This is a genomic window from Halorubrum laminariae, from assembly GCF_024494655.1.
GTDB lineage: Archaea > Halobacteriota > Halobacteria > Halobacteriales > Haloferacaceae > Halorubrum > Halorubrum laminariae.
Window position 1 is genome coordinate 452,136 of record NZ_JANHDL010000001.1, and the last position, 55,916, is coordinate 508,051.

58 protein-coding genes (1 of these 58 only partly in view) are annotated in these 55,916 nt (G+C 68.3%); 38 read left to right on the top strand and 20 right to left on the bottom strand.

Features of this window, described 5'->3' with window-relative positions:
- Window positions 1–7: 7 nt before the first annotated feature.
- Together NO887_RS02195 and NO887_RS02200 are read left to right on the top strand one after the other, a co-directional pair.
- A complete protein-coding gene (locus NO887_RS02195; protein WP_256416867.1) occupies window positions 8–346 on the top strand; it encodes a DUF7538 family protein in 339 nt (112 codons plus the stop codon).
- Between the two features lie 206 nt (window positions 347–552).
- The gene (locus tag NO887_RS02200) at window positions 553–2,499 is read left to right on the top strand and encodes an ABC transporter ATP-binding protein (RefSeq protein ID WP_256416868.1); all 1,947 of its coding nucleotides are present in this window, start codon (window positions 553–555) and stop codon (window positions 2,497–2,499) included.
- Window positions 2,500–2,506: 7 nt separating this feature from the next.
- Here the strand turns inward: NO887_RS02200 and NO887_RS02205 are convergent, their stop codons facing one another.
- Complete coding sequence (locus tag NO887_RS02205; protein ID WP_256416869.1) at window positions 2,507–2,890, bottom strand: DUF5789 family protein; 384 nt, start codon at window positions 2,888–2,890, stop codon at window positions 2,507–2,509.
- An 80-nt stretch (window positions 2,891–2,970) separates the two neighbouring features.
- Here NO887_RS02205 and NO887_RS02210 point away from each other — a divergent pair, with 80 nt between their 5' ends.
- Window positions 2,971–3,723, top strand: a complete 753-nt coding sequence (locus NO887_RS02210; protein ID WP_256416870.1) for a creatininase family protein — start codon at window positions 2,971–2,973, stop codon at window positions 3,721–3,723.
- Window positions 3,724–3,732: 9 nt separating this feature from the next.
- Here the strand turns inward: NO887_RS02210 and NO887_RS02215 are convergent, their stop codons facing one another.
- Window positions 3,733–4,152 carry a DUF5790 family protein gene (locus NO887_RS02215; protein WP_256416871.1) on the bottom strand — a complete coding sequence of 140 codons (420 nt, stop codon included), beginning with the start codon at window positions 4,150–4,152 and terminating at the stop codon, window positions 3,733–3,735.
- Window positions 4,153–4,387: 235 nt separating this feature from the next.
- On the opposite strand from NO887_RS02215, the gene NO887_RS02220 reads away from it, so the two are divergent.
- The 3 genes from NO887_RS02220 (at window position 4,388) to NO887_RS02230 (ending at window position 7,637) form a co-directional block, all read left to right on the top strand.
- Window positions 4,388–4,942 (top strand): DoxX family protein, encoded by a 555-nt coding sequence (locus NO887_RS02220; protein WP_256416872.1) that lies wholly within the window; start codon window positions 4,388–4,390, stop codon window positions 4,940–4,942.
- Window positions 4,943–5,175: 233 nt separating this feature from the next.
- On the top strand, window positions 5,176–6,861 hold the full coding sequence (locus NO887_RS02225) for a methyl-accepting chemotaxis protein (protein ID WP_256416873.1): 1,686 nt from the start codon (window positions 5,176–5,178) through the stop codon (window positions 6,859–6,861).
- Window positions 6,858–7,637: a bacteriorhodopsin gene (locus tag NO887_RS02230; protein WP_256416874.1), complete on the top strand. Its 780-nt coding sequence runs from the start codon at window positions 6,858–6,860 to the stop codon at window positions 7,635–7,637. Before NO887_RS02225 ends, NO887_RS02230 begins: the two co-directional genes overlap by 4 nt.
- 15 nt (window positions 7,638–7,652) lie before the next feature.
- Here the strand turns inward: NO887_RS02230 and ahbB are convergent, their stop codons facing one another.
- Both ahbB and NO887_RS02240 read right to left on the bottom strand, forming a co-directional pair.
- Complete coding sequence (gene ahbB, locus NO887_RS02235) at window positions 7,653–8,711, bottom strand: siroheme decarboxylase subunit beta (RefSeq protein ID WP_256416875.1); 1,059 nt, start codon at window positions 8,709–8,711, stop codon at window positions 7,653–7,655.
- 107 nt (window positions 8,712–8,818) lie between these two features.
- On the bottom strand, window positions 8,819–8,977 hold the full coding sequence (locus tag NO887_RS02240; RefSeq protein WP_256416876.1) for a DUF7317 family protein: 159 nt from the start codon (window positions 8,975–8,977) through the stop codon (window positions 8,819–8,821).
- Window positions 8,978–9,293: 316 nt separating this feature from the next.
- Here NO887_RS02240 and NO887_RS02245 point away from each other — a divergent pair, with 316 nt between their 5' ends.
- Together NO887_RS02245 and NO887_RS02250 are read left to right on the top strand one after the other, a co-directional pair.
- Window positions 9,294–10,418, top strand: coding sequence for an anthranilate phosphoribosyltransferase (locus tag NO887_RS02245; protein ID WP_256416877.1), 1,125 nt, complete (start codon window positions 9,294–9,296; stop codon window positions 10,416–10,418).
- A 205-nt stretch (window positions 10,419–10,623) separates the two neighbouring features.
- On the top strand, window positions 10,624–10,773 hold the full coding sequence (locus NO887_RS02250) for a DUF7563 family protein (protein ID WP_196219654.1): 150 nt from the start codon (window positions 10,624–10,626) through the stop codon (window positions 10,771–10,773).
- Window positions 10,774–10,821: 48 nt separating this feature from the next.
- Here NO887_RS02250 and NO887_RS02255 read toward each other — a convergent pair whose 3' ends face one another.
- Complete coding sequence (locus NO887_RS02255) at window positions 10,822–11,655, bottom strand: NAD+ synthase (protein ID WP_256416878.1); 834 nt, start codon at window positions 11,653–11,655, stop codon at window positions 10,822–10,824.
- A 189-nt stretch (window positions 11,656–11,844) separates the two neighbouring features.
- On the opposite strand from NO887_RS02255, the gene NO887_RS02260 reads away from it, so the two are divergent.
- The 4 genes from NO887_RS02260 (at window position 11,845) to NO887_RS02275 (ending at window position 16,335) form a co-directional block, all read left to right on the top strand.
- The gene (locus tag NO887_RS02260) at window positions 11,845–12,147 is read left to right on the top strand and encodes a DUF7091 family protein (RefSeq protein WP_256416879.1); all 303 of its coding nucleotides are present in this window, start codon (window positions 11,845–11,847) and stop codon (window positions 12,145–12,147) included.
- Between the two features lie 116 nt (window positions 12,148–12,263).
- Window positions 12,264–13,463 carry a hypothetical protein gene (locus NO887_RS02265; RefSeq protein WP_256416880.1) on the top strand — a complete coding sequence of 400 codons (1,200 nt, stop codon included), beginning with the start codon at window positions 12,264–12,266 and terminating at the stop codon, window positions 13,461–13,463.
- Window positions 13,464–13,606: 143 nt separating this feature from the next.
- The gene (locus NO887_RS02270) at window positions 13,607–15,538 is read left to right on the top strand and encodes an ABC transporter substrate-binding protein (RefSeq protein WP_256416881.1); all 1,932 of its coding nucleotides are present in this window, start codon (window positions 13,607–13,609) and stop codon (window positions 15,536–15,538) included.
- A complete protein-coding gene (locus NO887_RS02275) occupies window positions 15,535–16,335 on the top strand; it encodes a phosphatase PAP2 family protein (RefSeq protein ID WP_256416882.1) in 801 nt (266 codons plus the stop codon). The genes NO887_RS02270 and NO887_RS02275 overlap by 4 nt, the downstream gene beginning before the upstream one ends.
- A gap of 26 nt (window positions 16,336–16,361) precedes the next feature.
- Here NO887_RS02275 and NO887_RS02280 read toward each other — a convergent pair whose 3' ends face one another.
- Window positions 16,362–17,075: a DsbA family oxidoreductase gene (locus tag NO887_RS02280; protein WP_256416883.1), complete on the bottom strand. Its 714-nt coding sequence runs from the start codon at window positions 17,073–17,075 to the stop codon at window positions 16,362–16,364.
- A gap of 84 nt (window positions 17,076–17,159) precedes the next feature.
- Here NO887_RS02280 and thiD point away from each other — a divergent pair, with 84 nt between their 5' ends.
- On the top strand, window positions 17,160–18,041 hold the full coding sequence (gene thiD / locus NO887_RS02285; protein WP_256416884.1) for a bifunctional hydroxymethylpyrimidine kinase/phosphomethylpyrimidine kinase: 882 nt from the start codon (window positions 17,160–17,162) through the stop codon (window positions 18,039–18,041).
- A 13-nt stretch (window positions 18,042–18,054) separates the two neighbouring features.
- Here the strand turns inward: thiD and NO887_RS02290 are convergent, their stop codons facing one another.
- Window positions 18,055–18,852 carry a ZIP family metal transporter gene (locus NO887_RS02290; RefSeq protein ID WP_256416885.1) on the bottom strand — a complete coding sequence of 266 codons (798 nt, stop codon included), beginning with the start codon at window positions 18,850–18,852 and terminating at the stop codon, window positions 18,055–18,057.
- Window positions 18,853–19,056: 204 nt separating this feature from the next.
- Here NO887_RS02290 and mutS point away from each other — a divergent pair, with 204 nt between their 5' ends.
- The 3 genes from mutS (at window position 19,057) to azf (ending at window position 23,225) form a co-directional block, all read left to right on the top strand.
- Entirely contained in the window at window positions 19,057–21,879 is a 2,823-nt protein-coding gene (gene mutS / locus NO887_RS02295; RefSeq protein WP_256416886.1) for a DNA mismatch repair protein MutS, read from the top strand.
- A 55-nt stretch (window positions 21,880–21,934) separates the two neighbouring features.
- A complete protein-coding gene (locus NO887_RS02300) occupies window positions 21,935–22,285 on the top strand; it encodes a cell division protein SepF (RefSeq protein WP_256416887.1) in 351 nt (116 codons plus the stop codon).
- A 76-nt stretch (window positions 22,286–22,361) separates the two neighbouring features.
- Window positions 22,362–23,225: an NAD-dependent glucose-6-phosphate dehydrogenase Azf gene (gene azf / locus NO887_RS02305; RefSeq protein WP_256417019.1), complete on the top strand. Its 864-nt coding sequence runs from the start codon at window positions 22,362–22,364 to the stop codon at window positions 23,223–23,225.
- 39 nt (window positions 23,226–23,264) lie between these two features.
- On the opposite strand, the gene NO887_RS02310 is transcribed toward azf, so the two are convergent.
- On the bottom strand, window positions 23,265–23,933 hold the full coding sequence (locus NO887_RS02310) for a DUF309 domain-containing protein (protein ID WP_256416888.1): 669 nt from the start codon (window positions 23,931–23,933) through the stop codon (window positions 23,265–23,267).
- A gap of 362 nt (window positions 23,934–24,295) precedes the next feature.
- Here NO887_RS02310 and NO887_RS02315 point away from each other — a divergent pair, with 362 nt between their 5' ends.
- The 7 genes from NO887_RS02315 (at window position 24,296) to NO887_RS02345 (ending at window position 29,977) form a co-directional block, all read left to right on the top strand.
- Entirely contained in the window at window positions 24,296–24,679 is a 384-nt protein-coding gene (locus NO887_RS02315; protein ID WP_256416889.1) for an urease subunit beta, read from the top strand.
- A gap of 13 nt (window positions 24,680–24,692) precedes the next feature.
- Window positions 24,693–26,405 (top strand): urease subunit alpha, encoded by a 1,713-nt coding sequence (gene ureC, locus NO887_RS02320; RefSeq protein ID WP_256416890.1) that lies wholly within the window; start codon window positions 24,693–24,695, stop codon window positions 26,403–26,405.
- Between the two features lie 15 nt (window positions 26,406–26,420).
- The gene (locus NO887_RS02325; protein WP_256416891.1) at window positions 26,421–26,792 is read left to right on the top strand and encodes an urease subunit gamma; all 372 of its coding nucleotides are present in this window, start codon (window positions 26,421–26,423) and stop codon (window positions 26,790–26,792) included.
- Window positions 26,789–27,412: an urease accessory protein UreG gene (gene ureG / locus NO887_RS02330; RefSeq protein ID WP_256416892.1), complete on the top strand. Its 624-nt coding sequence runs from the start codon at window positions 26,789–26,791 to the stop codon at window positions 27,410–27,412. Before NO887_RS02325 ends, ureG begins: the two co-directional genes overlap by 4 nt.
- A gap of 182 nt (window positions 27,413–27,594) precedes the next feature.
- Window positions 27,595–28,548 (top strand): urease accessory protein UreD, encoded by a 954-nt coding sequence (locus NO887_RS18515; RefSeq protein WP_345780155.1) that lies wholly within the window; start codon window positions 27,595–27,597, stop codon window positions 28,546–28,548.
- Entirely contained in the window at window positions 28,545–29,195 is a 651-nt protein-coding gene (gene ureE / locus NO887_RS02340; protein ID WP_256416894.1) for an urease accessory protein UreE, read from the top strand. The genes NO887_RS18515 and ureE overlap by 4 nt, the downstream gene beginning before the upstream one ends.
- Before the next feature lie 23 nt (window positions 29,196–29,218).
- On the top strand, window positions 29,219–29,977 hold the full coding sequence (locus NO887_RS02345; protein ID WP_345780156.1) for an urease accessory protein UreF: 759 nt from the start codon (window positions 29,219–29,221) through the stop codon (window positions 29,975–29,977).
- 84 nt (window positions 29,978–30,061) lie between these two features.
- On the opposite strand, the gene NO887_RS02350 is transcribed toward NO887_RS02345, so the two are convergent.
- The 3 genes from NO887_RS02350 to NO887_RS02360 form a co-directional block, all read right to left on the bottom strand.
- Entirely contained in the window at window positions 30,062–32,068 is a 2,007-nt protein-coding gene (locus NO887_RS02350) for a type II secretion system F family protein (RefSeq protein ID WP_256416896.1), read from the bottom strand.
- On the bottom strand, window positions 32,065–34,482 hold the full coding sequence (locus NO887_RS02355) for a type II/IV secretion system ATPase subunit (RefSeq protein WP_256417020.1): 2,418 nt from the start codon (window positions 34,480–34,482) through the stop codon (window positions 32,065–32,067). Before NO887_RS02355 ends, NO887_RS02350 begins: the two co-directional genes overlap by 4 nt.
- Window positions 34,483–34,691: 209 nt before the next feature.
- Window positions 34,692–34,829 carry a hypothetical protein gene (locus tag NO887_RS02360; protein ID WP_256416897.1) on the bottom strand — a complete coding sequence of 46 codons (138 nt, stop codon included), beginning with the start codon at window positions 34,827–34,829 and terminating at the stop codon, window positions 34,692–34,694.
- A gap of 83 nt (window positions 34,830–34,912) precedes the next feature.
- On the opposite strand from NO887_RS02360, the gene NO887_RS02365 reads away from it, so the two are divergent.
- A complete protein-coding gene (locus NO887_RS02365) occupies window positions 34,913–35,824 on the top strand; it encodes an HpcH/HpaI aldolase/citrate lyase family protein (protein ID WP_256416898.1) in 912 nt (303 codons plus the stop codon).
- Between the two features lie 279 nt (window positions 35,825–36,103).
- Here the strand turns inward: NO887_RS02365 and NO887_RS02370 are convergent, their stop codons facing one another.
- From NO887_RS02370 to NO887_RS02390, 5 genes are all read right to left on the bottom strand, one after another.
- Window positions 36,104–37,852 carry an L-lactate permease gene (locus NO887_RS02370; protein ID WP_256416899.1) on the bottom strand — a complete coding sequence of 583 codons (1,749 nt, stop codon included), beginning with the start codon at window positions 37,850–37,852 and terminating at the stop codon, window positions 36,104–36,106.
- A gap of 178 nt (window positions 37,853–38,030) precedes the next feature.
- Window positions 38,031–38,480: an acyl-CoA thioesterase gene (locus tag NO887_RS02375; protein WP_256416900.1), complete on the bottom strand. Its 450-nt coding sequence runs from the start codon at window positions 38,478–38,480 to the stop codon at window positions 38,031–38,033.
- Between the two features lie 108 nt (window positions 38,481–38,588).
- Complete coding sequence (locus NO887_RS02380; RefSeq protein ID WP_256416901.1) at window positions 38,589–39,044, bottom strand: pyridoxamine 5'-phosphate oxidase family protein; 456 nt, start codon at window positions 39,042–39,044, stop codon at window positions 38,589–38,591.
- 131 nt (window positions 39,045–39,175) lie between these two features.
- The gene (locus tag NO887_RS02385) at window positions 39,176–39,358 is read right to left on the bottom strand and encodes a TFIIB-type zinc ribbon-containing protein (protein ID WP_256416902.1); all 183 of its coding nucleotides are present in this window, start codon (window positions 39,356–39,358) and stop codon (window positions 39,176–39,178) included.
- Between the two features lie 100 nt (window positions 39,359–39,458).
- Complete coding sequence (locus NO887_RS02390; protein ID WP_256416903.1) at window positions 39,459–40,094, bottom strand: helix-turn-helix domain-containing protein; 636 nt, start codon at window positions 40,092–40,094, stop codon at window positions 39,459–39,461.
- A gap of 34 nt (window positions 40,095–40,128) precedes the next feature.
- Between NO887_RS02390 and NO887_RS02395 the strand changes: the two genes are divergently transcribed.
- The 6 genes from NO887_RS02395 (at window position 40,129) to NO887_RS02420 (ending at window position 47,022) form a co-directional block, all read left to right on the top strand.
- Window positions 40,129–40,269: a hypothetical protein gene (locus NO887_RS02395; RefSeq protein WP_256416904.1), complete on the top strand. Its 141-nt coding sequence runs from the start codon at window positions 40,129–40,131 to the stop codon at window positions 40,267–40,269.
- A 56-nt stretch (window positions 40,270–40,325) separates the two neighbouring features.
- Complete coding sequence (locus tag NO887_RS02400; RefSeq protein WP_256416905.1) at window positions 40,326–40,715, top strand: winged helix-turn-helix domain-containing protein; 390 nt, start codon at window positions 40,326–40,328, stop codon at window positions 40,713–40,715.
- Between the two features lie 147 nt (window positions 40,716–40,862).
- Window positions 40,863–42,617: a PAS domain-containing protein gene (locus tag NO887_RS02405; RefSeq protein ID WP_256416906.1), complete on the top strand. Its 1,755-nt coding sequence runs from the start codon at window positions 40,863–40,865 to the stop codon at window positions 42,615–42,617.
- Window positions 42,618–42,677: 60 nt separating this feature from the next.
- Window positions 42,678–44,792 carry an acetate--CoA ligase family protein gene (locus tag NO887_RS02410; RefSeq protein WP_256416907.1) on the top strand — a complete coding sequence of 705 codons (2,115 nt, stop codon included), beginning with the start codon at window positions 42,678–42,680 and terminating at the stop codon, window positions 44,790–44,792.
- A complete protein-coding gene (locus NO887_RS02415; protein WP_256416908.1) occupies window positions 44,789–45,880 on the top strand; it encodes a phosphotransacetylase family protein in 1,092 nt (363 codons plus the stop codon). The genes NO887_RS02410 and NO887_RS02415 overlap by 4 nt, the downstream gene beginning before the upstream one ends.
- Window positions 45,881–45,996: 116 nt before the next feature.
- Window positions 45,997–47,022, top strand: coding sequence for a cell division protein CdpA domain-containing protein (locus tag NO887_RS02420; protein ID WP_256416909.1), 1,026 nt, complete (start codon window positions 45,997–45,999; stop codon window positions 47,020–47,022).
- A gap of 45 nt (window positions 47,023–47,067) precedes the next feature.
- Here NO887_RS02420 and NO887_RS02425 read toward each other — a convergent pair whose 3' ends face one another.
- The gene (locus tag NO887_RS02425; protein WP_256416910.1) at window positions 47,068–48,177 is read right to left on the bottom strand and encodes a DUF373 family protein; all 1,110 of its coding nucleotides are present in this window, start codon (window positions 48,175–48,177) and stop codon (window positions 47,068–47,070) included.
- 99 nt (window positions 48,178–48,276) lie between these two features.
- Complete coding sequence (locus NO887_RS02430) at window positions 48,277–49,014, bottom strand: DUF6517 family protein (protein WP_256416911.1); 738 nt, start codon at window positions 49,012–49,014, stop codon at window positions 48,277–48,279.
- A 152-nt stretch (window positions 49,015–49,166) separates the two neighbouring features.
- Here NO887_RS02430 and NO887_RS02435 point away from each other — a divergent pair, with 152 nt between their 5' ends.
- From NO887_RS02435 to NO887_RS02470, 8 genes are all read left to right on the top strand, one after another.
- Window positions 49,167–50,165, top strand: coding sequence for a radical SAM protein (locus tag NO887_RS02435; RefSeq protein ID WP_256416912.1), 999 nt, complete (start codon window positions 49,167–49,169; stop codon window positions 50,163–50,165).
- A 340-nt stretch (window positions 50,166–50,505) separates the two neighbouring features.
- A complete protein-coding gene (locus NO887_RS02440) occupies window positions 50,506–50,802 on the top strand; it encodes a DUF7130 family rubredoxin-like protein (protein WP_256416913.1) in 297 nt (98 codons plus the stop codon).
- A gap of 72 nt (window positions 50,803–50,874) precedes the next feature.
- Window positions 50,875–52,689 (top strand): aldehyde ferredoxin oxidoreductase family protein, encoded by a 1,815-nt coding sequence (locus tag NO887_RS02445; protein ID WP_256416914.1) that lies wholly within the window; start codon window positions 50,875–50,877, stop codon window positions 52,687–52,689.
- Window positions 52,682–53,404, top strand: a complete 723-nt coding sequence (locus NO887_RS02450) for a DUF7124 domain-containing protein (protein ID WP_256416915.1) — start codon at window positions 52,682–52,684, stop codon at window positions 53,402–53,404. Before NO887_RS02445 ends, NO887_RS02450 begins: the two co-directional genes overlap by 8 nt.
- 73 nt (window positions 53,405–53,477) lie before the next feature.
- On the top strand, window positions 53,478–53,735 hold the full coding sequence (locus NO887_RS02455; protein WP_256416916.1) for a hypothetical protein: 258 nt from the start codon (window positions 53,478–53,480) through the stop codon (window positions 53,733–53,735).
- Window positions 53,736–53,870, top strand: coding sequence for a hypothetical protein (locus tag NO887_RS02460; protein WP_256416917.1), 135 nt, complete (start codon window positions 53,736–53,738; stop codon window positions 53,868–53,870).
- Window positions 53,867–54,202 (top strand): hypothetical protein, encoded by a 336-nt coding sequence (locus NO887_RS02465; RefSeq protein ID WP_256416918.1) that lies wholly within the window; start codon window positions 53,867–53,869, stop codon window positions 54,200–54,202. Before NO887_RS02460 ends, NO887_RS02465 begins: the two co-directional genes overlap by 4 nt.
- A gap of 87 nt (window positions 54,203–54,289) precedes the next feature.
- Window positions 54,290–54,448, top strand: a complete 159-nt coding sequence (locus NO887_RS02470; protein WP_256416919.1) for a hypothetical protein — start codon at window positions 54,290–54,292, stop codon at window positions 54,446–54,448.
- A gap of 28 nt (window positions 54,449–54,476) precedes the next feature.
- On the opposite strand, the gene NO887_RS02475 is transcribed toward NO887_RS02470, so the two are convergent.
- The gene (locus NO887_RS02475) at window positions 54,477–55,109 is read right to left on the bottom strand and encodes a TorD/DmsD family molecular chaperone (RefSeq protein WP_256416920.1); all 633 of its coding nucleotides are present in this window, start codon (window positions 55,107–55,109) and stop codon (window positions 54,477–54,479) included.
- Window positions 55,106–55,916, bottom strand: the final stretch of a protein-coding gene (locus NO887_RS02480) for a hydrogenase iron-sulfur subunit (RefSeq protein ID WP_256416921.1). It continues 1,382 nt past the right edge of the window; the window shows 811 of its 2,193 coding nt (coding positions 1,383–2,193); its start codon lies off the right edge, out of view; it ends in the stop codon at window positions 55,106–55,108. The genes NO887_RS02475 and NO887_RS02480 overlap by 4 nt, the downstream gene beginning before the upstream one ends.

Consider the following 55,916-nt stretch of genomic DNA (forward strand, 5'->3'; position numbering starts at 1 on the left):
CGTGGCCATGCACGAGGATATCGCCGCTCTCGTCATGCAGGAGGGGTGGCGCGCCGAGGGAGCCGCCGCCCGCGTCCACTACGACGGCGGCGGCGACCGGGTCGCGATCGAGTTCTACGCCGACGCCGAGCGCGTCCTCTACTGGACCATTCCCGCGGGAGCGAGAGGCGAGGCCGCGACGGGCGACGACCGCGCCGACGGAGGCGTCACAGCCGACCGCGATGTCGACGCCGGCACCGCCGCGCCGATCCCCCGCGACGTGGTTCCCGACCCGCTCCGGCGGCGGATCCGTGACGACCTCGACGCCGCCGGAGTCGATCCGGCGGTCGAGCGACGGAGCGTCTGATCGGTTCACGAACGCTGCACTGCTCCGCGAGCGGGTGATAGCGAGCGCGACGGTGGAAACGCGGACGGTCGGAGCTTGTCTCCCGCTGGGACGTGGTCTCCGAAACGGCGGCTTTCGATCCGGATAGCGGCCGACTCTTCCGGTTCGTACCGGCTCGTATCGATCCGAAGGAAACGCACTTGCCTCGTGGCCCGATAGTCTCGGTGATGAGTAGCGCCGAGTGGGAGGAAGACGATCCGTTCGAAGAGCAGCGCGAGGAAGTCGAGAACCCGATGAAGCGTCTGTTCGCCGTCTACGGCCGCGACTACCTGCCGCAGGTCTCCGTCGGGGTCCTCGCCAGCGTCTTCGCGCGTCTGCTGGATCTTCTCCCCCCGCTCATGCTCGGGATCGCCATCGACGCGGTCTTTTACGAAGACGCGCTGTTCAGCGATCAGATTCCGCTCGTCCTCCTCCCCGACGCGTGGCTCCCGACCGAACAGGCGGCGCAGTTCTGGTTCACAGTCGGCGTCATCGCCGGGGCGTTCGTACTCGGGGCCGGGTTCCACTGGGTCCGCAATTGGGGGTTCAACGCGTTCGCCCAGCACATCCAGCACGACGTTCGCACGGACACCTACGACAAGATGCAGCGGCTGAACATGGAGTTCTTCTCGGACAAGCAGACCGGCGAGATGATGTCGATCCTCTCGAACGACGTAAACCGGCTCGAACGGTTCTTGAACGACGGGATGAACTCGCTGTTCCGGCTCTCCGTGATGGTGGTCGGCATCGGCGTCCTGCTCGTGTGGATCAACTGGCAGCTCGCCCTCGTGGCGCTGTTGCCGGTGCCGATCATCGCCGGGTTCACCTACCTGTTCATCAAGACGATCCAGCCGAAGTACGCCGCGGTGCGCTCGTCGGTCGGGACGATGAACTCCCGGCTTGAGAACAACCTCGGCGGCATCCAAGTGATCAAGTCCTCGAACACGGAGCCGTACGAGTCCGACCGCGTCGACGACGTGTCGATGGACTACTTCGACGCCAATTGGGACGCCATCACGACTCGGATCACCTTCTTCCCGGCGCTGCGCGTGTTCGCCGGCATCGGTTTCGTGATAACCTTCGTCATCGGCGGCCTCTGGGTGTTCCAAGAGACGCCGCCGGGCCCGTTCACCGGGACGCTCACTATCGGAAACTTCGTCGTCTTCATCCTCTACACCCAGCGGTTCATCTGGCCCATGGCGCAGTTCGGACAGATAATCAACATGTACCAGCGCGCCCGTGCCTCCTCGGCGCGGATCTTCGGGCTGATGGACGAGCCCTCGCGGCTCGCCGAAGATCCGGACGCCGAGGACCTCGTCGTCGACGAGGGCGCAGTCGAGTACGATCACGTCTCGTTCGGCTACGACGACGAGACGATCGTCTCGGATGTCAACTTCGCGGTCGAGGGCGGAGAGACGCTCGCGCTGGTCGGACCCACCGGAGCCGGCAAGTCGACGGTGCTTAAGCTGCTGCTCAGGATGTACGATGTCGACGACGGGGCCATCCGGATCGACGGGCAGGACGTGCGCGACGTGACCCTCAAATCGCTTCGCCGCTCGATCGGTTACGTCGGCCAGTCTTCGTACCTCTTCTACGGGAGCGTTCGCGAGAACATCACGTACGGCACCTTCGACGCGACCGACGAGGAGGTCCGCGAGGCCGCCAAGGCCGCGGAGGCCCACGAGTTCATCGAGAACCTCCCCGACGGCTACGACACGATGGTTGGCGAGCGGGGCGTGAAACTCTCCGGCGGCCAGCGCCAGCGGGTCACCATCGCGCGGGCGGTGCTCAAGGATCCGGATGTGCTCGTCTTAGACGAGGCGACCTCCGATGTCGACACCGAGACGGAGATGCTGATCCAGCGCTCGCTCGACCGGCTCACCGCCGATCGGACGACGTTCGCGATCGCGCATCGGCTGTCGACGATCAGAGACGCCGATACGATATTGGTGTTGGAGGGCGGCGAGGTCGTCGAGCGAGGGAGCCACGAGGAGCTGCTCGACGAGGACGGACTGTACGCGCACCTCTGGGGCGTGCAGGCGGGCGAGATCGACGAGCTGCCACAGGAGTTCATCGACCGCGCGCAAGAACGGACCGCACAGCTGATCGAGGACGCCGAGGGCGACGACGACTGAACGGCCGTCACTCCTCGCTCTGCAGCCGGCTCCAGTCACTCGACGCGTCGATTTCCGTCGAGGCATCTCTGTCGCCGGTCGCGGACGCGTCGTCGACGGTCGCGTCGTTCTCGCCGGCTGCCGAGTCGCCGGCTCGTCGCACGGCCTCGTCGGCGAGCCCGGCCAAAATTGCATCGCGGACCTCCCACGGCGCGCCGAATTGCACCGAGTCGGCCCGCTCTAACGCGGTTTCGAGTCGCGTGCTCCCCGCCGCGGTCTCCAGCTCGAACCCTCCGTACTGCTCGATCAGCTCCGCGGCGGACACCGGATACCGGTGCTCTCGGAGCGCGCGCTTCAGCGGACCGAATGCGACCCCGTCCACCCGTGCGTGGTTCTCGTGATCGTCCACCATGGGTCGCGGTTCATCGGCCGATCCGATAATTCCCCCGCTCGGACCGCTGGCTATACGGTTCGTCGCGGCGACGATCAGATATGCGACTCGCGGACGCCACTTGGACCGATGTGCGCGACGCCGATGTCGACATCGCGTTCATCCCCGTCGGGAGCACCGAACAACACGGCCCGCACGCGCCGCTCGGCACGGACACGCTCGACGCGATCGCGGTTGCGGAGGAGGGCGCGGCCGCCTACGAGTCGGCCGAGGCCGGCACGAGCGAGGTTGCGGTCACCCCGCCGATCCCCGTCGGCGTCGCCGAGGAGCACCGCGCGTTCGAGGGGACAATGTGGGTCTCGCCGGACGCGTTCCGGGCGTACGTCCGCGAGGCGGCCGAGTCGCTGCCGGAGCACGGGATCGACCGGGTCGTGCTCGTCAACGGACACGGCGGCAACGTGGAGGCGCTCGCGGAGGTCGCGCGGCAGTTCTCGCGAGACGACGCTCACGACGGCTACGCGGTCTCGTTCACGTGGTTCGAGGCCGTCGGCGAGCACGCGAGCGACATGGGCCACGCGGGGCCGCTTGAGACGGCGCTGTTGCGCGCGACGAACCCCGATCTCGTCCGCGAGGAGCGCGTCGCGGCCGCGAGCGAGGGGGCCGCCGATCGGTGGGGCGAGTGGGTTTCCGGAGTAAACCTCGCGCACGACTCCGCGGAGTTCACCGCGAACGGCGTGGTCGGGGATCCGACCGCAGGCGACGCCGCCCGCGGCGAGGAGCTGCTCGACCGCGCGAGCGGCGCGCTGGCGACGCTCGCGGCGGCGGTCGTCGAGCGAGAGTCGATCTCGGAGTGATCGGAGGCGCTACTCTTCGCTCTCCTCGTCGTCTTCCTCGGCCGTCGCGTCCTGTAGCGCGCCGCGGATCGCGGGGACGGTGCCGGTGAGTTCGCCGACCGTCTCGGCGGCGGCCTCGATGTCGCCCACCAGTTCCTCCAGTTCCTCGATTTCCGCCTGCAGATCGTCGGCGTCCTCGAAGGCGTCGGCGCGCTCGCCGAGCACGTACGCCTTCTTCGCCGAGCGCACGCTGTCAACCGCGTCGCCGATGTCGAGCGCGGACTTCAGCCCGTTGAGTACGCCGAGCACGTTGTCCGCGTCCGTCTCCCAGACTGCGTCGGGATCGGGGAGTTCCCCACGGGCGGCCGCGAGGTGCTCTTCGACCTCCGCGCGGGTCTCCGCGGCCGCCTCGCCGAACAGGTCGTCGTCGTCGAACGTGGACTGGCTCATACGGAGAGCCTCGCCCCGCCGCGGGTTAAAAACGACCCCGAAAGTGAAAGTGAAACCGGCGCGGACGAGCGTGTTGCCGACCGACACGAGACGGATCGACGGTATTGATTCAGGGTGGCGACCGAGACCGCTCGGACGGGACCGGCGTGCGATCACCGGTGACACCGCGGACGAGATCTCTCTGCGACCGAGAATTCCCCGTTATGTTTATATAAATATTCGTATACTCTCGTGTATGTCAACAAAAGAAGTGTCGTTACAGAGCACTGTTGCCGGGATCTCGGCGGAAGGGAAGATTCACACGCTCAGCGTCTGGTTCATCCTTGCCTTGCGGCTGATGATGGGGGTGGCGTTCTTCCAAGCCGGGCTGGGGAAGCTCCTCGGCGAGCCGTTCAGCGCGGCGGGCTACTTGGCTAACACGCCGGCGTCGAGCGGGAGCCCGCTCGCGGGGCTGTTCGTCGCGATGACCGAAACGGCGTGGTTCATGGCGTTCGTCGACGTAGCGGTGCCGTGGGGTCAAGTGTTCATCGGCCTCGGCCTGCTCGTCGGCCTTCTCACGCGTCTGGCCGCATTCTGGGGGGCGTTCATGATGGTCCTGTTCTACTTCGGGAACTGGGACATCGCCCACGGCTACGTCAACGGCGACCTCGCGTACATGCTCGTGTTCCTCTCCGTCGCCGCCTTCGGTGCCGGTCGGATCCTCGGCCTCGACGCGTACGTCGAGGAGTACACCGTCGGCGGCCAGCGGCTCGTCGAGCGGTATCCGTGGAGCCGATACCTCCTCGGGTAGTCGGTTCGTTTGCCCGGTTCGTTTGCCCGGTTCGTTTGCCCGGTTCGTTTACCCGGTTCGTTTGCCCGGTTCGTTTGCCCGGTTCGTTTGCCCGGTTCGGACTCTCGTCGTGAGCCTCGCCTGTCGTCGTGTGAGTCCGTCGGAACGCCGCTCGCAGCGCCGCAGAGGCGTTATCAGCCATAATATTCGGGTGGCAGTTATTATACGAACTCGGTCGCTGGTACTGGATACACATGCAATGGGGACCGTTCACCCGTGTCCGATCCAGCTACGGCGCGAAGCTCGCGCTGTCGCTCGTCGGCGTCATGGGAATTTCGGTGTCGTACGGGGTACTCGTCTACCTCAGGGCGGACGGGCTCGGTGCGGCGGGCGCAGAGATCCGATCCGGACTCATCGGGATGACGCTTCTGACCGTCATCGGGCTCGCGCTCATCGGCGTGACCGTCGGATCGAACACCGTCATCTCGCTGCGACAGCTCACGGCGAAGGCGGAACGGATGGCCGACGGCGACCTCGACGTGCCGCTTGAGACCGGGCGAACGGATGAACTCGGGCGGCTGTTCCGGGCGTTCGACGCCATGCGGTCGTCGCTCCGAACGGAGATCGACGACGCGGAGACCGCCCGCGAGGAGGCCGAACGCGCGCGACGTGAGGCGACCGAGCGCGCAGAGACGGTCGAGCGCAAGGCAACGGAGTACGAGTCCGCGATGCGCGCGCTCGCCGACGGCGACCTCACCCAGCGGGTCGACCCCGACAGCGACAACGACTCGATGGAGCGCGTCGGTGCGGCGTTCAACGAGATGGCCGCGGAGCTAGAGGAGACGGTCACCTCGGTCGCGACGGTGGCCGAGGACACCGCCGAGGTCGCGGGGACCGTCGACGACCGCACCGAGAGCCTGCGGACGACGACCGGAACCGTGAGCGACGCGGTCGAGGAGATCGCCGATGGGGCGCGCACCCAGCGCGACGACCTCCGGGCGGCGACCGACGAGGCCGAGAACCTCGCGTCGTCGGCCGAGGAAGTCGCCTCGACGGTCACCGACGTGGCCGAGACGGCGGAACACGCCGCGTCGGTCGGAGAGGAGGGCCGCGAGGCGGCCGAGGAGGCGCTCTCGGAGATGGACGCCGTCGAGGAGACGACCGCGGAGACGACCGCGGAAGTCGAGGCGCTCGCGGCGGAGGTCGAAGAGATCGGCGAGGTGGTCGACACCATCTCCGACATCGCCGAACAGACCAACCTGCTCGCGTTGAACGCCTCCATCGAGGCGGCGCGTTCGGGGGCCGAAGGGGCCGGCTTCGCGGTCGTCGCCGAGGAGGTGAAGTCGCTCGCCGAGGAGACGCAGGCGTCCGCGAGCGAGATCGAAGCCCGCATCCACGCGGTCCAAGAGCGCGCGGAGACCGGCGCGGACGCGATGGAGCGGACCGAACAGCGGATCTCGGCCGGCGTCGAGACCGTCGAGACGTCGATCGACGCGCTCGAACGCCTCGCAGAGGCCTCAGAGCGGACCGACACGAGCATGACCGAGATCACGCGCGCGACGGAGACACAGGCGGACTCCGTCGACGCCGTCGTCGGCCACGTCGAGGACGTGTCGGCGATCAGCGCACAGACCGCGAGCGCCGCCGGCGACGTGACCGGCGCGGTCGACGAACAGGAGCAGACCCTCGGCGCGGTCGAGACGGCCGCCGAATCGCTGTCCGACCGCGCGCGCGACCTACGAAGCGCCGTCGGCGGCTTCGAGTTCGCCGCCGACGCGGACCTCGACGCCTCTCCGGCCGCGAGCGACGCGACCGCACAGGTCGTCTCCGACGGCGGAACTGACGCGTCCGACGACGACGAGACCGACGCGGACGCCGCCTTCGACTACTCGCACGCGGACGAGTCTGCCGCCGGCGGCGCGGGAGGTGACCGGCAATGATCGCCGACGCCGCCGTCTGGGCGTGGCTCGGGTTCGTCGCGATGGTTGCCGGCACGGCCGCGCCGCTCTGGGCGTGGGCCACAGAGGAGTCGGCCACCGGGGAGTCGCACGCCAAGTACTACCTCACGCTCGCGGGCGTCACCGGCGTCGCGGCGCTGGCGTACCTCGCGATGGCGCTCGGCGTCGGCGTGGTGTCGTCGCCCGCCGGCGACGTGGAGATCGTTCGCTACGTCGACTGGCTCGTGACGACGCCGCTCCTACTCTTGTACCTCGGCCTGCTGGCACGGCCGTCGCGCGGCGTCCTCGCCGGGCTGATCGGCGTCGACGTAGTGATCATCGCGGCCGGTATCGGCGCGAGCGCGACCGCGGGAACGCTCTCGTGGGCGCTGTTCGGCGTCGGCGGCGTCGCGTACCTCGCGTTGGTCTACGGGCTCCTCGTCTCGCTCCCGCGGTCGGCGGCGGCCGCGGGCGACCGCGTCCGGGCCGTCTTCGGGACGCTCCGAAACATCACCGTCGTCCTCTGGACGCTCTACCCCGTCGTGTGGGCGCTCGCGCCGACCGGCCTCGGGCTGGTGACGCCCGCCACCGAGATGCTCGTGTTCGTCTACCTCGACGTGGTCTCGAAGATCGGCTTCGTCGTCGTCGCGGTCGCGGGAGCCGACGCGCTCACCCACCTCACCGCGGGAGGTGCGGCTGGTGAGGGCAGCGAACCGATCGCGGTCGGTGACGCCGACGGGGCGGAGACGGAGCAGCCGACCGTGCTGGCCGACGACTGACCGAACGTTTCGTTTTCACTTCTCGCTCGCGACGAGATTCTCGTAGCGCGCGCCGGTCTGTTTCAGCGTCGCCGTCGAGTAGAGCCGCTCGTGGTCGTACGGCAGGTGTGCGGCCGCCAGCTCGTCGATCTTCGCGTCGACGGCGTCGGCCTCGCGGCCGTGGATCATCGTGAACAGGTTGTACTCCCACTCCTGGTCCGGGCGGCGCGGCCGGTGGTAACAGAGGGTGACGTACGGGAGGCTCCCGACGGCCTCGCCGCGCTCGTCGAGGTCGTCGTCGGGCACGTCCCACACCACCATGCAGTTGTTCGTGAACCCGGTGACGACGTGGTTGACGATACAGCCGATCCGCTTGATGCAGCCGTCGGCGAGCAGGCGATCGACGGCCGCGAGCACGTCGTCGAGGTCGGCGTCGATCTCGCGGGCCACGTCGGCGTAGGGGGTCGCAGACAGCGGGAAGCCGTCTTGGATCGCCAAGAGGAGGTCGGCTTCGAGCGTCGAGAGGTCGCCGCGGGCGTCCTCGGAGATGCGGGTGGCGGAAACGGCCGTCTCTTCGAAAGATTCGCGCGCGAACCGGTCGCCGTTCACGACCGGGAACTCCAAGTCGATGTAGTAGTCCGTGAGCATCGGGAGGTTCAGGACCTCGCAGCCGGTCTGTGCTTCGATCGCCGTGAGGATCGCGTCGCGTTTGTCGCGTGAGCCCGCAGTGACGACGAACCACTGGTTCCACCCGTGGTCGCGGCGGTAGTTGTGATTCACCTGCGGGTGAGTGTTGATCGTCTCGGCGACCTCGTCGAACCGGTCTTCGGGCGCGCGCACCGCCGCGAGCGTCGAGGAGCCGATGACCGGCGGGTTCAACACCGCGCCGAATCGGCGGAATACGCCGCGCTCGCGCAGGTCGCGAACGCGGTCGAGGACGGCGTCGGCGTCGAGATCGACGCCCGTCTCGGCGGCGATCTCGCTGGCGACGCGCTCGAACGGGCGCGACTCGACCGGGAAGTCGCTCTGGTACTCGTCGATGAGGGCGGCGTCGACCGCGTCAATGCCGGCCCGCCAGTCGGCGTCCAGACTCATTGCCGGGATCAGGTGCCGCGCGTACCTACCGGTTTCGGAGGCAGGCGGCCGGCGACGGGAGATCTGAGGTAGCCAGTCCGGGAGCGGTCAGTCGTCAGCGGGAGCGATCAGTCGTCAGCGGGAGTGGTACCGGTCGACGGCGCGAACGCGCGGGCGCTCTTCTCGAGTTGTGCCGTCGAGCAGCCGCCGATCGTCGCGGCCTGTTCGAGCGTCAGTGTGCGGGAGCGATACAGCGTGAGTGCGGTGGACACGGATTTGGACGTCATCGGGTACAATCATCAACTTGATGGACGAATATATAACTCTGACGCTTTTTAGGACGTGTTACAGAATCTATAGTCCGTAAAAGTGATTGCATATACTATAAATTATTCTGAAACTCTACGAACGACACATTATATTATGTGATCGGGTTCCACGGAACCGGTGTGAACCGGCCGGCTCACCGTGCTCGTCGCTCGCGCGCGCCGCAAGCGAGCGGGCAACGAATCGGTCTCAATCTCCCTGACACGGCGAGTTTTCGCTTCCCAGCGGTCGAGAGGCGAGCGAGGGACTTTTCGTTCGGAGCCCCGAACGGACGGTATGGATCAGGCGACGCAGGAGTTCGGCGAATGGCCGCTCAAGCGACTGATGACCGAGGTCTGCGGGTCCGGGCACAAGTCGGCCGACGACCTGACGCGCGCGCAGGCGACGGAGGCGTTCGAGCGCATCCTCGCGGACGAGCCCGATCCGACGACGCTCGGGGCGTTCTGGCTCGCGAACCGCTGGAAGCGCAACACGGCCGAGGAACTCGGCGCGTACGTCGACGTTATGTGCGAGCGCGTCGAGTACGCGGAGCCCAAGGTCGACCCCGTCGACTGCGGCGCGAACTACGACGGGAAGGGCCGGACCGCCGTCCTCGGCGTGGCCGCGGGCGCGGTCGCGGCCGCCGCCGGCACGCCCGTCGTCGTCCACTCCGGTGACCGCGTCCCCACGCAGAAGCAGGACGCGTACAAACACGTCCTCGACGAGTTGGGCGTCCACACCGAGCTGACGCCCTCGGACTCCGCTGACATGGTCGACGAGACGGGTTTCGGCTTCTACTACCAGCCCGCGTTCAATCCCGCGATCGTCGACCTGTTCGAGCGCCGCGACATGATGGGCGTCCGCACGTTCGTCAACACGATCGAGACGCTGGCGAACCCCGCAGGTGCGTCGGTCCACCTCGGCTCCTTTTACCACCTCGCGTTCGCGAAGAAAGTCGTCGACACGTTCGTCGAAAGCGAGTTCCACGACCTCGACCGCGTCCTGATGTTCCAGGGCATGGAGGGGTACGACGACGTTCGACCCGGCTACACCAAGGTCGCGGAGTGGACCGCGGCCGGCGGGGCGGGCGACGCGGCCGACGAGAACTCGGGCGACGGCGAGACCGGCAGCGAGAGCGCGTCCTTCGAGGACTTCGATATCGAGACCGCCGAGTACGGGATGGATCTCGAAGAGGACGACCTCGCGGTCGACGACATTGCCGCCGACTCCGCGCACATTACGGAGGAGGTGTTAGCGGGCGACCGCGACGACGCCTTCGCCGACGCGGTCGCGGTCAACGCCGCGCTCCGGATCTACGCCCGCGAGGACGCCGACTCGATCGACGAGGGACTGGAGATGGCCCGCGACGCCATCGACGACGGCTCCGCGATGGACGTGCTCGACGACCTCCGCGACTTCTGAGGCGGATGGATCGGGCGAGAACGGTGAACCGCTGCGGCGGCGGCTGACCCTCGCGCGTGCGTCGCGATCGTTCAGGGTTACTCGGCGTTTTCGGACGAATTTTGGACGGAGTTCGGAAAGGCCACTTAGGCGTTCGTGACCAACTCTCACGTGCGTAGAACTGCCATGATACGAAACGCCAACAGCCGCCCGGAGCCACCCCACTATGCCAACGTGTGAGCACTGCGACGCGCACGTCTCGGACCGCTTCGCTCGGGTGTTCTCCGACGAGCGGGGACAGATCCACGCGTGCCCGAACTGCTCGGCCAACGCCGGTATCGCGGAGGTCACGAAACAACGGGCGCACGACGCCTGATCGGGGCGCGCTCGTTCGTCGACCAGTCTCACGCTGCCCTGCCCTGTTCTACCGTTCCGGAACCGGCGGCATCGACCGCTTGTGCTCGCTACGCTCGGACAGCTCGACGACCCGATCGACGGCCTCGGCCGGCACGTCGAGTTCCCGGATCGTCGCCGCCCGCGAGAGGCCGCCGTCGACGTGGACGGCCAAGATTGCGTCGACGGTGTCGTAGTCGAGTCCCATCTCGTCGGCGTCCGTCTGTCCCTCCCACATGCCGGCGGTGGGCTCTTGCATCACCAGATCGCGGGGGACGCCGACGTGCGCGGCTAACTGCCGCACCTGCTGTTTGTAGAGGTTCCCGATCGGGTTGCAGTCGACGGCCTGGTCGCCGTACTTCGTGAAGTAGCCCGTCATCGCCTCCGCGCGGTTTCCCGTCCCGAGGACGACCCGGTTCTCCGCGTTGGCGACGAAGTAGTTCAGGACCGCGCGCGTTCGGACGTACACGTTCCCCGCCGCCGTCCGGTCGTCCACTGCCTCCGAGAACGCCTCGAAGAACTCTTCGGCGATCGGCTGGATCTCGACCACGTCGTATGCAATCCCGAGGTCGTGAGCGACTCGCTCCGCGTCGGTCATCACGTCGGGGTCGTTCACCGCCGCAGGCATCGTGATCCCGTGCAGCCCGTCCTCGCCGAGCGCCTCGCACGCGAGGTGGGCAGTCAGCGTCGAGTCGATCCCGCCCGAGAGGCCGAGAACGGCCCCGTCAGCGCCCGCGTCGGCGACGATGTCGGCGATGAACGAAGTGATGCGATCGCGGGCGGCGTCGAGTTCGGCCGGCGAGAGGCGGAGGTCGAGCGGGGGGTTGTCCGACAGCAACACCGACTCCGCTGAGGTCTGGCTCATACCCGTGGCGTGGGTCCGAGACGACTAATACCTCCCCGTCGGCTTCATGAACTGAACGTTCGTCGTGTTTTCCCCGGGACAGCGAACGGTTTCTTCGACTCAATGAGACGGATCCGCGGCATGTGGGGTGCGAACGGAGTCGATCCCGCCGGCCAACGGACCTATAGTTCGCGGGACGAATCGAGTCGTATGGACGACCGACTCGAACGCGCCGTCCGCCGACGGCTTCGCGAGGCGGGTCGCCAGTTCGAGGCGGCCAAACGCGCCTACAGGGAGGGACGCGACGATCCGGCGGGCTCCGCCTCGGGCGCGGCGCGGTACGACCTCCCGGTCGACGACAAGGGAGGTGCGCGGATCGTCTGTCGCCGCCACGCGGAGCACCGGGCGGTCGCCGTCGACGACGCGGGCCGGCCGACGTGTTTCGACTCTGACCATCCCGACTGCGAAGGCTGTGCGGAGGACGTTCGCGACGGCGTCGTCGAGACGTGGTGAGCGCGTCGGCAGGATCGAGACGGCGGACTCCGGCGCGGGCGGACGCGACGCGGCTGCGGTGACGGAGACGCGACGGCACCCGAACCGGTTTTGCCCCCCGCCTCCTCACGGAATCCATGAGACGGACGACCGCCGTCGCCGCGCTGCTCGTCGTTGTCGGCGTCGGACTGGCCCTCTCGGGGGTCTTCGCCGGGCCGCCGGCAGAGGATCCGGACGCGACGATCGCCGCGGACTCGCTGGTCGCGGTCGAGGGAGAGTATCAGTTGTGGCCGTACACCAGCCGGGACACGTCGGTCGCGGGCCGGACGCTCGCGATCAACGTCGTGTTCCGCGCAGACGCCGCGACGACCCGTCGAGCGATCGAACACCGGTCCGACGCGGACTGGGAGGAGACGACCGAGGCGGAGACGGCGGCCACCGGCAACGCCGATCAGGTCCGGGCGATAGTCGAGCGGGACTGGGCGGACGCGCGGAGTTCGACGCGGTACAGTTACGTGCGCGGATCTGAGGGAGGGATCTGGATGGCCGAGACGTTCGAACTCCACGACGGTTCGTATCTCGGCGTCCGCGACCACCTCCGCGCCTACGAGTCGCCAGACGGGGCGTACACGGCCGTCCAAGCCCACGAGGAGTACTACGACTGGTTCCGGCTGCGTCACACGGTCCCCGGAATCGACGAACCCAAAACCCGCCTAGAGAACGAACTCATCCGCGGATCGGTGGACGCCGAAGTCACCCGCGAGTACCGCGGCATCGACGGCGGCTGGAGCGACGGGTGGCTCACGATCGTCGATCTGGCCTCTGCGGCGGCGCTTGCGGCCCTCGGCGGAATCCTACTTCGACGACAGACACGGCGGGCCGCCGTCGACCTCGCCCGCCGGGGGCGACGAGACGCTCGCCGACACGCGCGGGCAGCAGCGCTCGGCGTCTCGCTCGCGCTCATCGTCGTTGGCGTTCGCGCGACGGGCGTGGCCGTCGAGACGCTGGTCCCGACGCTTCCCCCGAAGGCGATCGCCGCCCCGCTGTACCTCGTCCTCGCCGTCGGCCTGCCCGGGATCGTGGTCGCGCTCGCGCGAAGGTGCGACCCGTCAGCCGCGGCGCTCGCCGTCGCGATCGGCCTCGGTGTCGGGTTCGTCGCCGACTTCGCCGCACTCGGGGTCGCGATCCCGCCCGCCCTCATCGTCCACCGAGTCGCCCTGATCGCCGCGCTCGGCGTGGTCTCACTGGGCCGAGCGGCCGACGGCCGTCCGGTTCTGGCCGCCGGAGCGGTCGCGTGGGCGGTCGGGTTGGTACTTCCGCTCGCGGACGTGATCTGATCGACTCCTCCGGGTGCCGAACACGCCCGATCCCCGCGGAAACCGGCCGGGCAAAAATCGACCGAGACGGCCAGTCGAGACCGGTGTCCGCGAAGGGTCGACCACAGAAGAGATATACCTCGGCGGCGAAAGAGCATCGACGCATGGGTCGACCGATCAGCCGTCGGCAGACGCTCGCTGGACTCGCCGCAGCGACCGCGAGCGGCGGCTGTCTCGGTCGCACGCGCAATCTCGCGGGACGCGAAATGTCCTCGCAGTTGACTCTCCAGATAGACGCGGTGCCCGCCGATCGGGACCCGAACGCGATCCGGATCGCGAGACACCTCGCAGAGAACCTCAAGGCGGTGGGCGTCGACGCTCGGATCAACACGCTCGACCAAACCACGCTCTGGCGAAAGGTACTCATCAACCAGAACTTCGATGCGTACGTCGGCCAGTTCCTCGAACCGGAGCCGTTCGACCCGGACGCGCTGTACGCGTTCACGCACTCGCGGTTCGCCGCGGAAGTGGGCCGACAGAACCCGTTCGGATTCGCCGACCTCAACGGCGTCGACGACGAACTCGAACGCCAGCGCCGCGCGGAAAGCGATCGGAGCGATCCAGTGGCGGATCTCCAGCGGTCGCTCGGCGAGCTACAGCCGTTCACCGTCGTGGCGGTTCCCGATCCGCTCACCGCGGTCCGCGAAGCGCAATTCGACGGGTGGAGTCAGGGACAGCCGCTGTCGGTCGCCGGCCTGCTGTCGCTCGATCACACGGAAACGACCGGCGACGCGACCGGCGGTGACGGAAACGCAACCGAGATCAGCGAGATTCTCGACGGCGACGACGGAAACGCCACCGCGGCCGGCGCGGCAAGCGACCTCCTCGACGGCGACGACGGGCCAGAAGGGGTGGCCACGCTCCGACTGGTGACGACCGACAGCGGTATCACGGAAAACTGGAACCCGATCGCGGCGGAGTATCGTCGCCAAGGGACGTTCACGTCGCTGCTGTACGACCGGCTCGTGCTGGTCGACGACGGCGAGGTCGTCCCGTGGCTCGCGACGGACTGGGAGCGCATCGGTCCCGAGACCGTCGAGGTCTCGTTGCGCGACGCGAGCTGGCACGACGGCGAACCCCTCACCGCCGCCGACGTGGCGTTCACCTACGAGTTCCTCCGCGACACGTCGATGGGGACGATGGAGACACCGGTTCCGACTCCGCGGTTCCGTGGCCGGAGCTCGGTCGTCCAGTCGGCTCTCGCGGTCGACGACCGCACCGTGCAGCTCGGCGTTGAGAACGTCAACCGAGCGGTGATCGACCGCGCGCTCCGCGTGCCGATCCTGCCGGAGCACGTGTGGCGTGACCGTACCGACGCCGCGACGATCGCCGACTTCGAGGTCGACGCGGAGACGACAGAGGCAGTTGTCGCGACCAACGAGAATCCGGTCGGAAGCGGACCGATTCGGTTCGTGGAGGCGACGGCGGAGGAGTCGGCCGTCTTCGAACGGAACCCGGACCACTTCCTCGCGCGAGCCGAGGCGTGGGACGGCGAGGCATCGGCGAACCCCGCGGCCGGCGTCCCCGAGCGGCTCCACGGGAAGCCGGCGTTCGACCGGCTCGAAGTCGGCGTGCTGCCCTCGGACATCGCGGCGGTACAGGCGGTCGGCGACGGGTTCGCCGACGCCACCGTCTCGAACCTCGGCCCCGATTCGATCCCGCGGATCGGCCGCGAGGCCGACGCTCGACTCGTGGCCGGCCAGTCGGGCGCGTTCTACCATGTCGGCTACAACGTGCGGCGGCCACCACTGTCGAACCCGCGGTTCCGCGGTATCCTCGCGTCGCTGATCGACAAGGAAACCCTCGTCGAGGAGGCGTTCGACGGCTACGCGGAACCGGCGTCGTCGCCGCTTTCGGTCTCGCCCGAGTGGGTTCCCGACGACCTGCGGTGGGACGACCGCTCGTCCGACCCGATCTATCCGTTCGCGGACGATCCGGGAACCGGCTCACTCGACGTCGAGAAGGCGCGAGACCTGTTCCGAGACGCCGGCTATCGGTTCGATGACCAAGGCCGATTGCTCGCGAAACAGCAATGAGTCCGTTCGTCTCCGTCGTCGGATCGGTCGTGCTGTGGCTCTGCGCGTCGCTGCTCGTCGCCGCGATCGCGATCGTCCGGCCGAACCGTCTGTACGGTCTGTGGGGGAACCTCGTGCCGCGGCTGCGGGACGCGCAGCGGGAAATCGCCGCGCTCGGTGCGGTGTTGCTGGTCAGCGCCGTCGGCCGGAATTCGCTGCAGACAGTCTCGGAGCTGTTCGGGCTGCGGCTGACCGGACTCATTTGGGCGTTCGAAGGCAACTTCGTCGAGTGGTTCCAGCAGACGTACGCCACCCCCGAGCTGACGATATACTTCTCGTCGGTGTACGTGTACGGCTACGCGTTCTTACTCGCGTTTCCGTTCCTCGCGTATCTCGCGCTCCCGAAGACGACGACCCTGAAGCGGCTGCTCGTCGCGTACGCGTTCAACTACGCTATCGGGCTCGCGCTCTACACGATCGTGTTCGCACACGGTCCGCGGAACCTGCACGTCGGTACGTCGCTGTTGTACACCCACAACCCAAACGTCAGCGCGCTGACGAGCGCGATCAACGAGACGACGAACGTCTTCCCCTCGCTGCACACGTCGCTTTCCGTGACCGTCGCGACGTTCGCCGTGCTGACGCGCGAGGAGTACCCGTTGTGGACGCCGCTCGCCGCGTGGCTCGCCGGGTCCGTGGTGATCGCGACGATGTACCTCGGCATCCACTGGCTCACGGATGTGATCGGCGGGACCGTCCTCGCGTTCGGCTGCGTGTACCTCTCGTATCGGATCGTCGATCCTGACGAGATTTCGTGATCGTCGATCCTGCGTCAGCCGTCGTCTCAGGCGTCGCTCGAACCCGCAACGAGCCGTTCGAGCTGTTCGGGCGGGACCGCGCCGCGGGCGGCGTGGCCGTCGAACGCGAACGTGGGAACCCCGGTGATCCCACGCCGTCTCGCCGCGTCGAACAGCTCCGTCACGCGCTCGCGGAGATCCTCGTCCGCGAGCGCGTTGTCCACCACGTCGGCGTCGAGCCCGTCGGTGTCGCTTGCGAGGTCGGCGAGGACCTCGCGGTCGCCGATGTCGCGCCCGTCCTGCCAGAGCGCGTCGAAGACCGCCTCGTCGAACGCGGGCCACGCCTCGGGAGCGGTCTCTTTCACGCGGAGTGAGACGATCTGCGCCGGGAGCGAGTCGACCTCGGTGGCGATCTCCTGGGCCATCTCGACGCCGTACTGCTCCTGGAGCCGACGGACGTTCTCTCGGGCCTGCGCGTAGTAGTCATCGCCTTTCCCGTCGTCCACATCGTGGTCGATCGACCCGTCGGGGTTGCGCTTGCCGGCGCGGAGGTCGAACGGGTGCCAGTCGACCGCGAGCGGTTCGGACCGGCTGTCCCGATACCGCGCGAGCGACTGGCGTCCCAGGTAACAGAACGGACAGACGTAGTCGGAGTAGACGGTGATCGACTCGGTCGCCTCGTCGGCCGGGTCGGCGGCGATACCGGGCGTCTCGGCGTCGGCGGCCGCGTCGGGTGCGTCGGCGGAATCGGTGTTCGACATACGCGCGGTTCGGCCTCGAACGGCAAAGGGCGTTCGACGGCGGCGATCGCCACGGTTTATAACTACTTAGTGGTACAACCGGATATGACACAGGAGACGGCCGCCGCGTACGAGCCGGTCTCGCCGCCTGTCGCGGTCACGATCGCCGGCAGCGACGCCGGCGGCGGCGCGGGGATACAGGCCGACCTGAAGACGATGACGGCCCACGGCGTCTTCGGCACCTCCGTCGTGACGGCGACGACAGCACAGAACACCCGGGGCGTGTCAGGTGTGCACACGCTGCCGGTCGAGCACGTCGAAGCCCAGTACGCCGCCGTCGTCGACGACTTCGTCGTCGGCGCGGCCAAGACGGGAATGCTCGCCACGGCGGAGATCGTCGCCGCGGTGACCGAGCTGCTCGACTCGTTCGCGGGACCGGTCGTCGTCGACCCGGTGATGGTCGCGGCGACCGGTGATCGGCTGCTCTCGCCCGCCGCCGAGGAAGCGTACGACGACCTGGTCGCGGCCGCGACGCTCGTCACGCCGAACGCCGACGAGGCGGAAGTGCTGGTCGGCGGCGACGTCGAGACGCCCGCCGACGCCGCGCGGGCCGGCCGCGAGATCGTCGCCCGAGGCGCGGACGCGGCCCTCGTCAAGGGCGGACATCTCGACGACGACGACACCGTTGTCGACACGCTGGTTCTCGGCGAGGACGCGGGAGACGTTACGGAAATCGGAAGCAACGCCGACCGCGACGACGAGACGACCGTCGTTCGGTTCGAGTCGCCGCGGATCGCGACGGACGCGACACACGGGTCCGGCTGCACCCTTTCGAGCGCGATCGCGTCGCGGCTCGCGCGGGGTGAGCCGCTGGCCGCGGCGGTCGAGGCCGCAGTCGGCGAGATGGGGGCGGCGATCCGGCGCGGCTACGACGTGGGAGAGGGGCCGGGCGCGGTGAATCCGACGGTGCTCGACGGCAGGGAGTGACGGCTGGACACACTCACACGAAGTTCAGCGGCACCATCAACGCGACGCCGACGGCGATTCCGACCGCGAGCGTCGGCTTGCCGCCCCGAGGGAGGTTCGCGCCGGTGTCGAGCGCCTCGGGGATGAACTCGGTGGCGACGAGATAGACCATCGCGCCGGCGGCGAATCCGAAGCCGTACGGAAGAAACTCGCGGGCGTACCTGACGAACGCGAACGCGACGACCGCCCCGACCGGCTGCGGGAGGCTGGAGAACACCGCCCACCAGACCATCTTCCACTTCGAGACGCCTATCGCCCGCAGCGGGATCGAGATAGCGGTCCCCTCGGGGACGTTGTGGATCGAGATCGCGACCGTCATGAACACCGCGAGCACCGGCACCGCGAATCCGAACAGCTGCGTCCCGCCCGCCAGCCCGAGATCCGCGAAGGAGACGCCGACGGCGATCCCCTCGGGAAAGCTGTGGACCGTGAGCACGCCGAGGATCAACACGAGCTTCTTGAAGTCGGCCTCCTCGTACTCGTGCGGGTCGATTTCAGCGTCCAGAAGCACCTCGTGGGCGAGCACGACGAGGCCGACGCCGGCGAGCACGCCGACGGCGATCTCGATCGGCGTCCCCTCGGCGAGCCCCTCTTGGACGAGTCCGAACAGCGACGCGGCGACCATGATCCCGGAGGCGAACCCCCACAGCGCGACGTTCCCCCGATCGCTTATCGAATCGAAAAAGAAGAACGGCAGCGCGCCGATGCCCGTCGCCAGCGCCGTGATCAGCCCCGCGATGAAGACGAACCCGAACGCGGCGAGGTCGACCATTACGGACCGGTAGTTCGCGGTTCCGACTCATAAATACGACGAGTGTGGCCAATCGACGAGCGGTGTCTCCCGTCGAGAGACCCCTGCGGGACACGTCTCGGTTGGCACGGATCGGGCCGGGACGACACGGCGACGACTCTGCAGTCGACGGCGATCCGGCCGCCACCCGTAGGGTTTTACCCGCCGACGGCGGGAGTACGGTGTATGGCTACGGGGATCGTCGGGGAGTTCCTCGATCTCAAGGCGGAGACGGACGCGGACGTCCTCGCGATGCAGTGCGGCGACTTCTACGAGTTCTTCGCGGACGACGCGGAACTGGTCGCCGACGAACTCGACTTGACCGTTTCACAGAAATCCTCTCACGGCTCGTCGTACCCCATGGCGGGCGTGCCGCTCTCGGAGCTGACCCCCTACGTGAAGGCGCTCGTCGAGCGGGGGTACCGGGTCGCAGTCGCCGACCAGTACGAGACTGACGACGGTCACGCCCGGGAGATCACGCGCGTCGTCACGCCCGGCACGATGATCGAGACGACGGGCGAGGACGCGCGGTACCTCGCGGCCGTGGTGAGCGGGGGAGATGACGGTGGGCGCGGCGGCAACTCGGGCGGCACCGCGCCGAGCGAGAACGGACGGTCCGACGCCGACCGCGTCGACGGCGGCCCCTACGGACTCGCGCTCGCCGACGTCACCACCGGGCGGTTCCTCGTCACCGAGGTCGCGGACGCGGGCGACCTCCGCGCGGAGCTGTACCGGTTCGACCCCGCGGAGGTGCTTCCGGGACCGGCGCTCCGCAACGACGACGACCTGCTCGCCGCGGTCCGCGACGATCTGTCCGGGTCCGTCTCGCTTTTCGACGCCGAGGCGTTCGCGCCCGGCCGAGCGACCCACGCGGTCCGCGAGCAGTTCGGCCGCGAGACCGCGGACAGCGTGGGGATCGACTCCGAGTTGGCCCTGCGGGCGGCGGGCGCGGTGTTGGGGTACGTCGAGGAGACCGGGGCGGGCGTGCTGGCGTCGATGACGCGGCTCACCGCCTACGGCGACGACGACCACGTCGAGCTCGACGCGACCACCCAGCGCAACCTGGAGATCACGGAGACCATGCGCGGCGACGCCGAGGGAACGCTGTTCGAGACCGTCGATCACACCGTGACCGCCGCAGGCGGGCGGCTGCTCCGCGAGTGGCTCACGCGGCCGCGACGCGACCGCGACGCGCTGGAGCGGCGGCTCGACGCGGTCGAGGCGCTGGCGTCGGCGGCGCTCGCGCGCGACCGGCTCCGCGAGACGCTCGGCGACGCCAGCGACCTCGAACGGCTCGCATCGCGGGCGACGAGCGGAAGCGCGGGCGCGAGAGAACTGCTCTCGGTCAGGGACACCCTCGCCGTCGTCCCGGCGCTCGCCGACGCGGTAGGCGAGAGCGACCTCGCCGACTCGCCGGTCGCCGGTGTTCTGGACGGGATCGACCGCAACCGCGCTGCCGAGTGGCGCGAAGAGCTTGCGGGCGCGCTCGCCGAAGACCCGCCGAAAACGAAGACGCAGGGGGGGCTGATACGGAAAGGGTACGACGACGACCTCGACGAGCTGATCGCGAGCCACGAGGAGGCGAAGACGTGGCTCGACACGCTCGCAGACCGCGAAAAGCGGCAGTACGGGCTCAGTCACGTCACGGTCGACCGCAACAAGACCGACGGCTACTACATCCAGGTCGGCAAGTCGGTGGCCGATCAGGTGCCCGATCACTACCGAGAGATCAAGACGCTGAAGAACTCGAAGCGGTTCGTCACCGACGAGTTAGCCGAACGCGAGCGCGAGGTGCTCCGCCTAGAGGAGGCCCGCGGCGAGCTGGAGTACGAACTGTTCGAGGAGCTTCGCGAGCACGTCGCGGGCGACAGCGAACTGCTGCAGGACGTGGGGCGAGCGATCGCCAAACTCGACGCGCTCGCCTCCCTCGCGACCCACGCCGCCGGCAACGACTGGACGCGTCCCGAGTTGACCGACGACCGGCGGCTCGACGTCGACGCCGGCCGCCACCCGGTGGTCGAGCGGACCACGGACTTCGTGCCGAACGACCTCGCGCTCGACGACGAGCACGGCTTCCTCATCGTCACCGGCCCGAACATGAGCGGGAAGTCGACGTACATGCGGCAGGCCGCGCTGATCCAACTGCTGGCGCAGGCCGGAGCGTTCGTCCCCGCGCGGGCGGCCGAGGTGGGGCTCGTCGACGGTATCTACACCCGCGTCGGCGCGCTCGACGAGCTGGCACAGGGGCGGTCGACGTTCATGGTCGAGATGCAGGAGCTGTCGAACATTCTCCATTCGGCGACCGCCGACTCACTCGTGATCTTAGACGAGGTCGGCCGCGGCACGGCCACCTACGACGGGATCTCGATCGCGTGGGCGGCCACGGAGTACCTCCACAACGAGGTCCGCGCGCGGACACTGTTCGCCACACACTACCACGAGCTGACGACGCTCGCCGACCACCTCCCGCGCGTCGCGAACGTCCACGTCGCGGTCGACGAGCGCGACGGCGACGTGACGTTCCTCCGCACGGTTCGCGAGGGGCCGACGAACCGGTCGTACGGCGTCCACGTCGCGGATCTCGCCGGGGTTCCCGAGCCTGTCGTCTCCCGCGCCGACAAGGTACTCGACCGGCTCCGCGAGGAGAAGGCGATCGAGGCGAAGGGCGGAACGGGCGGCGACGCCGGGAGTCAGACGGGAGCCGACGACACCAGACAGGTCGTCTTCGACCTCTCGTCGGGGTCGTTCGCCGGCGGCACGGAGAACGGAACGTCGACGACGGGGGACGAGCGCGAGGCGGCCGCGGGCGACGCGGCCTCCGCCGCGGGCGAGTCGAGCGGGACCGCGGAGGGAGAGTCGAGAGGGACCGTGAAACGAGTCGACGGCCTCGACCCGGAGACCGAGGCCGTGATCGAGGAGCTGGCCGATGTCGATGTCGCGGCGACCGCGCCGGTGGAGTTGCTCTCGCGGGTGCAGGAGTGGCAGGCGCGGCTCGACGACTCGGATTGACCTCGACACAGCGTCTGACGTAAGAACTAATGTCCGACCTCGTCGTGTGGTGTGTATGGGTATTATGAGCAAGATCCTCGGCGGCAGCGGAAACCGCTCCGTCGACGACTACGTCGAACTCGACCTCGACGACTTCGCCGAGGCGCACGCGGAAACGGGAATGCAGGTACACATCGCGGAGATCGGCGACCAGAGCGACATCATCCCGATCAAAGACGCCGTCTACGACGGCGACTTCGTCATCGCGGACATCACCCGCCACTCCACGTCGGACCGGACCATAGAACACATCGTCGACGAGCTTCGACAGGTCGCCCAAGAGGTCGACGGTGACATCGTCCAGAAGGGCGACGACCAGATCGTCGTCACCCCGACCGGCGTCAGCGTCTCCCGAGAGAAGCTCTAGGGCTCGTCTGCACTCGGGCAACCGGTTACGGTCGAACCGTGCATTATATGCCCGTCTCGCACCCATGGACGACCGAATGGACGAGCCGGTCCTGCTGACCGGTGCCGGGGGACGGGTAGGACAAGCCATCCTCAACGGCATCGGCGGCGAGTACGACTGGCGGCTCCTCGACCGGGAGCCGCTCCCGCGAGCGAAGGTACCGGACGGCGTCACTGATGCCGACCTGTACGTCGCGGACATCACCGACGAGCGCGCGGTTAGGGAGGCGATGGCAGACGTCAACGCCGTCGTCCACCTCGCCGGCGACCCGCGAAAGACCGCCCCGTGGGACTCGGTGCTCCGGAACAACATCGACGGGACGCAGGTCGTGATGCGCGCCGCCGTCGACGCCGGCGTCGATCGGTTCGTGTTCGCCTCCTCGAACCACGCGGTCGGCGGATACGAGACCGACGACCGGACGCCCGACCTGTATCGAACGGACGACGACTACCGGCTCGACGGCACCGAACTGCCGCGGCCGGGAAACCTCTACGGCGTCTCGAAGGCGACCGGCGAGGCGCTCGGACGGCTCTACCACGACAAACACGGACTGAGTGTCGTCTGCGTCCGCATCGGCAACCTCACCAAGGACCACCCTCCCCGGGAGTACGAGCGCGGACAGGCGATGTGGCTCTCACACCGTGACTGTGCGCATCTATTCGATCGCTGCCTGCAGGCGGAGTACGGCTACGAGATCGTCTACGGAATTTCGAACAACGACCGCCGCTACTACTCTATCGAGCGCGCCCGCGAAGCGCTCGGCTACGACCCCGCCGACAACTCCGCCGACTACACGTTCGACGGTGAACCGAAAGACGTCGTCGACGTGGACGACGGCGACGACGACGCGACCCCCGCAGAACCGAACTTTCCCTCTAACCCGGACACGCGCGGGGCGTAACTGTCGACCGCCGCGAGCGCGGCATGCTTCTCGACGGCGTCAGAACAGACCGTCGACGTCGCGCTGTTTCCGGCGCTCGCGGTCAACGTGATCCGCGAGCCGCGCGGCCACCTGCGGACGCGACGACGGCTCGCGACAGAACGCGACGACCAGCTCGGTGACCGTCGTTCGGCCGGTCCCGCGTTCCGCGCGGGCGAGCCTCGCCGCCTCCTCGACGGTCGCCTCGGTCCCGGCGTCGACCGCGCCGGCGAGCGCGGGTGCGGCGAGCAGCGTCGCCGCGAGGTCGAGGTCCGGGAGAGCCAGAGCCGTACCGTCCACCCGGATCGCCGGCGGCGACGTGCGCTCGATCACCTCCGGGTCCGCGGCGAGTCGCCGACACCAGTCGCGGACAGGTCGGACATGGACACCCCGGCCCGCGTCGGCGTCGTCCCCGATATCCGTCTCCCCGGCGGCGTCGACTGCGCCGAGATACCGGGCCGCGTTCTCCGCGCAGCCGACCGCACCGGACCAGTTCCACGCGGTCGCGTGGTGTGTCGCCGCGGCGGCCGCGATCAGCCCGTGAAACAGCCGCTCGGCCGCCCCGGATTCGAGCGGGAGCCACGCCGCCTCCCACGGATCGTGGGCCGCGAGCGCGTAACCCTCGTTGAACAGCGCAGCGCCCGCGGCGAGGGCGGCGTCGAGGTCGATATCGGTGCGGCGCTCGGTCACAGCGAGTCGTCCGTTCTGCCAACGGATAAGCGCTGAGTCAGCGGCGAGCGATCCCGATAGCCGACACACCGGTCCCGCAACTCCGGGGAGGTTCCGCAGTCGCACGCCGAAACCCGAACGCAGGCAGCGCGCTGAACTGAAATTATCGAACGAACGCCGAGTTTTGAAAAGATAGATGACCGAACCGACGACGTGGGCGAAAATATTGCCAGACTAATAGAGAACCAACAGCTATACGGGAACATAACCGTACAGAACTACACTAAGAGGAAGTATTTTACACGTAATATCCGAACGATGATCTAGTATGGTGGACGAACCAGCAACCGATTGCGAGCGGTCTCGACGGAGTGATCGGGCCGATGAGTGACATCGTTCCGGGCGAACTGCTGCCGGCCGACGAGCCGATCGAGATCAACGCCGGACGGGAGACCGCGTCGGTCACCGTCGAGAACACCGGGGACCGACCCTCACAGGTCGGCTCGCATTTCCACTTTTTCGAGTGCAACAAGGCGCTCGAATTCGACCGCGAGGCCGCCTACGGCATGCGGCTCGACATTCCGGCCGGAACGGCGGTCCGGTTCGAGCCGGGGTGTGAGGAGGACGTCGACCTCGTCGCGTACGGCGGCAACCGAATCCTCCACGGCATGGGCGGGCTCGTCGAGGGCGATCTCGACGACGAGGCGGTCAAACAAGCGGCCTTCGAGCGGGCACGCGAGGCGGGCTACATGGAGGCGGACGGATGAGCGAGGCGGACGGATGAGCCGCGAGCTCTCGCGGAAGGCGTACACCGATCTCTTCGGGGCCACGGAGGGCGACCGGCTGCGGCTCGCCGACACGAACCTCCTCGCGGAGATCGAGACGGACCACGGCACCTACGGCGACGAGGCGGTGTTCGGCGGCGGCAAAACGATGCGCGACGGGATGGGGATGCAGCCCGGCACGACACAGGCCGACGGCGCGCTCGATTACGTCTACACCAACGTCGTCGTCATCGATCCCGTCCTCGGCGTCCAAAAGGGCGACATCGGCGTTCGCAACGGGAAGATCGCCGGCGTCGGGAAGGCCGGCAACCCGGATACGATGGACGGCGTCGACGACGACCTCGTCATCGGCGCGAGTACCGACACCGTCCCGGCCGACGGCCTCATCGCGACGCCGGGCGCGTTCGACATCCACGTCCACTTCAACAGCAAGGAGCTGTTCGAACACGCCCTAGCCAGCGGTATCACGACGATGTTCGGCGGCGGGTACGGCGGCGGCGCGACGACGTGTACGCCCGGTCCCGAGAATATCAAACGTTTCCTGCAGGCCGCAGAGGAGTGGCCGATGAATGTCGGCTTCTACGCGAAGGGGAACAGCAGCCAGCCCGAACCTATCCGCGAGCAGATCGAGGCCGGCGCGACGGGGCTCAAACTCCACGAAGACTGGGGGTCGACGCCCGCCGTCATCGACACCGCCCTCGACGTGGCCGACGAGGAGGACGTGCAGGTGTGTATCCACACCGACACGCTCAACGAGTCCGGCTTCGTCGAGGACACCTTCGACGCCATCGACGGGCGGACGATTCACACCTTCCACATCGAGGGCGCGGGCGGCGGCCACGCCCCCGACGTGCTCGAACTCATCGGTCACGAGCACATGCTGCCGTCGTCGACGAACCCGTCGATGCCGTACACCGTCAACACGTTCGACGAGCACCTAGACATGGTGATGGTCTGTCACCACCTCAATCCTGACGTGCCCGAGGACGTTGCCTTCGCCGAGTCGCGCATCCGGTCGGAGACCATCGCCGCCGAGGACGTGCTCCACGACATGGGCGCGATCAGCATGATGACCTCCGACTCGCAGGCGATGGGTCGCATGGCCGAGGTGATCTGTCGGACGTGGCAGACCGCCCACAGCATGAAGGCCCAGCGCGGCCCCCTCCCGGCCGACGAGGGGACGGGCGCGGACAACGCCCGGATCGAGCGCTACGTCGCGAAGTACACGCTCAACCCCGCGAAGGTCGCCGGCATCGATCAGTACATCGGCTCGCTGGAGACGGGCAAGATGGCAGACGTCGTGCTCTGGGAGCCGGAGTTTTTCGGCATCAAGCCGAAGTACGTGATCAAGGGCGGATTCCCGGTCCACAGCGAGATGGGCGAGGCCAACGGCTCGCTGATGACCTGCGAGCCCGTGATGCAGCGCTCCCGCGAAGGCGCGGTCGGCAAGGCGAAGAACGCCCTGAGCACGACGTTCGTCAGCGAGGCCGCCTACGAGAACGACATCGGGGACGAACTCGGTCTCGACGCGCGGGTGCGTCCGGTTCGCGGGACCCGGGAGGTCGGGAAGTCCGACATGCTGCACAACGACTACACGCCCGAAGAGATCGACATCGACGCCCAGACGTTCGAGGTCGAAGTCGACGGGGAACACGTGACGTGTGAACCCGCCGAGGAACTCCCGCTCGCACAGCGGTACACGCTGTAACACGATCTACACTCTATGAAACTCTCACCCAAGGACAACGAACGACTCACGATATTCATGGCCGCGGAGCTGGCCAGACGGCGGAAAGATCGGGGAACCGCACTCAACCACCCGGAGACGGTCGCATATATCTCCGACTGGGTCTGCGAGCGCGCCCGCGAGGGGGAAAGCGTCGCGGAGATCCGCGCGGAGGCGACGAGTCTCCTCTCCCGCGAGGACGTGATGGACGGCGTGCCCGAGATGGTGGACATGGTGCAAGTGGAGCCGACGTTCCCCGACGGAACGAAGCTCGTCACCGTCCACGACCCGATCCGGAGCGACAGCCGGGAGCAGCTGAACGATGACGACGGCGCGGAGGTCGACAGCGCGGAGGGTGACGGCGCGTGACGGGCCATAGAGACGTGGCCACGGTCGGGCTCGGCGGTCCCGTCGGCTCCGGGAAGACCGCGCTCGTCCAGCGGCTCGTTCCGCGGCTCGACGACGCCGGCTACGACGTGGGCGTCATCGCCAACGACATCATGACGCAGGAGGACGCCGACCGCCTCCGCGAGTCGTTTGCAGACCGTCTCCCGCCGGATCTCGTCGCCGGCGTCGAGACGGGGGCCTGTCCGCACACCGGAATCCGGGAAGATCCCTCGATGAACCTCGCGAAGATCGACGAGTTCGTCGAGCGACATCCCGAGCTCGACGTGGTGTTGATCGAGTCCGGTGGCGACAACCTCGCGGCGACGTTCAACCCGGAACTGGCCGACTACTTCATGTTCGTCATCTCGGTCGCCGAGGGCGACGACATCCCGCGAAAGCGCGGGCCGGGCGTCACGCAGGCCGACCTGCTCGTCGTCAACAAGACCGACCTCGCGCCGCACGTCGACGCCGACCTCGACGTGATCCGCGAGGACGCGGCGACGGTTCGGGGCGATGACCCGACGGCGTTCACCGACTGCAAGGCCGACGACGGGGTCGACGCCGTCGCCGACGCGATCGAACGGAGCGTCCTGTTCGCGTGAGAACCGATATCGACGCCGCCGGTGGGAGCGACCGGGACGCCGACAGCGACGGCAACGTCGACAGCGGCGGGATCGGAGACGGCGACGGCAACGTCGACAGCCGCGGGATCGGAGACGGCGACGGCAACGTCGACAGCCGCGGGATCGGAGACGGCGACAGCGACCACGATGCCGAGGACTCGGTGAACGGAGGTTCCGCGAACGGCGACGACGACGCGGCCGGAGTCGCCGTCCCGCCGGCGTTCCGCGAGTACGGCGAAGAGGAGCTCCAGCAGTCCCCGGCGTTCGGACATGGCAAGGACGGGGTCGCGGACCTCGTGATCGGCCGCGAGGGGGACAACCCCACCCGGCTGCTGTCGGACTTCGTGAAGGTGCCGTACCACCTGACGGGGACGCTCGACAGCGACCCCGCGCCGGGACTGACGACGATCTGTCTGCAGGACCCGACCGCCGTCGTCACGCAGGGCGACCGGCGGCGGCTCTCGGTCGAGGCCCGCGCCGGCTCGCGCGCTCACGTGACCACGCAGAGCGCGACGAAGGTCCAGTCGATGAACGCAAGCTACGCCCACCTCGACGCGACGCTCACCGCCGAGTCGGGCGCGTACGTCGAGTACCTCCCCGGTCCGACCATCCTCAACGAGAACGCGCGATGCCTCCAGACGACGACGGTGTCCGCGGCCGAAGACGCGACCGTCGTCGTCGGCGACGTGTTCGTCCCGGACGGGCTCTCTGACCACGAGCCGTTCGGCTTCGACCACTACCACAGCCGGTTCGAGGCACGCGTCGGGGGCGACCTCGTCTGCGCGGACGCCGTGGACCTCCGTCCCGACGCGCGCGATCCGCGCGATCCGGCGACCGTCGGCGATCACGAGGTCGTCGGAACTCTCTACGTCGTCGCTTCCGCGGAACCCGAGGTCGACGCGCTCGGCGACCGGATTCACGACCGACTCGCCGACGGCGGAGACGACGACCGGGTCGTCGCGGGCGCGTCGGTGCTGCGGGACGACGCCGGCGTCGCGGTGCGCGTCCTCGGCGATCGGAGTGCGGACGTGGTGACCGCTATCGAGGCGGCGTGGGACGAGACGCGCGAGGCGCTTCTCGGCGTCGGCGCGCCGCTGGAGGGCCGCGGCAGATGAGACGCGTCGACGGGGTCATCGGCAACGTCGACGCGGACCCGGAGCTGGCCGAGGCGGTCGCGAGCCACGAGCGAGAGGGGACGCTCGAACGAGTCGTCCTCGACGACACCGAGCGGCGGCGCTCGCGGCTGCGCGTGGCGACCGAGGCGGGCACCGAACTCGGCGTGCTCGTCGACCAACCCGAACTGACCGCGGGCGACGTGCTCCTGATCGACGACGACCGCGCAGTCGTCGTCGCCTTCGAGTCGCGCGAGGCGTTCGTCGTCGAGTTCCCGGCCGCCGAAGCCGCGGTATCGACCGCGGTGGAGTTCGGCCATCGGATCGGCAACCAACACTGGGACGTGGCCGTCGAGGGCGACACGGTCTACGTCCCGGTCGCGGCCGACCGAGCGATCATCGAGGACGTGCTGGGTCCGTACCTGCCGCCCGAGGCCGCGACGCGGTACGAGACCGTCGAGGCCGAGCGCTTCATCGAGGAGGACGAACCGGAGGGCAGCCATGAGCATGAGCACGGTAGCGGCCACGAGCACGGGTCCGCCGCTGACCACGAGCACGGGTCCGCCGCTGACCACGAGCACGGCGACGGCCACGGTTACGACCATGACCACGGAAACGACCACCGGTCGACTCCGGAGGGCGACACGTGAACGACCGCGCCCTGTTGACGGCGATGCGCCTCTCCGATTCGATGCTCCCGGTGGGGACCTACACCGCCTCCTACGGGATCGAGCAGTACCTCAACGAGGACGAGATCGAGACGGCGGACGAGCTAGGTGACCTGATCGAGGGGTACCTGCGCGGGGTGATCGGGCCCGCGGAGATCGTCGCGCTCGGTCACGCGCACCGGTCGGCCGCCGCCGGTGACCTCGACGAGGTGCTCGCGGCCGACGAGCGGCTCGGCGCGGCGACCCTCCCGGCGGAGTTCCGCGACAGCTCACGCAAGGCGGGCTCGAAGCTCCTTGAACTGCTCGCCGAGACCGACGACGGGACTGCCGGTTCGGCGGGTCGCGACGCGGCTGCAGGCGACGGCGTCGCTGGCGTCGCGGCCGTCGGAGGGGGGACTATCGGCGATATCGCAGTCGAGGGCGTGCTGGCCGAGTACGCGGCCGCCTGCGAGGCGGGACGGGCCGACGGCCACTACCCGGTCGCGCTCGGCGTCGTCTGTCAGCGAGCCGGGCTCGACGCCCGCGACGCGGCGCTCGTGAGCGCGTACGGGTCGGTGACGGCCCTCCTCGCGGCGGCCCAGCGGCTCGGGCGGTTCGGACACACCGCGATACAGGCGCAGCTATCGAGGCTGTTCCCCGCGATCGAGACGGTCTGTGATCGCTACCACGACGCTGCGATCGACGCGATGTACTCGTTCGCGCCGCTCGCGGACGCGATGGGTATGCGTCACGAGCGCGCCGACCGCCGGCTCTTCATGAGCTGACGGCGGCGCGGTCGCGGGCTGACGGCGACGCGGTCACGGCTGATGGTGGCGTGGTCGCGGGGTGACAGCGCTCGGCCACACCGCTCACAACAGCCCGCCGAGCGTGAACGCCGCGTAACAGAGCGCGACGAGGACGCCGGAGTGCAACAGCGCCGCGTAGCGTCCGCGGGACGCGGTGCCGGCGAACCAGCCGGAGGCGAGCACCGTCGCCTGCGTGACGACGTACAGCCGGAAGCGTTCGAGGTCCGGGTGGACCGTCTCCGACTCGGTCACGAGGTCGGTGGCGGCGGCCAGCTCCGCGAGCCGCGCCGCGTCGATCACCTGCGTGTTGACGACGGCGACGACGCCGATCACCAGCGCGGCCGCCGCCCAGCCGACCGCGACGTACGGGTGCATCGACGACCGGAGCGCGCGCTGTTCGCTGTACAGTTGGCCGACCTCGATCCGAAGCGTCTCGAAGACGGCGTCGGCGTCGCTGCCGGCGTTCAACGCGCCCGTGACGAGTCCGAGCGTCTCCTCGGCGAGCGGCGTGCCGACGCGGTCGACGAACCGGTCGACGGCGGCCGCGCGAACGTCTGTAGTCTCGCCGGCATCCGCCGCCGACGCCGAGCGAGGTGTCGGGCCGGCCGCGCCGATCGCGCCGGTCGCGGTCGTCGATCGAAGCGCGAATGCGAGGGCAGCAACGTCGCCGTCTAACACCCCGAGGTCGGCCTCGCGGGCGACGGCCTCGACCGCGTCCGGGAACGGTCGCCCGTGTGCCACGTGCCCGGAGACGGCGTGGATGAAGTCGGCGAGTTCGCGGTCCTTTGCGTCATCTATCCGCGTCCGCCGCCCCGCGACGACGCCGACGGGCACCGCGAACGTCGCGTACGCGAGCAGCGCCACGTTGACCAGCGTGTAGCCCGCGACCGCAAGCCACGCCGCGAGACAGACCGCGACCGGCGTGACGACGACCGCGGCGCTCGTCGGGTTTCGGCCGACCGACGCGAGGACCGCCCGGACTCGCCCCGGGCGATCGTAGCTCGCGCGCTGGTTCGGCGGGCGGAGCGTCCCGACGGCGACCGCGCCCGCGAGTCCAAGCGCGACGAGGAAGGCGACCGCCCCGTAGAGCACGACCGCCCGGGTCGGAACCACGCCGACCGGCGTGTCCACCGGCGGGAGGAACTCAGGCGTGACCACCGTGAGCGCCGTCGCCGCGATCACGAGCAGCGCCGGGAGGACGAGCACCGCGACGAAAAGCTCCGTGAGCAGTTCGAGGAACCGTCGGGCCCGCTTGCGGGCGCGGTCCTGCCTGTGGGCCAACATCCGGCTCTCGGTGCGGAGGTACGATGCGAGCGCCGCGTCGCCCGTAGCGGCGTGCTTGCGGAACTTGAGTAAAAACGGCGCGAGCAGCTCTCTCGAGGGCGTGTCGCGGGCGACGCGCCGGAGCCCCTCGTCGAGGCTGCCGGCGAGCCGGGCCGCGTTGAGCGCCTTCTGCAGGGAGGTCGCGGTCCCGCCGTACGCGTCGCTCGCGGCGGTCTTCGCGATCATCGCGCGGGGACCGTCGCTCCCGGAGGCGAGCAGTTCGAGGTACCGGACCGCTCCGGGAAGTGTCCGTTCGATGTCGGTCCGGCGCGTCGCCGTCAGCCACCGGAGGTGAACCCCGCCGAGTCGCACCGCCGCGCGTTTCGCGAGGAGCCCGGTGACCGCGGCGATGCCCGCGGCTGTCACCCCGCGCGACCGGGCGGTCGGCGGGAGCGACGCACCGTCTCCGAGCAGTGCGTCGACCGCGGCGAGCAGCGACGGCGTCACGCTCGTCGCGACGAGAAGCGCCGGACCGGCGACGACGACGCAGGCGACCCACGAGAGTCCGTACACCCGCGACAGATACGTCTCGAATCCCGCATCGAGGGCGGTTCCGCGGTAGCGTTTTCGGTCCGCATCGTGGCGGCGGTCGCTTGCGTGGCGCGCGAACAGCGCGTACAGCACGCGGTCGACGACCGACGCGCGCCCGCTCCGCAAGAATCCGTCGTCCGCGGCGGCGGCGACCGCTGTACCCGCGTCCGGCGGGTCGACGGAGTCACTCGGCCTAGATCTCGGCTCCGCGCTCACGGCGACCCTCGCTCGTGGTCCGGGTGCGTCCCGGCGTCGGATTGGGTCTCGTGGTCCGGGTGCGTCCCGGCGTCGGGCTGTGTCCGCCGGTCGCGCATCGTGCGCGCGGCCCGCTCAACGGTCGCCGCCTCGTCGGTGCGGAGGTCGGCGAGGAACTCGAACAGGTCGTCTGCGTCGTCGACGCCCTCGCGGACGAGGTACTCGACGTAGCGACGCTTGGCGGCGAACTCAGCGGTCACCTCGTCAACGTCGCGGTCGGTGCGAGCGGCCAGCCGAGCGAACGCGTGGACCGCTCGCTCTCCCGCTCTTTGTGGTGCGTCCGATCCGACGCCGGAAGAGGTGGGCGGATCCGACGCCGGTGCGCCCGGGAACCGGAACTCGCCGTCGGGGGTGCGCCACGCGACCGTGTTGTAGTACACCGTCGCGTCGCCCCTGTCGATGACGCCGGCTCCGCCGTGTTTCGGATTTCCGGTCGGGCTGTGCGCCGCGTCCGGGTCGAGCGCCTCGTACTCGTCGGCCGAGAGCAGTTCGACCACCCGCGAGAGGTATCGCTCGCCGCCGACCTGCCGCGGGAAGGCGATCACGTCGATCTCGCGCAGCAGCGAGGGACGGAGCCCCCGCTCGATCACACGGTTGACGAGCGACTCCACGTCCTCGGCGTGGGTTGTGCCTATCACGCCGTGGCCCGTGTTGAGCGTCTCGGCGAAGGTCTCGAAACTCGCCGGCGTGTTGATCTCGGCGATCACCTCGATGTCGGGGTTGAGGTAGTTCGCCTCCGTCATCAGCTCCGACATGCTCACCGCCTTGTACGCGTCCTCGTGATCGCGCGTCGTGAGCGACACCCCGGTCTCGTGCGGGATCCGGACCTCTCTGGATCCCTCGTCGATCGAGACGGGGCGGTCGTCGAACGGAATGAAGGGAGTGTGGGCGTTCAGAAGCGTCGTCTTCCCCACGCCGGTCGGCCCCGCGAAGAGGACGACGCCGCAGTGCTCGTATAGCAGCCACAACAGCGTGACAAGGTCGACCGACAGCGTCCCGCGGTCGATCAGGTCGACCGGCGTCAGCGCGTCCGGCGACTGCTTGCGGATCGAGACGTGCGGGCCGCCCTCAGAGATGACCGGGAGCGCCACCGCACACCGGATCGTCTCCTCGACGCCGTCGACGTCGAGGTTCACCTTCGCGGACGGCGTCGAAGCGTTGAGTTCGGTCCCGTCGCGGGCCGCGAGTCCCGTGACGACGTTGACGAACGCCGTCTCGTTGGTGAACGCGAGGTTGGTCGGGACGCGTGTTCCGGCGGTGGGATCAGGTCCGCTGTCCACCTCGTCGTCGCCGGTGCGCCGGAGGACCGACGAGCGCGGGACGACCTTCACGCGCTCGCCGACGCGGTTGGCCTCAATGTCCTCCAAGTGCGGATCGCGAATTGGAACGGTCAGGATTCCCTCGCCAACGAAGTCGCGGAGCACGTAGTACGCGAGGTCGTCAAGACGGTCGCGGGCGTACCGCGAGTCGACCGGCGGGACCGCGAGACCGCGCGCCGCAAGCGCCGAGCGCACGCGGTGTGCCGCCGTATCGAGCCACGCGCGAGTGTCTCGCGCGGTGAGTCGCTGTGTGAGGAACCGCCGGGCGTGGGCGGCAACGAACGACTCGCGGTCGTCGACGACGCCGTTCACCGAGGTCTCCCAGATCCGCTCTTTGCATTCGTCGATGAGCGCCGCGTCGCCCGGGAGGAGGTCGGGTTCGAGCGCGGCGTACTTCGTCTCGAACGCATCGGAGCCGAGCAGCCGCTCGCGGTAGATCACCACGTCGACGGAGAGTCCCGCGAAGTCGACGGCGTACTGCGCGAGCCGCTCGGCCGCGACCCGTTCGACGTACGGGGCGTCCGCGTCCACCCCCGTTTCGAGGGGGGCGAACGTCTCCGTGTGGACGACTAGTTCCCGCTCGTCTCCGACGTCTGCGATCTCGATGCGGTCGTCGAGAGCGAGAGGCGTCAGATCGCCGAGCAGACGGAGGTCGCGGAGAGCGTGGTAGTCAATCCGGCGGCGCGCGGCGGCGCTCGCGTCGAGCAGTCGGTCGAGCGCGCGCTCGTATTTTGGTTCGAAGCCGGCGGCCGCGCGCTCCACGACGCCGATCCGGGTGAGCGGTCTGCGGTGGCGAACCGCGGAGAAATGGTCGCAGATGCGGTCGAGATCGCGCCCGTCTGCCGGCGAGAGCGGCGGTTCACGCACGTCGTAGCCGAACCGCCCGCCGTCGCGCTCGCGGACCGTCGCCACGACGCCGGGGGCGGCCTCGTACTGCGCGCGAACGTCGGGCGCGTACCATGCCTCCGGGTCGTCCGGGGGGACGGGCGCGGGAACCGTTCCCGCGGGCTCGGCGTCGTCGGAGCCGCCGATACGGAGCGTCGGCCCGTCGCTCACGGTGTCGCCTCGCCGCCCGTGACGGTTCGCGTCTCGATCCGTGTCGTCGCTCGGTTCCCCGCGGCGTCGTCGCCCCTGCTCGTCGTCATCGTCGGTCCGTTCGCGGGTGACCGTCACCCAAGTTAAGCGTTTGTTTTGTAACTGATATGTTGTTTCAGAGACTAGAAATATCGGAACGGGCACGGCTACGGACCGAATCCACGCCGGCGTCAGGCTTTCCCGCGCGTCCAGACGCGCGGGCGATGACGGATACCGTACAAGTCGCGGTCGTACCGGAGGCGGACGGCGAGTTCGAGATGACCGAGCGCGAAGTGTTCGAGCCCGATCTGAACTGGACGGCTCGACACGAAGGTACGCGCTTTCGTCTCGGAGAAAAAAGCCCCGAGTGAGGTAGATTTATTTCCATGCATGTGCGTCGTCTAACCGTCACATGACGGACGTTACTCTTCGTCGGACGCAGCTTGCAACGCCCGCGAGCGACGAGAAAATGATGCACTCGGCCGCCGACAGCGACGCTGACGAGGTCTTCCTCGATCTCGAAGACTCAGTCGCGCCGAACGCCAAGCCCGACGCGCGCGAACCGCTCATCAAGGCCGCCCGCGAGGAGGACTGGAGCGACAAGGTCCTCAGCTTCCGGATGAACGGTATCGACACGCAGTGGTGGTATGACGACCTGATCACCGTCGTCGGCGAGGCCGGCGAGTATATCGACGACATCATCGTGCCGAAGGTGAAGTCCGCGAGCGACATTCACACCGTCGAGAACCTCCTCGAACAGATCGAGGAGAACAACGACTTGGAGGTCGGCGGCATCGGCCTCGAACCCCAGATCGAAGACGGCGAGGGAATGCACAACGTCCACGACATCGCGCACGCGTCTGACCGCCTCTCCTCTATCATCTTCGGCCCCGGCGACTACTCCGCGGCGATGGGCACCCCCGGACTCGACATCGGTCAGTTCCCAGAGTATCCCGGTCACTACTGGCACCACGCCCTCTCGGAGTGTAACGCCGCGGCCAAGTCCGCCGGTCTGCCGTGTCTCGACGGTCCCTACGCCGACATCGAGGACCCCGAGGGCTTCCGCGAGTCCGCCAACAACGCCAACATGATCGGTTGTGACGGCAAGTGGGCGATCCACCCGTCGCAGATCGAGATCGGCAACGAAGTGTTCGCGCCGGACCCGGAAGTCGCCGAGCGCGCAAAGCGCATCGTCGACGCCTACGCCGAGGCAATGGAGAAGGGCCAAGGCGCAGTGAGCGTCGACGGCCAGATGGTGGACGAGGCGACGAACAAGATGGCTCAGGACATCGTCGAGACCGCGGAAGCTGCCGGCATCCTATAGTCGGGTCACCGCGCGCTCGACTCGGTTCGACATCGCTTTTTTCATGACGCCCGCGACCGCGAGCGACAGCACCCGCAGCGTGGATCGCAGCCGGTTCCGACGAGAGGATGAGACCACGGACTGCCAAGGACGGAATCACCCTATTAACGCGGTTCCGACACTCTCACCGAACCGAACCTGCTCCGCGTCGCGTCGTCTACAGCGCATTCTAGCGGAGTCAGAGCAGTACCTCCCGCGGTGACGCGTCAAAAAAAATCCGCGACCGTGACCGAATGCAGTTCAGAAGACGGTCGGGAACAGCACGTAGCTGAACAGCAGGCACAGGATTCCGACACCCGTCGCGTAGTACAGGAGTGGAATGAGGTTCAGCCGCATCACGCGACCTTCCTGTCCGAGGAGACCGACCGTCGCCAGCGCGGCGACGAGGTTGTGGATCGCGACGAGGTTCCCGATGGCACCACCGACGGCCTGCGCGCCGACGATGATCGTCCGCGGGAGCCCGAGCTGCGTCGCCGCCTCGAACTGGAACGCGCCGAAGGTGATGTTCGAGACGGTGTTCGACCCGGCCATCGCCGCGCCGAGCGCGCCGATCAGCGAGGCGAACGCCGGGTAGGCGACGCCGAGCGTGTCGGCAGTCGTCTGCGCGAGCAAGACGATCATGCTCCCGGCCTCGGGCGCGCCCGGATGTGCGCCCGACTGGAGCATCACCTGCACCATCGCGATGACGAAGATCAGCGCGATGAACGGCGAGAGGATCTTCCGACCGGCTTCCTTCCACGCGTCACCGACCTCCTTGCCGGACATGCCGAAGATCGGGATCGCGAGCACGGCACTCACGAGCAGCCAGAAGCCCGGTACGTTCATCCACGCGACCGCGCCGCTGAGTGTCGTTCCGAGGATCCCGTCCCAGCTGACGATGAAGATGTCTCGGTTGATGAAGTTCGAGATCGGGTCGACCGCTCGGGTCACGACCAGAAGCAGGACAAGCAGAACGTACGGCGACCACGCCTTGAACAGCGTCATGTCCTCGCCGCCGCTGAGATCGGCCGCCTCCGCTTCGATCGAATCGGCGTCACCGCCGTTCGAACCGTTCGACTGCCCCGGCTCGATCGAGCCGACCCAGTGGTCGGCCCACCGCTCTCGCTCGGGGAAGTCCCACTCGTCATCCGGCAGGAGGTACCCCGCGCGCAGGATGCTCAGGATGATCGTGCCGCCGACCATCGATCCGATGAGCGACGGGAACTCGGCCGTGAGGAACCACGCCGAGATCCAGTACGGAACCGCGAACGCGATCCCGGAGAGCAGACACAGCGGCGCGACCTCCCACGCCGGTGCCAGCGAGCGCTCGTCCGGATCACCGAAGAAGTAGACGACCATGCCGACGGCGAAAAGCGGCATCACGAACCCGACCAAGGCGTGATACGTCGCCGCCCACGCGGCCACCTCGACCGAGAACTCTTGGACGGTCATGCCACCCTCCTCGATGGCTGTGCGCGTGAACTCGACACTCTCCATCGGGCTCTGTATCCCGACCACGATCGGGGTCCCCACCGCCCCGTACGTGACCGCGATGATGTGCCCGATGATGCCCGCGACCACGGCGGCAAGCGCCGGGAAGCCGAGCCCAAGCAGGAGCGGTGCGACGACGGCGGCCGGCGTTCCGAAGCCGGCAGCGCCCTCGATGAACGTCGCCATGAAGAACGCGATCAACACAATCTGGACGCGTCGGTCGTCGCTGACCGTCGCGAATCCGCGGTTGATCCGGTCGAACGCACCCGCCTCCATCAGCGTGTATAGGAGTACGAGCGCGCCGAAGACGATCCAGAGGATCTCGATCGCCGTCATCACCCCCACGGCGGACGCCCCCGCCAACCAGTTCACCGGCATGTTCCACGCGAAGTAGCCGACCGCGATCGCGGTCACCCACGCCAGCGGCATCGCGCGAGTCGCCGGCCAGAGGAACCCGACCAGCAACACGCCCGCGAGCAGCAGCGGCAGCGCCGCGACGGCGATATCAACGCCAGTCATGCGTCTCCCCTTCGTTGGCTCTGCAGTACCCTTATCCGTCGACGACTCGTGTCATGAGTTGACATCAACATACGACGCGAGTTGCATCACATTCATTAATTATAAATCCCCGACTTCTAGCAGGATTAATCGTGTACCCTATCGGGGATCGGGCGAGGAAAATCGTGTTCGTCTGCTGTCACTGCGCCTCGTCGGGCTCGGCGTCGAGGGCGGCCACACGGAGGCGTCGACATCTGTCCCCGCCCGTTTCGAGATCGGGAACGGGGGTTGGTTCGCCGTTCTCGTCGACCGCGACGAACACGAAGTACGACTCTGTCGTCACCTCGCGCTCCCCGGTTCGCGGGGATTCGCGGAACGCGCGCAGGCGGATGCGGACGCTCGTTCGTCCGGACGCGTACGCGTACGACTCGATGACGCAGGTGTCGCCCTGCGGGATCGGTCGTTTGAAGTCGAGCTCGTTGATCTTGGCGGTGACGCAGGTCTCGCCGGCGTGCCGCATCGCGGACATCGCACCGACCTCGTCCATCCACTTGACGACGTTTCCCCCGTGTGCCGACGCGTAGTTGTTCGTGTGTGTCGGCTGGACTCGCTGCCGGTTCTCGATGTAGGTGTCGCTGACGGTCGGCATACTCCGACATCGTCCGGCCGGGGGAAAGACCCGTCGGCGACTTCCGAGAGCCGTCTCTCGCAGGCAAAGTGTGTCCGAAGCGATCGTCGCGACCGCGCCGGTCCTACCCTACTCGTCGTCGCGGTCGACGACGACGGTTCGTCCCGTGAGGCGATCGGGCGTGAACCGGTAGAGGTCGATGTCGAGGTCGGACTTCCCGTCGGCCCAGATCTCGAAGAGCGGGCGGCGCGTCTCGCCGTACTGCGCGATCGTCTCGGGAGTCAACTCGTCGAGGTCGACGCGGTGGAGCGTGCCCACGCCGACGACGCTGCCGTACTCGTCGCCGTCCTCCTCGTACACCACGATCCGGGCCTGTGGGCTCGACCGGAGGAACTCGCGCTTTTCGCTGTTCGGGGTCGACACCAGCCGGAGAAACACGTCTCGCGAGTCCGAGTCGAAGCCGTAGGAGATGGGAATCGCGTAGGGCGTTTCATCGCGCGCGAGCGAGAGCACGCCGGTCTCGTGTCGGGACAGAAACGCGTCGACCTCCGCCGGGGACATCTCGGCCTCGCTGTTCGTCGCCATACGCACAGTCTCTGCGTACGACGGGATAAAGGATACGAGACGCGCGACCGGACGGTGTGGTTACGCGAGGGTGAAGGCAGGAGGCAGGACGTCGAAGCCGGCCGCGTTCCGGGCGATACCGCACCGATCTCTCACGAGAGGCGATCAGCCGCCGGCGTCCTCGCGAAAGGGGGGGAGTCGATGTCGGCTTCGGTGACGACCGCGCCGCAGACGACACAGCCCGCGTCGAGCAGCGTCGCCCGCATCGCGTCGTCCACCTCGATCGACCGGCGACACTCCGGGCAGACGAAGGTGTGCGTCTGTGCGTCCGTCATGGATGCGGGTTCGGACGCAACGCTCATGAAGGATGGATCGGATTCCTGTCGGTTCGGAATTCGATCACGCAGCACGGACGCTGCGACCTCGCCTCCGCCGTCAGTCGAGCAGCGTCGAGAGCAGCTTCCGCTGTGCGGCGGCGACATGCTCTGAGAACGTCGAGCGATCGATACCGAGAGACTCTGCGACCTCGCCGGCGTTGGATCCCTTGGGGTGGTCGAAGTACCCCGCCTCGTAGGCGGCGGTGAGGACCTCGCGCTGTCGCTCGGTCAGGTCGCTCCGATCGACGGTAACGAGATCCGACTCATCGGGCGTCGAGGACGACTGGAGCAGCTGTAGCACCCGCATGTCGGCACACGACTCCTGAAAGCCGTCGAGCACGGACCGGAGCGTCGGGAGGTCGGTCGCGTGAAACGTGACGATCAGCCGTCCGTCTCGAATTGTCGCCTCCGAGACGGGGACGCCGTGGCGGTCCAGCACCGCAAACGGCGAGTCGGCGCGATACGGTGCCTCGAAGCGATAGGCGACCTTGGTCCCGTAGTCGAACACCACGTCCGCGCCGTCGGCGACCTCGAGGTTGCCGTCCGCGATGAACTCGAAGACGACAGGGTCGCCGTCGCCGTTGGGGGCGCTGCGTGCGACGCTGTAGATCGGCGTCGAGCCGTCGACGATCCCCGCGAACGGCGACGGCGACGCCACCGGGAGCGAGACTTCCGCCCTAATTCCGGACCCCATTCACGTCCGTCCGTGTCCGCCGTCGGTCAAAACGTTGGCGACGCGGGGGAGTGCGTCCGGAAGCGATGCGCGCGAGGAGGAGAGCGGCTACGAGACGGATCGCGAAGAGGGACACGGCTACGAGACGGATCGCGAAGAGGGACTGAGCGACCGCGAGCGGCTGCCGAGGTCATAAAACACCCCGCATATACAGGGACGGTGTTGGGGTGTATGGAACCGGTATCTACGTCCATGAAGCGAAACGCTCCGCACGTGGCGGGTTCGATCACGGCGACCGAGGGCGACGAGACGCTGGACGAGGCGTTCGATCTCTTGGCGGATCCCGACTGCCGCGCGATCCTCCGAGCTGCCGACACGGCCATGACGACGAGCGAGTTCGCAGAGACGTGTGATATCGCGCTCTCGACCGCCTACCGCAAGGTGGAGCGGTTGAGTGACACGCCGCTTTTGATCGAAGGCGTCCGGTTCGATCCGGACGGCGACCACGCGGCAGAGTACACGCGAGGGGCGAGCGACGCCACGATCGAGTTCACTGATGACGGCGTCGCGCTGACCGTGGAGGCCCCCGACACGTCCGATCCAGCCGCCGACTTCGAGACGACGGGCGTTTCAGCCGACTGACTCGCCGAGAGGTGGACTGCCGGCCGATCGCGTGGGACGAGTGCGGACGGTCGCGGCGTACTGCGGGGTCCGCTGGGGTCGGAGTAGAGTTTCGTTTCTGATAATTCGAGAAACAGTCTTATCATTGCGCACAGACGCCGTTCCGATATGTGTGAGCGGGTAGATCCCGAAACGCTCATCGACCTCGCGCAGGACAAGGTCGTGGTTCTCGACGACGACGGGGTCTACCGGTACTGCAACGCGGCCGTCGTCGACATCCTCGGATTCGAGCCCGAGGAGCTGATCGGTGCGGACGCGTTCGAACTCGTCTATCCCGAAGACAGGGCGCGGGTTCGCGCCGTCTTCGACGCGATCGTCGCCGGCGATCGCGAGACTGACGAACCGTTCGAATATCGATACGGAACCGCCGACGGCGACTGGGTCTGGCTCCGGACGATGGTCTACACCCCCGCGGAGACGGGTATTGATGGCTACGTGTTGACGTCGCGCGATGTCACTGAGGAAGTGGAGTCGCGACGGCGGTTGGAGACGATCGCGTCGGCGTCGGCGGACGTGTTCTGGATGTTTTCGGCCGACTGGAGCGAGCTGCTGTTCGTCAACGACGCGGTCGAAAACGTGTACGGCGTATCTGCCGAGACGCTCGAACGGCGGCCACAGAGCTTCCTCGACGCGGTCCACCCCGACGACCGTCCGTACGTCGAACGCGCGATGAGCCAGCTCTCCAAAGGCGAATCGACCCACGTGGACTATCGGCTTGGGACCGAAGAGGGGTCGACAACATGGGTCCGCGTGCCGGGCGAACCGGTGATCGAGAACGGCGACGTGGTCGCAGTCACCGGCTTCGCGCGCGACGTGACGGAGGAGTACCGACGAGAGCGACAGCTCGCGGTGATGGACAACCTGCTGCGACACACGATTCGCAACGACATGAACATCGTCGACGGCACCGCGGCGCAGATCGCAGACCGGGTGGCCGACGCGAGGAGGCGAGACGATGGGGACGCGAGCGGTGGGAACGACGCCGACCGCGACGACGCGACGGGCTCGGGTCCGGGATCACTCCCTCCCGGATTCGCGGACGCCGTCACAGACCACGTCGAGACGATCCAGCGGGTCGCAGACGATCTGTTGACGACGGCCGAGAAGCAGCGCGGCGTGATCGAGATGCTCAACCAACGCAGGTCGCCACGCCCGATCGCGCTCGAACCGGCTGTCGAGGCCGCCGTCGAGATGGTCGACGACGACCACGACGGCCCGGTCGCCACCGACTGCACGCGGTCGGTCGTCGGGCAGTCAGACAGCGCGCAGGGCGCGGGGACGCCCGACGGCGGGAACGTCGAATCGGACGACTGGAACGACGGCGGGAACGTCGGGTTCGACGACGGATCGGGTGACGGCACAGCCCGTGCGAACGTCGCCGACGCGGCCGGCGTCACCGACGCGGACGAGTCTGTGCCGCGACTAGTCGCCTCGTGTCAACCGGACGTGCGGGCGTTCACGCACCCAGAGATCGACTACGCGATCGCCGAACTCGTCGCAAACGCGGTCGACCACGCGACATCGACGCCGGCGGTCCGGATCGACGTGTCAGCCGTGGCCGACACCGTCGACATCTCCGTGTGGGACAACTGCGAGCCGATTCCGCCGGAAGAGCGGTCCGCCGTCACTGACCGATGGGAGATGGACGACATCAACCACACCAACGGAATGGGGCTGTGGCTCGTGTACTGGGTCGCCGACCGGTCCGGAGGCGACATCGCATTCGACACCCACGACGACGGGAACGTCGTGACGCTCTCGCTCCCGAACGCCGACTGCGACGAGACCGAAAACACCTCCACTCCGACTGGGGACGATGACCGACCGGCGATCCGCGATTTGAGCGCGATCTCGAACGATTGATTCGACTTGCGAACCCGCTCCCATCGACCTTAAGCCGCGGGTTCGCGTAGTCGATCGTTGATGGGTACGCTCAACGAGTTGTTCGACCCGGACCGGGTCGCCGTCGTCGGCGCGACACCGCGCGAGGGGGCCGTCGGCCGCGCCGTCACGTCGAATCTGCTCGACGACTTCGACGGCGACACGGTCCCAGTCAACCCGAACTACGACGAGGTGCTCGGGACGCCGTGCGTCGACGACATCGACGACGCGGACGCCGACGTGGCGGTGATCGTCGTGCCGCCGTCGATCGTGTTGGACGCGATCGAGGCGTGCGGGGCGGCCGGCGTCCGCAACGTCGTTGTGATTACCGCCGGGTTCGGCGAGACGGGAGAGGAGGGGGCCGCGAGGGAGCAACGTCTCTCGGAGTTGGCCGACGAGTACGACCTCAATCTCGTCGGCCCGAACAGCTTGGGGATCATGTCGACCTCGTCGGGCATGAACGCCACGTTCGGCCCGGAGAACGCCCTGCCCGGCGGGCTCTCCTTCATGAGCCAGTCTGGCGCGTTCGTCACGGCCGTGCTCGACTGGGCCAACGACAACGGGATCGGCTTCAAGGACGTGGTCTCGCTGGGTAACAAGGCGGTGTTAGACGAGACCGACTTCGTCGAGCACTGGGGATCGGACGAGGACACCGACGTGATCATCGGGTACTTGGAGGGGATCGAGGATGGCCGCGAGTTCATCGACGCCGCCCGCGAAACCTCTCAGGACACGCCGATCGTCGCCGTGAAATCGGGCCGAACGAGCGCGGGCGCGCAGGCTGCCTCCTCGCATACCGGTACGCTCGCCGGCTCCGATAAGGCGTACGAGGCGGGCCTCGATCAGGCGGGCGTCATCCGCGCAGAGTCGGTCGACGAGTTGTTCGACGCCGCCGGAATCTTGGGCAGTCAGCCGCTTCCCGACACCGACAGCGTCGCCATCGTCACGAACGCGGGCGGCCCCGGTGTGATGGCGACCGACGCGGTCGGGGACGCCGACCTCGACATGGCCTCGTTCACCCGCGAGACGAGCGACGCCCTCGCGGAGTCGATGCCCGCGGAGGCGAACATCCATAACCCGGTCGACGTGATCGGCGACGCCGACGTTGAACGGTTCCGCGAGGCCCTCGAAATCACCGTGAGCGACGACAACGTCGGCGCTGCCCTCGTACTAGCCGCGCCGACCGCAACGATCGACTTCGCGGACCTCGCGGACGCGATCGAGGCGGTGAGTGAGGAGATGGACGCCCCCGTGGCGGCCTGTCTGATGGGCGGCGACCGGACCCGCAAGCCGAAACAGCAGCTCCAGTCGCAGGGGATCCCCTGCTACTTCGATCCCGCGCGCGCCATCGACAGCCTCGCGACGCTCGCGACGTACCGCGACATCGAGGCGCGCGAGTACGCGCCGCCGATGACGTTCGACGTGGACCGCGAGTGCGCCCGCGAAATCCTCGCGACCGTCCGTGATCGCGACGACAACCGCCTCGGCGTCGAGGCGATGGAACTGCTCGACGCGTACGGCATCGAGACGCCCGCGGGCGAGATTGTCGACTCGCCCGAACGCGCACGCGAGGTCGCGTCGAGGATCGACGGCGACGTGGTGATGAAGATCGTCTCGCCGGACATTCTCCACAAATCCGACATCGGTGGCGTCGCCGTCGGCGTAGGGGACGCCGACGTCGTGGACACCTACGAGACGCTGATAACTCGCGCGCGAAACTACCAGCCGGACGCGACGCTGCTCGGCGTGCAGGTGCAGGAGATGGTCGACCTAGAGGACGGTGTCGAGACGATCGTCGGCATGAACCGCGACCCGCAGTTCGGCCCCCTGCTGATGTTCGGACTCGGCGGCATCTTCGTGGAGGTGATGGAAGACACCACGTTCCGCGTCGCGCCCGTCTCCGAGCCGGAGGCCAGAGAGATGACCGAAGAGATCCAGTCAGCCCCGCTGCTGCGGGGAGCCCGCGGCCGCGACCCGGTCGATGTCGACGCCGTGATCGAGACGATCGGCCGGCTCTCACAGCTCGTCACTGACTTCCCGGCGATACTCGAACTCGACATCAATCCGCTGGTCGCACTGCCCGACGACGGCGGCGGGACGAACGCCGCCGCCGTCGACGTGAGACTTACGGTTGACCCGGAGGAACTCGACCCATGACAGACACACCCACTCCAGACGAATCTGCGACAGACACGCCCGCGACGCTCGTTACCGCGACCAGCGACCACGTCGGAAAGACCGCGATCGCCGTCGCGCTCGCGCGGCTCGCCGCCGACCGCGGCCGCAGCGTCGGCTACATGAAACCGAAGGGGACCCGGCTCCAGTCGAACGTCGGAAAGACGCTCGATCAGGACCCCATGCTCGCGCGCGAGGTGCTCGGGCTCGACGCCGAGATGCACCAGATGGAGCCGGTCGTCTACTCGCCCACCTTCGTCGAGGGCGCGATCCGCGGCACCGAAGACCCGGACGCCCTGCGCGAGCGGATCCGCGAGGAGTACGAGGCGCTTTCGACTGATCGCGACCACATGTTCGTCGAGGGCGGGGGCAGTTGGACCACGGGCGGCGTGGTCGACCTGACCGACATCGATATCGCGGAACTGCTCGACGCGCGCGTCGTGCTCGTCGCCGAGTACGAGTCGCCGAACGACCTCGACGACGTGCTCGCGGCCGCCGACGCCTTCGGCGACCGGCTCGCCGGCGTCGTGTTCAACAAAGTCTCGGAGGACGCCTTCGACTCGCTCGACCAAGACGGGATCCCCTTCCTCGAATCGAAGGGCGTCACCGTCTTCGGCGCGATCCCCCACGAGAAGGAACTCGCCGGCGTCACCGTCGGCGAGCTCGCGGACGAGCTGGGCGCGGAACTGCTCACCGACGCGCCGACGGACGCCTTCGTCGAGCGGTTCCTCGTGGGCGCGATGGGTGGCGATGAGGCGCTCCGATACTTCCGGCGCGCTCGCGACGCCGCGGTGATCACCGGCGGCGACCGCGCCGACGTACAGACCGCGGCGCTCGACGCCTCCGGGGTCGCGTGTCTCGTCCTCACCGGCGGACACCGGCCATCGGGCGCAGTGCTCGGCAAGGCCGCCGACGCCGGTACGCCCGTGCTCGCCGTCAACACCGACACCGTCACCACGATCGACCGGGCCGAGGGAGTCGTCCGCGGCGGTCGCACCCGCGACGCCCGCACCGTCGAGCGAATGGCGACGCTGCTCGACGCGCACGTCGACGTGGACGCGCTCGTCTGAGGCGGCGCGCGCCGGGCAGGGATCACCCGGAACACCGAAAACCGATCCCGTCGCCGTCGGCCGACACGGGCGAACGTCTGACATACTGTTTTCAGGGAGGACGACGTAGGCCGCGTATGACCAGTCTCTCGGAGGCGTACGGTGGACGGGGACGCTCCGAGGTCGATCCGCGTCGGCTCTACCTCGGCATGGGGTCGTTCGTCGTCGGCACGCTCCTGCTCGTCGCCGGACTCCTCGTGGCCGCGGAGGTCGTGCTTCCGAGCGGCTACGACTCCGCCGCGGCGCGACGAGTCGGCGGCGTGCTCGGCGGCGCGGGCGTCCCCCTGTTGTTGCTCGGCGTGATGACCGTGCTCCCGGCGGACCGCAAGACGCGGGCGACGGCCGTGATCGGTGCCGCAGTCATGTGTCTGGGCGTCGCGCTGTTCGCGTACGCGTACCCGTACCACTGGGTCGGCGGCCCGCGTCCGGAGCTGTCCGATCTCACGCTGCCGACCGCGGGACTGTACTTCCTCGGGGCGGCGACGACGATGTGGAGCGTGTTCGTCGGCGTCGCGAACTTCAAGACCCGAAACGACCCCGGCGGGACCGTCACGATGGAAGTCACACACAAGGGCGAAACGAAGGTTATCGAGGTCGGCCGCGACCAGATAGACGGGATGGGAGGCGTGGGACTCCTCGGCGGGACGCCCGACGGAAACGTCGAGACGCAGACCAACCGGCCCGATACGACGGGGCGATCCGGCGGGGGCGCGAGCGACGCCGGAGCGGGCGACACCGGCTCAATCGGGGGTAAATCGAGCAGTACCGATCCGGTCGGCGGTGGTCACTCAAAAACTGCCACAAGCGGCGTCCCCGGAACCGGACCCGGCACCGCGGGCGTCAGCGACGGCGGGAGCGCTCCGACCGAGATTAGCTCGCCGCTTGACGGCGTGGAAGGTCCCGATGCGGGCGGTCCCGATGCCCCGCCGTCGCCGGGATCGGCGGGCGAGGCGTCGCCGCGCGACGGCCCGGGTGACACCTACTGCGGGAACTGCGCGCAGTTCGACTACGTCCGGACGGACGAGGGAATGAAGCCGTACTGCGGACACCACGATGAACTGATGGACGACATGGACGCGTGCGACGAGTGGTCGCCGCGGTAGCGAGGGAACCGTCCGGCCCGGCGAGCGCCGACGGTCGAATGGTTTTCAGGTCGGTTCGGCCGAGGGCAGCTGAGATTCTGCGACAGCGAACGCGAGCGTGCTCAACACGGCCGTGAGCGTGCCCGCCGCGAGCGCCATGGCGAGGTCCGACAGCGTGAGCGCGGTCACGCCCGGCGCGGCCGGGAGGAAGAATCCGGAGACGGCGTACAACACGACCGCGATCGACAGCACGTAGAAGGGCGCGTTGAGGTAGCGCCACCGGAAGCGGCCGGCGAGGTACTCGTCCGTGATCTGGCCGAGGCTAGAGGTGACGCCGGCGACCGCGAGCCACTGCACGAAGCCGTGGACAAACGCGGCCAGATCGACGCCGACCGTCGTCTCGCCGCCGCGAGCGGCCGCGACGGTCTCGATCGTGTCGAATCCTTGAACGCCGCCGATGACGATCAGCGCGAGCGCGACGACGTAGGTGACGAGCGTCACCCGACCGGTGTAGAGGACGTTGCGGACGGTCGAGGCGGTCCGGTCCACCGAGTCTTCGAGGCCGAGCCCACGGAACAGCGAGTAGAGGCCGACGACGCCGGAGAGGATACCGAGCACCGCTGCGCCGGCCACGTCGAACAGGTTCGCGACGACGACGAGCGGGTAGATCAGGAGGAGGACCCCGAGCGGGACCAAGATCGTACCGCGAGTCTCGGGGTCGGCGAGGACCTGCTTGATCGTGTAGTAGAGCGATTCGAGGTCCTGGGCCTGCCGGACGACGACGCGGCGCATCCCGTCGATAGGCATCCGCGACCGGATCACGGGGAGGACCGACTCGTCCTGTGCGCCGTCTGTGATGACGACCGCGGACACCTCCTCGCCGGTCGACAGCTCCGCGAGCACGCGGTCAACTTCCTGTCCCACCGCGCGGTTCGCCTTCACGTCGGAGCCGTCGACGCCCGTGACGGCCGCGACCTCGACCGCCTCGCCTTCGGCGGCCAGTTCGTCGTACACGTTCACGCCTTGAAAGAGGACGTTGACGTCGGAGTCTTCGGGGTCGGCGGTCGCGAGCGCGACCGCGGCCTCGGTGACGTCATCGACGCCGACGACCGGGGTCGGGATCCCGGTCTTGCGACCGAGGTCGTCGTCGAGGTCGACACAGAGGACGAGCAGCATCGAGCGACGCTACGAGAGGGGTCGGCATATGTTTTCGGCTCGCGGCGGCTCCCCCTCGCGAGTTCGGAACCGGGCGAGGCGGCGGTCGAGTCGCGACCGCTACTCAGACTCGTGTTCGATCCCGTTCATCATCCGACGGACGTTCTCGCCGTCGCTGAACGTGGCCGGATACGCCGCGAGCGGGAGGACGAAGTCGTCGCCGGTCGAGATGGGCTCGCCGACGTGGAGTTCTAACTCGGTACTCGCGCCGGTCCCCCCGATCTCGCCGTCGGCCGTGTACACGACGACGGCGGCGTCAGCGTCGAGGACCGTCGTCGTGTACTCCGAGCCGCGCTCCAAGTCGCCGACGTTCTCGTAGCGGCTCAAGATGAGGTCGGCGCGTTCGCGCGCGCTGAGATCGTCGATCGGGTTGAGCGTCTGCCCGAGCACCTCGATCTGCGGCGTCGTCACCGCGGCGAAGACGGCGGCCTGGTAGCGCTCGCCGAACAGCTCGACCGCCTTGTCGTACTCGGCGATGGTGTTCGTCACGCGGACCTCTCGGGTCTGTCCGGCAACCTCGACCTCGCGTGAGGTGGTCTGGTCCGACACCTCGTTGAGCTCGTAGCCGCTCTCGGAGAGCGTCGCGTCGGCGACCGTCGCGGTGCCGGCGGTGAACTCGGCCGGCTCCCCGCCGGTCGCCACGTCGAGCGCGGTACAGCCGGCGAGACCGGCCAGTCCGACGGCACCCGAGAGCGCGAGCGCGCGACGGCGCGTGGTCGCCGGATCCGGCTTCTCGGTCGACCGGTCGCGGTCCGGGGGCTGCTCGGTCGTCGACTGGCTCCGCTGGTCTCGTGTCATGGGTACCCGTTCTCGAATCAGAGGTACATACTTTGTGCCCGACGGTCGCGGATCACCCTCGGTGCGGCGGGTGCGGAGCGCCGGGACGCGGCGCGACAGGCTCCGACGCGCTTCGCACGCTTTTTCACGTCGCGGACGGTACGGGGAAGTAGATGATCTCCAAGGGCTGTGAACAGTGCGCCAAAGGCGGCAAGATGGTTCTTTTCGTCTACGGCTACTGCGACCAGCGGGACTGCTTCTACTGCCCCCTCGGAGAGAACCGGAAGAACGTCACCGACGTGTACGCGAACGAGCGGAAAGTCGAAGACGACGAGGACGTGATCGAAGAGGCGAAGCGCATGAGCGCGCTTGGCACCTCGATCACGGGCGGCGAGCCGCAGGAGGCGATGGCGAAGACGACGCGGTACCTCGAACTGCTCAAAGACGAGTTCGGCGAGGACCACCACACGCACCTCTACACCGGTATCACGGGCGGCCGCGAGAACATGCGCCGGCTGAGCGAGGCCGGCCTCGACGAGATTCGCTTTCACCCGCCCGTCGAGCTGTGGGGCGACATGCACGGCACCGAGTGGGAAGAGATCTTGTACATCGCCCGCGAGGAGGGGCTCACGCCCGCCTTCGAGATACCCGGCATCCGAGCGGAGCCCGAGTTTCTGGACTTTCTGGACGAGGGCGCGGCGGAATTCTGCAACATCAACGAGTTCGAAATGTCCGACGGGAACTACCGCCGGATGCAAGAGGAGGGCTTCGAGCTGCAGGAGGGACACATGTCCGCCGTCGAGGGGTCGAAAGACGACGCGATCTTGGAGGAGATGGCGAGCCACGAGAAGGTGTACTTCTGTACCTCGGTGTTCAAGGACGCGGCCCAGCACCGCAACCGCCTGAAGCGGATGGCGAAGAACATCCGCCGGGAGTTCGACGAGGTGACCGACGACGGCACGCTCGTCTACGGGAAGGCGTTCACCGAGCCGGACCAGTTCGAGGCGCTCGGCGTCCCCGAGGAGTTCTACACGGTCAAGTCGGACCACGTCGAGGTCGCGTGGTGGCTCCTCGAAGAGATGGTCGAGGACGGCGACTTGGCGGAGGGCGAGATCGTCGAGCAGTACCCGACCGTCGACGGCACCGTGGTCGAGCGCACGCCGGTGGCGTAAGGAGTGTTATCCGAACTGGTCGTTGCCGCGACCGCTGAAACCCTACTCTTCGAGTCTCATCGACACTGATCCGTACCGACCCGCACTGACCCGTACCGACCCGCACTGACCCGTACCGACCCGCACTGACCCGCACTGACCCGAACCGACCCGCACCGATCCACACCTCACGCCTCCCCAACCTCGTCGGCCCGGCGCTCAAGCGCCGGGCCGGCCTCCCTCGCGCCGGCGGTTCGCGCCCGCATGGGCGCTCACCGGGACGCGCCACCGCGATGGGGCGGTGTTGAGTTGTGTGTCAACGTGGATCACACTTTTGTCGATACGTCGCGTACGCATCTGTATGGCCACCGAAGATCCCGTGTTCGCCGACGTGAGCATCGGTCAAGAGGTGTACGACGCGGACGGCGAGCAGATCGGGACGGTCCGGGGCGTCGACGACGACGGCTTCTACGTCTCCTCGCCCGCGGGCTCGGAGCCGCTCGCGCTCACCGACGCCCGCGACGTGTTCGGCACCGCCTACGTGATGTGGCGGTGCTGGGAGTGCGGCGAGATGGGCGAGATCGGCGGCGAGCTCCCCGAGAATTGTCCGAGCTGCGACGCGCCCCGCGAGGAGCTGTACTACTGGGCCGAGGACTGATCCGTGGATCGCAGACGCTCCGTCTCCCCCCGCCGCCACGCTTTTGCGTACCTGGGTCGAACCGGTTGAGAGATGGCCGAACGCGACCACGTCCTGCGGGTCGACCTCTCGGCGGAGACCGTCAGCCGCGAGCCCGTTCCGGACCGATGGCGTCGACACTTCGTCGGCGGCAAGGGACTGGGCGCACGCTACCTCTACGCCGAGCTCGACGCCGGAACCGATCCGCTCGGCTCCGACAATCTGCTGGCCTTCTGCGTGGGACCCCTCTCGGGGTATCTGCCCGGCGAGACCCGCTACGCCGCCGTGACCAAGTCACCGCTGACGGGCGGCTTCCTCGACTCGTACGCCGGCGGTGACTTCGCCGGACGACTGGCCGGCTCGCTCGACGACTGCCTCGCGCTGCTCGTGACCGGAGCCGCCGACGAGCCGGTGCATATCGTCGTCGAGGGCGGTGACGCGCGCGTCGAGCCGGCCGACGCGTGGGGCGCGGACACGGTCGAGACGGACGCCGAACACCCGGACGCGGGCGTCGCCTGTATCGGGCCCGCGGGCGAGCGCGGCGTGAGCTACGCGACGATCGCCTCGGACGCGGGCGATCACCACGCCGGCCGCGGCGGAGCCGGTGCCGTCATGGGGTCGAAGCGGCTCAAGGCCGTCGTGGTCCGCGACGACCCGCCGGCGGTGCCGCCCGAACTGGCCGATCTCAGAGAGCGCGGCGAGCGCGCCTACGCCGAGGGCGACACGGGACGCTGGCAGGCCGCCGGCGAGACCCTCGAAAGCGTCGACTTCGCGAACGAGGTGGGCGCGCTTGCCACCGAGGGGTGGCAGCGGGATCGCTTCGAGGCGGCCGACGACATCGGCATCGAAGCCGCCGAAGACGCCGCCGTGGGCCGGGAACGCCCCGACCGCGCGGTGCCCGGCGGCTTCGAGGTGGAGACCGACGAGGGCCGCTCGGTGCCTCGCGGCGCGACCCCGATGACGCTCGGGGCGGGACTCGGCGTAGAGGAGTTCGACGCCGTCGCGGCGCTCGGCGAGCTCTGTGACCGGCTCGGGGTCGATGTTATCTCGGCCGGTAATGCCGTCGCGTGGGCGGTCCGGGCGTCCGAGGCCGGGCGCGTCGACTGCGACGTCTCTTTCGGCGATCCCGACGGCGCACGGGCGCTCATCGAGGCCATCGCGACCGGGACGGCGGGGCCGTGCGAGCCGGGGATCGCCGAGGCGCTCGCAGGCGGCGTCGACGCCGCGGCGGACGCGTACGGCACCGACGACGCCATCCCAACGGTCAAGTCGATGGAGCTGCCGGCCTACGACCCGCGAGCGGCCGTCGGCATGGCGCTCGCGTACGCGACGAGCGACCGCGGCGGCTGCCACCGGCGCGCCCGTCCCATCGAGTGGGAGGCCGTAGCCGAGGAGGCGTCGACGAGCGAGCGCGTCGCGGCGGTCGTCACCGCCCAGAACACCCGATCGGCGCTGTGGAGCTTCGTCGCCGACGACTTCGCCGGCGAGCCGCTGTGGGACGAGTTCGGAGCGGAGTGGTTCGACGCCCTCGGCCGCGACCGCGACGCCGAGTCGCTCCGGCTCGCCGGCGAGCGGATCTGGAACCTCGTGCGGCTGTTCAACGCCCGCGAGGGGTTCGACCGGGCGGCCGACGAGCTGCCGCCCGTGCTGACCGAACCAGTTCCCAACGGTCCCGCGACGGGCGACCGCATCGATCCCGAGGCCTTCGAGCGGCTCCTCGACGCCTACTACGCCGCCCGCGGGTGGGACGGCGATGGGCTGCCGACCCCCGAGACGCTCGCGCGGCTCGACCTCGACGCGACTGTCGACGCCGAGACGCCGGTCGGGACCTCGCCCGAGAACGCCCCTCCGACGGACGACGATGACTGAACGAATCGACCTCGACGACATCGAGACTGACGACGACGAAGAACCGGCACCCGACCGCGACTCTTGGCTGCGGGGCGGCGGTCCCGATTGGATCGACGGCGACTCGGCGGACTCGGCCGTTGGTCGCGGGCGCGACGACGGTGCCGCCGGCAGCGCAGACACCGATCCGGCCGACGCGGACAGTGGGGATGACGCTGCTGCGGCCGACGGCTCGGCCGACGCCATCCCACGGGTCCCGCGCAAGAACGAGGACAAGCCCGCCGGGATCCCGACCGACAGCGGAGGTTCTGGCACGGGCGCGACGCCCTCCGACGCGCCCGACGATGCCCGACCGATGGGGGGCGGTCCCCACGGCGGCGGCATCGACGAGATGACGCTGGCGCTGACCTACGACGCGCTGACGGAGCTTTCCGACCCGCGACTGGTCGTCGTCTCGGCGCGCGAGTGGGCCGACTGGATCGGGATCGTCGGCGACGTGAGCGCACCGGTCATCACTCGGTTCCAGCGCGAACACGGCGTCGACGCCGACTTCTTCAACGGGACGGGAGACGGCCCCGTCGAGCGGCTCGCCGAGGTCGACGAGACCTCTATGTTCTACGCCGAGCGGCTGGCGGTCGTCGGGACCGACGACGACGAGTGGATCGCCGAGGCGGCGGGCTGGGAGTTCATTCCCCTAGAGACGGCCGCCGAGAAGGCCGGTTGGGACCTCGGATAGCGACGTCGGTCGGTGACTCGTCCACCTGCCGTGGCGGGGAAAGCTTTAGATTGTGCGACCGAGTATCACGCCCATGAGCCTTCGAACCGCGGGGCGACAGAACGGACTGCTCACGGCAGCGCTGCTGCTGTTCGTGGGGTGGACAGTGCTCACCCTCCTGAACGTCGCCGCGAGCGCCGGACCGATCGCCGCAAGCGAGTGGATCGGCCAACACGGCATCGGCGGCGTCGTCGGCGGAGTCGTCCTGTTGGTCCTCATCGGCTTCACCGTCGCCGTCTTCGGCGAGCTGGGCGAACAGAACCCCGAACCGGAGGAGTGGCCGCCGCAGTAGATGTACTACGAGTGTGCCGAGTGCGGACTCATCGACCGCGGAAACCCGCTGTCGGAGCCGACCGTCCGCGAGTGTCCCGGCTGCGGCGCGACGACGACATGGGAACCGGCCTTCGAGGGGGCGGCGGACCCGTGAGCGAACCCGTCGAACTCCCTCTCTCGGATCGGTTCCGCCGAGCCGCGGATCAGTGGGCCGAAGAGCGCGTGATGACCGAGGAGGCCGCCCTCGAAGCCAAGGCGGAGCAGGCGCTCCTCGAGATCGAACACCTCGTCACCGGCACAGACGAGGTCCGGTTTGAACTCGACGAGTCCGGCGAGACGGTTCGATTCGAGCCGAGCGAGAACCTGCTGGCGTTTCTGGACGCACAGGCCGAGTCGTCCGGCGTCGACCGCGAGACGGTGCTGCGGCTCCACGTCGATCTGTTCGCCGGCGCGTTCCTCGATTCCGACGCCGTCACTCCCGAGTGAGCGGCGAGAGAGTCTGCTACACCCCGAGCGACGAGAGCGTTCGTCGGAGGGGGAAGTTATATGACCGTCGGCGGGTATGTGACTCGTATGCACGAAGACAGCGGATGGCGTCCCGACACCGGCTGCCAGCGCTGTAACGGCCACGAGACGTGGACGCACAACGCGTCCCACGAGATAAACGACGGACAGCGCGACCCCGAAGAGATGGACCTCGGCCTCACAGACGACGAGGACGACGACGAGTAGTTCAGCGTCGAATACTTCACGGACCGTCTCACGTCATCTGACCGGCGATCTCTGCTTCGAAAGCGACGTACCCGGATAGCAGGTACGCCGCCGCCTCGTAGAACGGCTCGTCGGTGTTGTCCAGCACGTCCCGCGCACAGTCGTCGATCCACTCGGAGAGGTGTTCGTCGTGAAAGACGCGCTGGAAGCCCAGCGTCTCCTCGTCGCCCGCCTGCTGGCGCTCAATGAGGTGTCTGAGGAACGCCATCTCGACGGCGACGTGGTCGTTCTCCTCTGGATAATCGTCGGGCGGCGACCACCCTGCCGCCCCGTAACTGGCCTCCACTTTCGCGAGCCCCTCGCCCCGGAAGTCGGTGTCGTCGCGGTAGTGCGTCTCGTGGGGGAGAACGGTCGGCCGCGGACCGACGAAGACGCGAGTGTACTCGCGTTCGAGCTCGTCGCGGACGGCGTCGACATTGCGACCCTCGTTGTCGGCGACAAACGTCCGGAGCCGCTCGAAACCGGCGTCGAGGTCGTCTGAGACGCCGGGGTCGGGAAGATCGAAATCGCCCGCGAGCAGACGTTCGAGCAGTTCCTCCGGCGGGTAGTCGGCGAAGGCGTCCACCAAGAACGCTGAGAGTTCGAGTCGCGTCTCGTAGAGGGCCGCCTGATCGAGCGTCATCGCTCACCCCCCTCGCCGCTCCCGTGGAGGAGCCGCACGCGGCAGTCCGAACAGTAGTCGAAGACGTTCTCGTCGCCGGCGGTCAATCCCGCGACGAGCCCACCGACCTCGTCTTGGATCTTGTTGGCCGTGCCCTCGCTGGCGAACGGCTTGCCGCAGTTGGCACACTCGCGCATCGCGCCTTCGAAGGCCGCCTCCCACGCCTCGCCGCCGCGGTTCTCCGGGAGCCGATTGAGGTGAAGCCCGGCGTCGAGCGAGATCGCGTCTTCCATACAGCCCTCCTCGCAGAGCCCGCAGTTGACGCAGCGCTCGTGGCTGAACTGTAGCTCCGCGCCGTCTCGGCGGAGCGCGTCGGTCGGACAGAGGTTGGAGCACGTCGGCGTCAGAGTGCAGTCGTCGGAGACCTCGACGGCCGCGAAGTCTTTCAGGCCGCGGATCACGTCGCGCTCGGGGTCGGCGTGGTCGAGGATGGCACGGACGCTCTCCAGCGTCCAGTCGTGGCTGTTGAAGTCGGGGTTCGGACGCGGGCCGCCGCTCGGCCGGGCCGCGACCCCGCCGTCGGTCAGCGCGGCTCCGGACTCTCCGCCGCCGGCACCGGGGTCGAGCCGTCCCGACGCCTCGTGTTCGCCGGCCGGGACTGGCGAGGCGTCGAGTCCCCCAACGAACGCGTCGAGTTCGGAGACGAACGACTCGTGGTCGGCGAGGTCGGGAGCGAAAAAGGCGACACGATCGCCGAGGCCGAGGTCCGACGTGGCACGGTTGAGTCGCTCGACCAGTTCGGCCTTCGGGTCCGGTCCGGAGTGGAGA

Bases quoted from the DNA above. Each gene is read 5' to 3' on its own strand.
- NO887_RS02195 (WP_256416867.1), top strand. From the start codon at position 8: ATGCACGAGGATATCGCCGCTCTCGTCATGCAGGAGGGGTGGCGCGCC.
- NO887_RS02200 (WP_256416868.1), top strand. From the start codon at position 553: ATGAGTAGCGCCGAGTGGGAGGAAGACGATCCGTTCGAAGAGCAGCGC.
- NO887_RS02205 (WP_256416869.1), bottom strand. From the start codon at position 2,890: ATGGTGGACGATCACGAGAACCACGCACGGGTGGACGGGGTCGCATTC.
- NO887_RS02210 (WP_256416870.1), top strand. From the start codon at position 2,971: ATGCGACTCGCGGACGCCACTTGGACCGATGTGCGCGACGCCGATGTC.
- NO887_RS02215 (WP_256416871.1), bottom strand. From the start codon at position 4,152: ATGAGCCAGTCCACGTTCGACGACGACGACCTGTTCGGCGAGGCGGCC.
- NO887_RS02220 (WP_256416872.1), top strand. From the start codon at position 4,388: ATGTCAACAAAAGAAGTGTCGTTACAGAGCACTGTTGCCGGGATCTCG.
- NO887_RS02225 (WP_256416873.1), top strand. From the start codon at position 5,176: ATGCAATGGGGACCGTTCACCCGTGTCCGATCCAGCTACGGCGCGAAG.
- NO887_RS02230 (WP_256416874.1), top strand. From the start codon at position 6,858: ATGATCGCCGACGCCGCCGTCTGGGCGTGGCTCGGGTTCGTCGCGATG.
- ahbB (WP_256416875.1), bottom strand. From the start codon at position 8,711: ATGAGTCTGGACGCCGACTGGCGGGCCGGCATTGACGCGGTCGACGCC.
- NO887_RS02240 (WP_256416876.1), bottom strand. From the start codon at position 8,977: ATGACGTCCAAATCCGTGTCCACCGCACTCACGCTGTATCGCTCCCGC.
- NO887_RS02245 (WP_256416877.1), top strand. From the start codon at position 9,294: ATGGATCAGGCGACGCAGGAGTTCGGCGAATGGCCGCTCAAGCGACTG.
- NO887_RS02250 (WP_196219654.1), top strand. From the start codon at position 10,624: ATGCCAACGTGTGAGCACTGCGACGCGCACGTCTCGGACCGCTTCGCT.
- NO887_RS02255 (WP_256416878.1), bottom strand. From the start codon at position 11,655: ATGAGCCAGACCTCAGCGGAGTCGGTGTTGCTGTCGGACAACCCCCCG.
- NO887_RS02260 (WP_256416879.1), top strand. From the start codon at position 11,845: ATGGACGACCGACTCGAACGCGCCGTCCGCCGACGGCTTCGCGAGGCG.
- NO887_RS02265 (WP_256416880.1), top strand. From the start codon at position 12,264: ATGAGACGGACGACCGCCGTCGCCGCGCTGCTCGTCGTTGTCGGCGTC.
- NO887_RS02270 (WP_256416881.1), top strand. From the start codon at position 13,607: ATGGGTCGACCGATCAGCCGTCGGCAGACGCTCGCTGGACTCGCCGCA.
- NO887_RS02275 (WP_256416882.1), top strand. From the start codon at position 15,535: ATGAGTCCGTTCGTCTCCGTCGTCGGATCGGTCGTGCTGTGGCTCTGC.
- NO887_RS02280 (WP_256416883.1), bottom strand. From the start codon at position 17,075: ATGTCGAACACCGATTCCGCCGACGCACCCGACGCGGCCGCCGACGCC.
- thiD (WP_256416884.1), top strand. From the start codon at position 17,160: ATGACACAGGAGACGGCCGCCGCGTACGAGCCGGTCTCGCCGCCTGTC.
- NO887_RS02290 (WP_256416885.1), bottom strand. From the start codon at position 18,852: ATGGTCGACCTCGCCGCGTTCGGGTTCGTCTTCATCGCGGGGCTGATC.
- mutS (WP_256416886.1), top strand. From the start codon at position 19,057: ATGGCTACGGGGATCGTCGGGGAGTTCCTCGATCTCAAGGCGGAGACG.
- NO887_RS02300 (WP_256416887.1), top strand. From the start codon at position 21,935: ATGGGTATTATGAGCAAGATCCTCGGCGGCAGCGGAAACCGCTCCGTC.
- azf (WP_256417019.1), top strand. From the start codon at position 22,362: ATGGACGAGCCGGTCCTGCTGACCGGTGCCGGGGGACGGGTAGGACAA.
- NO887_RS02315 (WP_256416889.1), top strand. From the start codon at position 24,296: ATGAGTGACATCGTTCCGGGCGAACTGCTGCCGGCCGACGAGCCGATC.
- ureC (WP_256416890.1), top strand. From the start codon at position 24,693: ATGAGCCGCGAGCTCTCGCGGAAGGCGTACACCGATCTCTTCGGGGCC.
- NO887_RS02325 (WP_256416891.1), top strand. From the start codon at position 26,421: ATGAAACTCTCACCCAAGGACAACGAACGACTCACGATATTCATGGCC.
- ureE (WP_256416894.1), top strand. From the start codon at position 28,545: ATGAGACGCGTCGACGGGGTCATCGGCAACGTCGACGCGGACCCGGAG.
- NO887_RS02345 (WP_345780156.1), top strand. From the start codon at position 29,219: ATGCGCCTCTCCGATTCGATGCTCCCGGTGGGGACCTACACCGCCTCC.
- NO887_RS02365 (WP_256416898.1), top strand. From the start codon at position 34,913: ATGACGGACGTTACTCTTCGTCGGACGCAGCTTGCAACGCCCGCGAGC.
- NO887_RS02370 (WP_256416899.1), bottom strand. From the start codon at position 37,852: ATGACTGGCGTTGATATCGCCGTCGCGGCGCTGCCGCTGCTGCTCGCG.
- NO887_RS02375 (WP_256416900.1), bottom strand. From the start codon at position 38,480: ATGCCGACCGTCAGCGACACCTACATCGAGAACCGGCAGCGAGTCCAG.
- NO887_RS02380 (WP_256416901.1), bottom strand. From the start codon at position 39,044: ATGGCGACGAACAGCGAGGCCGAGATGTCCCCGGCGGAGGTCGACGCG.
- NO887_RS02385 (WP_256416902.1), bottom strand. From the start codon at position 39,358: ATGACGGACGCACAGACGCACACCTTCGTCTGCCCGGAGTGTCGCCGG.
- NO887_RS02390 (WP_256416903.1), bottom strand. From the start codon at position 40,094: ATGGGGTCCGGAATTAGGGCGGAAGTCTCGCTCCCGGTGGCGTCGCCG.
- NO887_RS02400 (WP_256416905.1), top strand. From the start codon at position 40,326: ATGAAGCGAAACGCTCCGCACGTGGCGGGTTCGATCACGGCGACCGAG.
- NO887_RS02405 (WP_256416906.1), top strand. From the start codon at position 40,863: ATGTGTGAGCGGGTAGATCCCGAAACGCTCATCGACCTCGCGCAGGAC.
- NO887_RS02410 (WP_256416907.1), top strand. From the start codon at position 42,678: ATGGGTACGCTCAACGAGTTGTTCGACCCGGACCGGGTCGCCGTCGTC.
- NO887_RS02415 (WP_256416908.1), top strand. From the start codon at position 44,789: ATGACAGACACACCCACTCCAGACGAATCTGCGACAGACACGCCCGCG.
- NO887_RS02420 (WP_256416909.1), top strand. From the start codon at position 45,997: ATGACCAGTCTCTCGGAGGCGTACGGTGGACGGGGACGCTCCGAGGTC.
- NO887_RS02425 (WP_256416910.1), bottom strand. From the start codon at position 48,177: ATGCTGCTCGTCCTCTGTGTCGACCTCGACGACGACCTCGGTCGCAAG.
- NO887_RS02430 (WP_256416911.1), bottom strand. From the start codon at position 49,014: ATGACACGAGACCAGCGGAGCCAGTCGACGACCGAGCAGCCCCCGGAC.
- NO887_RS02435 (WP_256416912.1), top strand. From the start codon at position 49,167: ATGATCTCCAAGGGCTGTGAACAGTGCGCCAAAGGCGGCAAGATGGTT.
- NO887_RS02440 (WP_256416913.1), top strand. From the start codon at position 50,506: ATGGCCACCGAAGATCCCGTGTTCGCCGACGTGAGCATCGGTCAAGAG.
- NO887_RS02445 (WP_256416914.1), top strand. From the start codon at position 50,875: ATGGCCGAACGCGACCACGTCCTGCGGGTCGACCTCTCGGCGGAGACC.
- NO887_RS02450 (WP_256416915.1), top strand. From the start codon at position 52,682: ATGACTGAACGAATCGACCTCGACGACATCGAGACTGACGACGACGAA.
- NO887_RS02455 (WP_256416916.1), top strand. From the start codon at position 53,478: ATGAGCCTTCGAACCGCGGGGCGACAGAACGGACTGCTCACGGCAGCG.
- NO887_RS02460 (WP_256416917.1), top strand. From the start codon at position 53,736: ATGTACTACGAGTGTGCCGAGTGCGGACTCATCGACCGCGGAAACCCG.
- NO887_RS02470 (WP_256416919.1), top strand. From the start codon at position 54,290: ATGCACGAAGACAGCGGATGGCGTCCCGACACCGGCTGCCAGCGCTGT.
- NO887_RS02475 (WP_256416920.1), bottom strand. From the start codon at position 55,109: ATGACGCTCGATCAGGCGGCCCTCTACGAGACGCGACTCGAACTCTCA.